Source organism: Pseudomonas sp. GP01-A4 (genome assembly GCF_058780865.1).
Window position 1 is genome coordinate 57,672 of record NZ_JBYSWF010000011.1, and the last position, 57,671, is coordinate 115,342.

Below are 57,671 nucleotides of genomic sequence, written 5' to 3' on the forward strand. Positions count from 1 at the left end.
AAGCCGCAGTAGTTGCCCTGGAAGCCGCCGTTAAAGGCGACGACAAGGCTGCTATCGAAGCCAAGGTTGAAGAGCTGTCGAAAGTCTCTGCGCCAGTGGCTCAGAAAATGTACGCCGAACAAGGCCAGCCGGCTGACGGTGCTGCACACCAGGCAGAACCTGAAGCCAAGCACGACGACGTTGTCGATGCCGAGTTCGAAGAAGTCAAAGACCAGAAGTAACTTGGTCGCCCGGTTGACCGCTCACAAGCGGTGACTGGTAGGATGTCGCCGCGCGGGAGCTTGCTCCCGCGTTGGCGTGTCTGGGGTACGCGAATTTTTACAGCATGCGACAACGCTCGGATGCTGGCGGTGTGATCGGGAATGCTCCTGCTTTCCGGGCGACAGTCACCGCGTTTTTGGCCGGTTTCCGGTTGAAAGCAGTAACGACCAGGATCGTTGAATTGACGTGAGTTGGGTCCGGGCCTGTATTGGGGCTCAACGAGTTTGGCAAGGCTCAGGAGGGTTTTGCCGGACGTCCTTAAGAGTGCAAAGACTTATGGCAAAGCGTGACTATTACGAAGTGTTGGGTGTGGAGCGTGGCTCCAGCGAGGCGGACCTGAAAAAGGCTTACCGTCGCCTGGCGATGAAGCACCACCCGGACCGTAATCCGGATAGCAAAGAATCCGAAGAGCTGTTCAAAGAGGCCAATGAGGCCTACGAATGCCTGTGTGATCCGAACAAGCGCGCCGCTTACGACCAGTATGGCCATGCCGGTGTCGACCCAAGCATGGGTGGCGGCGGTGCCGGTTTCGGCGGGCAGAACTTCTCCGATATTTTCGGCGACGTGTTCAGCGACTTCTTTGGCGGCGGCCGCGGTGGCCAACGTGGCGGTGCCCAGCGTGGCAGCGACCTGCGCTACACCCTGGAGCTGAACCTGGAAGAAGCGGTGCGCGGCACCAGCGTCAATATCCGTGTTCCGACGCTGGTCAATTGCAAGCCGTGCGACGGTTCGGGCGCCAAGAAAGGCTCCTCGCCGATCACTTGCCCGACTTGCGGCGGTATCGGCCAGGTACGCATGCAGCAAGGATTCTTCTCGGTGCAGCAAACCTGCCCGCGCTGCCACGGCCAGGGCAAGATCATTTCCGATCCGTGCGACTCGTGCCACGGCGAAGGGCGTGTCGAAGAGTACAAGACTCTCTCGGTGAAAGTGCCGGCGGGTGTTGATACTGGCGACCGCATTCGTCTGTCGGGCGAAGGCGAGGCGGGCACTCAGGGCGGCCCGACGGGCGACCTGTATGTGGTGATCAATGTGCGCGAGCACTCGATTTTCCAGCGCGACGGCAAGCATTTGTTCTGTGAAGTGCCGATCAGCTTTGTCGATGCGGCCCTGGGTGGCGAGCTTGAGATTCCGACGCTGGACGGTCGGGTCAAGCTGAAGATCCCTGAGGGTACGCAGACCGGCAAGCAGTTCCGTATCCGTGGCAAAGGCGTTGCGCCGGTGCGCGGTGGCGGTGCTGGTGACCTGATGTGCCGTGTGGCGGTAGAGACGCCGGTGAACCTGGGGCGTCGTCAGCGCGAACTGCTGGAAGAGTTCCGCAGCTCCCTGGCCGGCGATGACACTCATTCGCCAAAGACCACCGGCTGGTTCGAAGGCGTGAAGCGCTTCTTCGGCGACCTGTAAGGAAGTGAGTATGCGACGTATCGCGGTGATGGGCGCTGCCGGGCGCATGGGCAAGACCCTGGTCGAGGCCGTGCAGGCGCGCTCGCCGGCCTCCGGGCTGACGGCGGCGATTGTTCGTCCCGGCAGCACCTTGATTGGTGCGGACGCCGGTGAGTTGGCGTCCCTGGGGCGGATCGGCGTTTCGTTGTCCGGCAATCTGGAGCAGGTTGCCGACGAGTTCGACGTGCTGATCGATTTCACCCTGCCGGACGTGATGCTGAAAAACCTGGCGTTCTGCCGCAAGGCGGGCAAGGCCATGGTGATCGGCACAACGGGCCTGAGCGCCGAGCAAAAGCAGCTGCTGGTGGAGGCGGGCAAGGATATTCCAATCGTGTTCGCGGCCAATTTCAGCGTCGGCGTCAATCTGTCGCTGAAGCTGCTCGACATGGCGGCGCGGGTGATGGGTGATGAGGCTGACATCGAGATCATCGAGACTCATCACCGGCACAAGATCGATGCGCCGTCCGGTACGGCATTGCGTATGGGCGAGGCGATTGCCGATGCCCTGGGTCGTGACCTGTCGAAGGTGGCGGTGTATGGCCGCGAAGGCCATACCGGTGCCCGCGCCCACGACACCATCGGTTTTGCCACCGTTCGCGGCGGTGATGTGGTGGGCGATCACACCGTGCTGTTCGCAACCGAGGGTGAGCGTCTTGAGATCACCCACAAGGCGTCTAGCCGTATGACGTTCGCCAAGGGTGCTGTACGTGCGGCGCTGTGGCTTGAGGGTCGTGCGCCGGCCCTGTACGACATGCGCGACGTGCTGGACCTGCATTAAGAAGTAGCTAAAACGGAGTCTCAGGAATATGCTGAGGCCCCGTTTTTACCCGCTAGGCGACGTCCTGTCGCATTCCCCTGCCTTTAAGGCTCATTAGCGGTGGACCAAAAAAGCCTTTTTCTGTAAGCTACAGCTTTAGTGTGTCCACTAAAAGCGCGCAGAATAATTCAGTGAAGAAGCGGGGTGACGTGTCCATACGTCACTCCGCTTTTTTACAACCTGCGATCGCCCTTTCAGGCTTTATTTACGGGAGGTCTTCTTGACTAAGCCAGCCATACTCGCCCTTGCTGATGGCAGCATTTTTCGCGGCGAAGCCATTGGAGCCGACGGTCAGACCGTTGGAGAGGTGGTGTTCAACACCGCCATGACCGGCTATCAGGAAATCCTTACTGATCCTTCCTACGCCCAACAGATCGTTACCCTGACCTATCCGCACATCGGCAACACCGGTACTACACCGGAAGACGCCGAGTCTGATCGTGTCTGGTCGGCTGGCCTGGTCATTCGTGACCTGCCACTGGTAGCGAGCAACTGGCGTAACACGATGTCCCTGTCCGATTACCTGAAAGCCAACAACGTTGTGGCGATCGCCGGTATCGATACGCGTCGCCTGACACGCATCCTGCGTGAAAAAGGCTCGCAGAACGGCTGCATCATGGCCGGTGACAACATCTCCGAAGAAGCAGCGATCGCAGCGGCCCAAGGTTTCCCTGGCCTGAAAGGCATGGATCTGGCGAAAGTCGTCAGCACCAAGGAAACGTACGAGTGGCGCTCCACCGTCTGGGACTTGAAGACCGACAGCCACGCGACCATCGAAGCTTCCGAACTGCCGTACCACGTCGTGGCCTACGACTACGGTATCAAGCACAACATCCTGCGCATGCTGGTCGAGCGCGGTTGCCGCGTGACCGTGGTACCTGCGCAGACCCCGGCCAACGACGTACTGGCCCTGCAGCCGGACGGCGTGTTCCTGTCCAACGGCCCGGGTGACCCGGAGCCTTGCGACTACGCCATCAAGGCGATCAAGGAAGTGCTCGAAACCGAGATCCCGGTGTTCGGCATCTGCCTCGGCCACCAACTGCTGGCCCTGGCCTCCGGCGCCAAGACCCTGAAAATGGGTCACGGCCACCACGGTGCCAACCACCCGGTGCAGGACCTGGACACTGGCGTCGTGATGATCACCAGCCAGAACCACGGTTTTGCGGTGGATGAAGCGACGCTGCCGGGCAACGTCCGGGCGATTCACAAGTCGCTGTTCGACGGTTCCCTGCAAGGTATCGAGCGCACCGACAAGAGCGCGTTCAGCTTCCAGGGCCACCCTGAAGCAAGCCCGGGCCCGAACGACGTAGCGCCGCTGTTCGACCGTTTCATCAATGAGATGGCCAAGCGACGCTAACTGAGCGGCCTGAGGGCGGCCCGGGAAACCGGCGGCCCCCTCGGGCTCTTCAAAGATTGTTCAAGACGGCTTGCCGACTGACCTGCGGATTTGAGTGACAAACCCATGCCAAAACGTACAGACATAAAAAGCATCCTGATTCTCGGCGCTGGCCCGATCGTGATCGGCCAGGCCTGCGAATTCGACTACTCCGGCGCCCAGGCCTGTAAAGCCCTGCGCGAAGAGGGCTACCGCGTCATCCTGGTGAACTCCAACCCGGCCACCATCATGACCGACCCGGACATGGCCGACGCCACCTACATCGAGCCGATCAAGTGGCAGACCGTTGCCAAGATCATCGAGAAAGAGCGTCCGGACGCACTGCTGCCAACCATGGGTGGCCAGACCGCCCTGAACTGCGCACTGGACCTGGAGCGCGAAGGCGTCCTGGAGAAGTTCGGCGTAGAGATGATCGGCGCCAATGCCGACACCATCGACAAGGCTGAAGACCGTTCGCGTTTCGACAAGGCCATGAAGTCCATCGGCCTTGATTGCCCGCGTTCCGGTATCGCCCACAGCATGGAAGAGGCCAACGCGGTCCTTGAGCGCCTGGGCTTCCCGTGCATCATCCGTCCGTCCTTCACCATGGGCGGCACCGGCGGCGGTATCGCTTACAACCGTGAAGAGTTCGAAGAAATCTGCGCCCGCGGCCTGGACCTGTCTCCGACCAAAGAGCTGCTGATCGACGAATCCCTGATCGGCTGGAAAGAATATGAGATGGAGGTTGTCCGCGATAAGAAGGACAACTGCATCATCGTCTGCTCGATCGAAAACTTCGACCCGATGGGCGTGCACACCGGTGACTCGATCACCGTTGCGCCGGCACAGACCCTGACGGACAAGGAATACCAGATCATGCGTAACGCCTCTTTGGCGGTGCTGCGTGAGATCGGTGTGGAAACCGGTGGCTCCAACGTCCAGTTCGGCATCTGCCCGGACACTGGCCGCATGGTTGTGATCGAGATGAACCCGCGTGTATCGCGTTCTTCGGCGCTGGCATCGAAAGCTACCGGCTTCCCGATTGCGCGCATCGCCGCCAAGCTGGCGATCGGTTACACCCTGGACGAGCTGCAGAACGAAATCACCGGCGGCGCAACACCGGCTTCCTTCGAGCCGTCGATCGATTACGTCGTCACCAAGCTGCCACGCTTCGCTTTCGAGAAATTCCCGAAAGCCGACGCCCGCCTGACCACTCAGATGAAGTCGGTTGGTGAAGTCATGGCCATCGGCCGGACCTTCCAGGAGTCCCTGCAGAAAGCCCTGCGCGGCCTGGAAGTGGGCGTTTGCGGCCTGGACGAGAAGCTCGACCTGAGCAACCCGGAAAGCATGAGCGTGCTCAAGCGCGAGCTGACCGTGCCGGGTGCCGAGCGTATCTGGTACGTGGCCGATGCTTTCCGCGCCGGCATGACCGTCGAAGACATCTTCGGCATGAACATGATCGACCCGTGGTTCCTGGTGCAGATCGAAGATCTGATCAAGGAAGAAGAGAAAGTCAAGACCCTCGGTCTGTCCTCCATCGACCGCGACCTGATGTTCCGCCTCAAGCGCAAAGGTTTCTCCGACATGCGTCTGGCCAAGCTGCTGGGCGTGACCGAGAAGAACCTGCGCACCCATCGCCACAAGCTGGACATCTTCCCGGTCTACAAGCGCGTTGATACCTGTGCGGCCGAGTTCGCCACCGACACTGCATACATGTACTCCACCTACGAGGAAGAGTGCGAAGCCGCGCCGTCGGGCCGCGACAAGATCATGATCCTGGGCGGCGGTCCAAACCGTATCGGCCAAGGCATCGAGTTCGATTATTGCTGCGTACACGCCGCTCTCGCCCTGCGCGAAGACGGGTACGAGACCATCATGGTCAACTGCAACCCGGAAACTGTTTCTACTGACTACGACACTTCCGACCGTCTGTACTTCGAGCCGGTAACCCTGGAAGACGTACTGGAAATCTGCCGTGTCGAGAAGCCAAAAGGCGTGATCGTCCAGTACGGCGGCCAAACCCCGTTGAAACTGGCTCGCGCACTTGAAGCTGCTGGCGTGCCGATCATCGGTACCAGCCCTGACGCTATCGACCGTGCCGAAGACCGTGAGCGCTTCCAGCAGATGGTTGAGCGCCTGAACCTGCGTCAGCCGCCAAACGCCACTGTGCGCAGCGAAGACGAAGCGATCCGCGCGGCCAGCAAGATTGGTTACCCGCTGGTGGTGCGTCCGTCCTACGTACTGGGTGGCCGGGCGATGGAAATCGTCTACGAAGAAGACGAACTCAAGCGTTACCTGCGTGATGCGGTGAAAGTGTCCAACGACAGCCCGGTGCTGCTGGACCACTTCCTCAACTGCGCTATCGAGATGGACGTGGATGCGGTCTGCGACGGCACCGACGTGGTGATCGGCGCGATCATGCAGCACATCGAACAGGCTGGCGTTCACTCCGGTGACTCCGCTTGCTCGCTGCCGCCATACTCGCTGCCTGCACACATCCAGGACGAGATGCGCGAACAGGTCAAGAAAATGGCCCTGGAGCTGGGCGTGGTCGGCCTGATGAACGTACAGTTGGCGCTGCAAGGCGAAGACATCTACGTCATCGAAGTCAACCCGCGCGCCTCGCGTACCGTGCCGTTTGTTTCCAAGTGCATCGGTGTTTCCCTGGCAATGATTGCTGCCCGTGTGATGGCCGGTAAGACCTTGAAGGAAATCGGCTTCACCAAGGAAATCATTCCGAACTTCTACAGTGTGAAAGAGGCGGTGTTCCCATTCGCCAAATTCCCTGGTGTGGACCCGATCCTGGGCCCGGAGATGAAGTCCACCGGTGAAGTGATGGGCGTGGGCGATACCTTCGGTGAAGCATTCGCCAAAGCCCAGATGGGCGCCAGCGAAGTGCTGCCTACCGGCGGTACTGCGTTCATCAGCGTGCGCGATGATGACAAGCCGCTGGTTGCAGGCGTGGCCCGTGATCTGATCAACTTGGGCTTCGAAGTCGTGGCCACTGCCGGGACCGCCAAGCTGATCGAGGCTGCCGGCCTGAAAGTGCGTCGCGTGAACAAGGTAACGGAAGGCCGTCCACACGTGGTCGACATGATCAAGAATGACGAAGTCACCCTGATCATCAACACCACCGAAGGTCGCCAGTCGATCGCGGACTCCTACTCCATTCGTCGTAACGCCTTGCAGCACAAGATCTACTGCACCACCACCATTGCTGCTGGCGAAGCTATCTGCGAAGCGCTGAAGTTCGGTCCTGAAAAAACCGTGCGTCGCTTGCAGGATCTACACGCAGGATTGAAGGCATGATCAAATACCCAATGACCGTCCAGGGCGCAAAAGCCCTGGAAGAAGAGCACGCCCACCTGACCAAGGTCGTCCGTCCAAAGCTGAGCCAGGACATCGGTACGGCCCGGGAATTGGGTGACCTGAAGGAAAACGCTGAATACCATGCTGCCCGCGAGCAGCAAGGTATGGTCGAGGCGCGGATCCGTGACATCGAAGGCCGCCTGCAGAATTCGGTGGTTATCGACGTCACGACCATCCCGCATACCGGCAAGGTGATTTTCGGCACCACCGTGGAAATCGCCAACGTCGAGACTGACGAAAGCGTGGTGTACCACATCGTGGGTGAAGACGAGGCCGACTTCAAACTCGGCAAGATCTCCGTCGGTTCGCCGCTGGCCCGCGCCTTGATTGCCAAGGAAGAGGGTGACGTGGTGGCCGTCAAGACGCCTGGTGGCGTGATCGAGTACGAGATTGTCGAAGTTCGTCACATCTGAAAGGCGGCGCCCGCTTCGTGCGGGCGCCATGCTTTGGCAGTTTGCCCAGATGCTTTGGGTTGGCGGCCTATGGCTGTTACATATTGGTGTGCTGCCGGCGCTGGGCCTGATTGGCCTGGCACCGTTGCTGATCGATGAGGTCAGCGGATTATTAAGCGCGTTGCTGGTAGGTTTTGCAGCGGCGTGCGTGACGCTTCAGGCGCTGGTGCTGATCAAGGCCGAAGGCTTGGGGAGTCTGTGGCGGGATATTCGCGGGCAACTGCTGTTGATGGCGCTGTATGCGTGCGCAATGTTTTGCGTGGTGCGCATCTTTCTGCCGGAGGCGTTGCGCTGGCAGCTGTTCAGCTATCTTGTGCTAGGGTTTTCCGGGTTGGTGCTGGTTGTACAGCCGGCGCCAGGATGGAGTGGCAGGGCGTGCGAAGCACGCCCGTGACCCTTGTTTCACTTGAAGCGGTGTACGTTCGACAGTTGCTTGTTGGCGCTGAAGTTCTTGCGATACAGCAGCGCCATCTTGCCGATGACCTGAACCAGGTCCGCTTTGCCAGCCTTGCACAGTTCTGCAATAGCTGCCAGGCGCGCCTCGCGATCAAGGATGCTGACCTTGATCTTGATTAGCTCGTGATCGCCCAATGCGCGTTCAAGTTCGGCTAACACACCTTCAGTCAAACCGTTGTCAGCCACAATCAAAACTGGTTTCAGATGGTGGCCAATGGATTTGTACTGTTTCTTCTGCTCTTGAGTGAGCGGCATAATCTGACCCCTGCGTCTGATCTTGTAAAAAGCGGCGGCCAGTTTACCCGAGCGAGTCCGGGACCGCCCAGTTAATCACGACCCGTTTTATTTTCGAGGTGGCCCGTGGCCCGTTCCAAAACTAGCCTTAAGTGGCTGCAAGAGCATTTCAACGACCCTTACGTCAAAATGGCGCAAAAGGATGGCTACCGTTCCCGGGCCAGCTACAAACTGCTGGAGATCCAGGAAAAGGACAAGTTGATCCGTCCTGGCATGAGCGTTATCGACCTGGGTGCCGCCCCGGGTGGCTGGTCCCAGGTGACCAGTCGTCTGATTGGTGGACAAGGCCGTTTGATCGCTTCTGACATCCTGGAAATGGACAGCATCCCTGACGTGACCTTTGTTCACGGCGATTTTACCCAGGACGAAGTGCTGGCACAGATCCTTGAGGCCGTCGGAAATTCGCAGGTAGACCTTGTGATTTCCGATATGGCCCCCAATATGAGTGGATTACCGGCTGTTGATATGCCGCGAGCCATGTTCCTGTGCGAATTGGCACTGGACCTGGCAGGACGGGTACTGCGTCCGGGTGGTGACTTCCTGGTCAAGGTCTTCCAGGGTGAAGGCTTCGACGAGTATCACAAGAACATCCGCAAACTGTTCGACAAGGTACAGACACGCAAGCCTGACTCTTCCCGGGACAGGTCTCGCGAGCAGTATTTGCTGGGTCGCGGCTTCCGTGGCATTGAAGGCGCTGCCAGTGAAGAGCGTTTTTGAGAAATTTGACGGAGGCGATAGGTTTTTTTATATCGCTTTCGTCATGAAGCTTTACGAATATTGTGTAGTCAAAGTTTCACAAAGGGTTACAGACGGCGCCTGCCAGAGTTGTAGGTAATGTAGTAAGTTAGGCCGGTGAATATCATGCGAAGCACGCGCCAGTAGCGGAGCTTGCTTCAGAGGGTAGTTAATTGAACGATATGGCAAAGAATCTGATCCTGTGGTTGATCATCGCGGCTGTCCTCGTGACGGTGATGAACAACTTCTCCAGCCCTAACGAGCCGCAGACCCTCAACTATTCCGACTTCATCCAGCAAGTTAAGGATGGCAAGGTCGAGCGCGTAGCAGTTGATGGCTACGTGATTACCGGCAAGCGCAACGATGGCGACAGCTTCAAGACCATCCGTCCGGCAATCCAGGACAATGGCCTGATCGGCGACCTGGTGGATAACCACGTGGTTGTCGAAGGCAAGCAGCCTGAGCAGCAGAGCATCTGGACCCAGCTCCTGGTGGCCAGCTTCCCGATACTGGTGATTATCGCCGTGTTCATGTTCTTCATGCGCCAGATGCAAGGTGGTGCGGGAGGCAAGGGCGGGCCGATGAGCTTCGGCAAGAGCAAGGCACGCCTGCTTTCCGAAGATCAGGTGAAAACCACCCTGGCTGACGTTGCAGGCTGCGACGAAGCCAAGGAAGAAGTGGGCGAACTGGTTGAGTTCCTGCGCGATCCGGGCAAGTTCCAGCGCCTGGGTGGCCGTATTCCTCGCGGTGTGCTGATGGTTGGCCCGCCAGGTACCGGTAAAACCCTGTTGGCCAAGGCCATTGCCGGCGAAGCCAAAGTACCTTTCTTCACCATTTCCGGTTCCGACTTCGTCGAAATGTTCGTCGGTGTAGGTGCCAGCCGTGTTCGCGATATGTTCGAACAGGCCAAGAAGCACGCTCCGTGCATCATCTTCATCGATGAAATCGACGCCGTTGGTCGCCATCGTGGCGCCGGCATGGGCGGCGGTCATGATGAGCGTGAGCAGACGCTTAACCAGTTGCTGGTTGAGATGGACGGCTTTGAAATGAACGACGGCATCATCGTGATCGCTGCAACCAACCGTCCAGACGTACTCGACCCCGCTTTGCTGCGTCCGGGCCGTTTTGACCGTCAGGTCGTTGTCGGGTTGCCAGACATCCGTGGTCGTGAGCAGATCCTGAAAGTGCACATGCGCAAAGTGCCAATGGGCGACGACGTGGCTCCGGCCGTGATTGCCCGTGGTACTCCAGGCTTCTCCGGTGCCGACCTTGCCAACCTGGTGAACGAGGCGTCGCTGTTTGCCGCCCGTACCGGCAAGCGCATCGTTGAAATGAAGGAGTTCGAGCTGGCGAAAGACAAGATCATGATGGGCGCCGAGCGCAAATCCATGGTCATGTCCGAGAAAGAGAAGCAGAACACCGCTTATCATGAAGCCGGTCACGCCATTGTTGGTCGCGTTGTGCCTGAGCATGACCCGGTCTACAAGGTATCGATCATTCCTCGTGGCCGGGCGCTGGGCGTCACCATGTTCCTGCCGGAAGAGGATCGCTACAGCCTCTCCAAGCGTGCCTTGATCAGCCAGATCTGCTCGCTGTATGGCGGCCGGATCGCCGAAGAGATGACCCTGGGCTTCGACGGTGTTACCACCGGTGCCTCCAACGACATCATGCGTGCCAGCCAGATTGCGCGGAACATGGTGACCAAGTGGGGTCTGTCGGAGAAACTCGGTCCTTTGATGTATGCCGAGGAAGAAGGCGAAGTATTCCTGGGTCGCGGTGGTGGTGGTCAAGCTGCCAGCTTCTCCGGCGAGACAGCCAAGCTGATCGACTCCGAGGTGCGCAGCATCATTGACCAGTGCTACGGCACGGCCAAGCAGATCCTCACCGACAACCGCGACAAGCTCGACGCCATGGCTGATGCCCTGATGAAGTACGAGACCATTGATGCCGAGCAGATTGACGACATCATGGCTGGTCGTACGCCTCGCGAGCCTCGCGATTGGGAAGGTGGTTCGGGTACTTCGGGCACGCCGCCAGTGGTACAGAACGAACGCCCTGAAGCCCCGATCGGCGGCCCGGCTGCTGACCATTAAGGTTTGAAATGACTTCTGCGTTGTCCTCGACCCGGTTGCCTTGCGGCAGCCGGGTTCTTGATTTGGCCCATACACACGTTATGGGCATTCTTAATGTAACCCCTGATTCCTTTTCCGATGGTGGTCGCTTCAGTCAGCTTGATGCTGCGTTGCGCCATGCGGAAGCGATGGTGGCTGCCGGTGCGACTCTGATTGACGTCGGTGGCGAATCAACCCGGCCCGGTGCGCGCGCAGTTTCTCCCCTGGAGGAGCTGGAACGGGTTGCTCCGATTGTCGAGCGCATCCATCAAGAGCTGGACGTCATCATCTCTGTCGACACCTCGACCCCTGCCGTTATGCGCGAAACTGCGCGGCTGGGTGCAGGGTTGATCAACGATGTGCGCTCTTTGCAGCGCGATGGCGCTCTGGATGCGGCCGCCGCGACGGGGCTGCCGGTTTGCCTGATGCATATGCTTGGCGAGCCGGGCACGATGCAGGACGACCCGCATTACGACAATCTGGTCGGTGAAGTGAAAGGTTTTCTTGCCGAGCGCATGGCTCAATGCGCGGCGGTGGGGATTGCTCCCGAGCGGATAATCCTCGACCCGGGATTTGGCTTTGCCAAGACCTTGCAGCACAATTTAAGCCTGTTCAAGCATATGGAATCCCTGCATGCCCTTGGTCGCCCCTTGTTGGTCGGGGTTTCGCGCAAGAGCATGATAGGTCTGGCGTTGAATCGTCCCGTGGGTGAGCGGCTGCATGGCGGCCTGGCACTTGCGGCACTTGCCGTGGTCAAGGGTGCGCGCATCTTGCGCGTGCATGACGTGGCCGAGACGATAGATGTAGTGCGGATGATCGCAGCGGTTGAATCAGCCGAATAAGAATGATGGAGCACTTATGACTAAAAAGTATTTTGGCACCGATGGCATTCGCGGTCGGGTCGGCGAATTCCCGATTACTCCCGATTTCATGCTCAAGCTGGGCTGGGCCGCCGGCATGGCGTTCCGCAGCATGGGGGCCTGCCGTATCCTGGTGGGTAAGGACACGCGTATCTCGGGTTATATGTTTGAGTCTGCGCTGGAGGCAGGTCTGTCTGCTGCCGGCGCTGATGTGATGCTGTTGGGGCCGATGCCTACGCCGGCGATCGCTTACCTGACGCGTACCTTTCATGCTGAAGCCGGTATCGTGATCAGCGCTTCGCACAATCCCCACGATGACAATGGCATCAAGTTCTTCTCGGGCCAGGGCACCAAGCTGCCGGATGAGATCGAGCACATGATCGAAGAGTTGCTGGATGCGCCGATGACCGTCGTCGAATCGAGCAAGCTGGGCAAGGTTTCGCGGATTAACGACGCTTCCGGCCGTTACATCGAGTTTTGCAAAAGCAGCGTGCCTAGCAGCACCAATTTTGCCGGGTTGAAGGTCGTCATCGACTGCGCCCACGGCGCGACTTACAAAGTCGCACCGAGTGTGTTCAAGGAGCTTGGCGCAGACGTTACTGTACTGTCGGCGCAGCCGAACGGCCTGAACATCAACGACAACTGCGGCTCAACCCACATGGGTCAGTTGCAGGCGGCTGTCCTGGCTGAGCATGCCGACTTGGGCATCGCGTTCGATGGTGATGGCGACCGCGTATTGATGGTCGACCACACTGGCGCGATCGTCGATGGCGACGACCTGTTGTTCATCATCGCCCGTGACCTGCATGAGCGTAACAAGCTGCAAGGCGGCGTCGTCGGTACCTTGATGAGCAATCTTGGCCTGGAGCTCGCCCTGGCAGATCTGGGGATCCCGTTTGTGCGCGCCAATGTCGGTGACCGCTACGTGATTGCCGACCTGCTGGAGCGTAATTGGCAGGTGGGTGGCGAAAATTCCGGTCATATCGTCTGCTTCCAGCACACGACTACCGGGGATGCGATCATTGCGGCGCTGCAGGTGCTGCTGGCGCTGCGTCGCCGTGAAGAAAGCCTCGCCCAGGCGCGGCAGGCGTTGCGCAAGTGCCCGCAAGTGCTGCTCAACGTGCGCTTTGCAGGCGGTGACAACCCTATCGAGCATCCGGCTGTCAAAGAGGCCAGTGAGCGCGTGACTGCCGCCATGGCGGGGCGTGGCCGGGTCTTGCTGCGCAAGTCGGGTACCGAGCCTTTGGTGCGTGTAATGGTCGAGGGCGAGGACGAAACACAGGTTCGCGGCTATGCCGAAGAGCTGGCAAAACTGGTAACTGAAGTTTGCGCCTGAATTCGGCTTGCCAGTGATGATGTGGTTGGGTAACATCTGCGCCCACTTTGACCGACGAGGTACAGCATGCGTCGCACTATGGTAGCTGGTAACTGGAAGATGCACGGTACCCGCGCCAGTGTCGCTGAGCTGATCAATGGCCTTCGTCATTTGGCCTTGCCTAGCGGTGTTGATGTCGCGGTATTCCCGCCTTGCTTGTATATCAATCAAGTGATTGATGGCTTGAAAGGCAAGTCGATCCAGGTCGGCGCGCAGAACTCTGCGGTGGAATCCATGCAAGGTGCGTTGACCGGTGAGATTGCACCGAGTCAGCTGGTTGATGCGGGTTGCTCCCTGGTGCTTGTTGGGCACTCCGAGCGCCGCCAGATCATGGGCGAGCGTGATGGGACACTCAATCGCAAATTCGCGGCGGCACAGGCTTGCGGCTTGGTTCCGGTGTTGTGCATAGGGGAGACCCTTGAGCAGCGTGAGTCCGGTAAAACTCTTGAGGTTGTCGGGCGTCAGCTGGGCAGCATCATCGAGGAGCTGGGAGTCGGTGCCTTTGCAAATGCAGTAATTGCTTACGAGCCGGTCTGGGCCATTGGCACCGGGCTGACTGCTTCGCCGCAACAGGCGCAGGATGTGCACGCAGCCATCCGCGCGCAGTTGGCGGCAGAGAATTCTGAGGTCGCACGAGGTGTGCGGCTTCTATACGGCGGCAGCGTGAAGGCGGCCAATGCGGTCGAACTGTTCGGCATGCCGGATATCGATGGGGGGCTCATTGGTGGGGCTTCCCTGAATGCAGATGAGTTCGGTGCGATTTGTCGCGCCGCGGGAAACTGAAAAAATGCTGGAAACAGTCATCGTTGTTTTTCATCTGCTGGGTGCACTGGGCGTAGTTGCTCTGGTTTTGCTGCAGCAGGGTAAAGGTGCGGACGCTGGTGCGTCTTTCGGGGCAGGTGCTTCAAATACTGTGTTCGGAAGCCAAGGTTCCTCTACCTTTCTTAGTAAGTTTACTGCTATACTTGCCGCCGGTTTCTTCATAACCAGCTTGGGGTTAGGTTACTTTGCTAAAGAGAAAGCTCATGTGCTGACTCAAGTAGGTCTCCCAAACCCAGCAGTGTTGGAAGTACCAAAAGCAAAACCGGCTTCTGATGATGTCCCGGTGCTTCAAGAGCAAAAGTCGGCTACTCCAGCGACTGACGTACCTCCAGCTCAAGAGCAGAAGTAAGAAGGTTGTAATCGCTGTATTGCCGAGGTGGTGGAATTGGTAGACACGCAACCTTGAGGTGGTTGTGCCCATAGGGTGTAGGGGTTCGAGTCCCCTTCTCGGTACCAATTATCAGGAGAGCCCGCTGTTGCGGGCTTTCTTGTAGGTGGAAGGTTACATTGACCCTGTAAGGGATCGGTCGTATACTTCCGCCCCAGCTTTGTCGCGGGGTGGAGCAGTCTGGTAGCTCGTCGGGCTCATAACCCGAAGGTCGTCGGTTCAAATCCGGCCCCCGCAACCAGTTTTAGCGGAGCCCCTTTTAAGGGGCTTTTTGTTAGCTGGACACTTTCAACGCCGCTGTTCGACGGCGTTTCAAGGATGGGCGTTTCGCCCATTTTTTTATTTTGCACAGCATGCACATACATGCACGAGGGGGTTCAGGTGTCGAGCAAGCTAGAAGAGTTGCAGGCCTTGTTGGCCCCGGTGGTCGTGGCCCTAGGCTATGAATGCTGGGGTATTGAGTTTTCGGCTCAAGGTCGCCACTCAATGTTGCGCGTTTATATCGATAAAGAGGGCGGCGTGCTGGTGGACGATTGTGCCATTGTCAGCCGTCAGATCAGCGGTGTCCTGGATGTTGAAGATCCGATCTCCGTTGAATACACCCTCGAAGTTTCCTCGCCTGGCATGGAACGCCCACTGTTCACTATTGATCAGTTTGCAAAATTTGCCGGTGAACAAGTGAAGATCAAGCTGCGCTCTCCCTTTGAAGGGCGACGCAACTTTCAGGGCCTTCTGCGCGGTGTAGAAGAGCAGGACGTCGTGGTGCAGGTAGAAGACCATGAGTTCCTGTTGCCGATCGATATGATCGACAAGGCCAACATTATTCCCAGTTTTGACTGAGACGCGGATCCCGCGGATCCAATGGCTTGCGAAAGGCGAGGCGTACGATGAGCAAAGAAGTACTGCTGGTTGTTGAGTCGGTATCCAATGAAAAGGGCGTACCGGCAAACGTGATTTTTGAAGCGCTGGAGCTGGCCCTGGCCACTGCTACCAAAAAGCGTTTTGAAGACGAAGTTGATCTGCGTGTGGAAATCAACCGCCACACCGGTGCCTACGAGACTTTCCGTCGCTGGACGGTCGTCGAAGAAGCCGATCTTGATGATCCGGCCATCGAAACCTGGCCGAGCAAGGTTGCTGAAACGCATCCGGGCGCCCAGGTCGGTGATGTCGTCGAAGAAAAGATCGAATCCATCGAGTTCGGCCGCATCGCTGCACAGACTGCCAAGCAAGTCATCGTGCAGAAGGTCCGCGAAGCCGAGCGCGCTCAAGTCGTTGACGCTTATCGCGAGCGCCTGGGGGAAATCATCTCCGGCACCGTGAAAAAAGTCACCCGCGACAACGTGATCGTCGACCTGGGTAACAACGCTGAAGCGTTGCTGGCCCGCGAAGACATCATTTCCCGCGAAACTTTCCGGGTTGGCGTGCGCTTGCGTGCGCTGCTCAAGGAAATCCGCACCGAGAACCGCGGCCCTCAGTTGATCCTGTCGCGTACCGCGCCGGAAATGCTGATCGAGCTGTTCCGCATCGAAGTGCCGGAAATTGCCGAAGGCCTGATCGAAGTCATGGCTGCGTCCCGCGATCCGGGTTCACGCGCCAAGATCGCGGTCCGCTCCAAGGACAAACGCATCGACCCGCAAGGCGCTTGCATTGGTATGCGCGGTTCGCGCGTCCAGGCAGTGTCGGGCGAATTGGGCGGTGAGCGTGTGGACATCGTCCTGTGGGACGATAACCCTGCGCAGTTCGTGATCAACGCAATGTCGCCTGCTGAAGTGGCGGCAATTATCGTTGACGAGGATGCCCATGCAATGGACATCGCCGTTGGCGCAGACAATCTGGCTCAGGCCATCGGTCGCGGTGGTCAGAACGTACGTTTGGCCAGCCAGTTGACCGGCTGGACCCTGAACGTGATGACCGAATCGGACATCCAGGCTAAGCAGCAAGCAGAAACCGGTGACATCCTGCGCAACTTCATCGACGAGCTGGAAGTCGACGAAGACCTGGCACAGGTGCTGGTAGATGAAGGCTTCACCAGCCTGGAAGAGATTGCCTACGTACCGTTGGAAGAAATGCTCAACATCGACGGCTTTGACGAAGACACCGTCAACGAGCTTCGCGCTCGGGCCAAGGATCGTTTGTTGACTAAAGCCATCGCTACTGAGGAAAAGCTGGCAGACGCCCATCCGGCCGAAGACCTGCTCTCGCTTGAGGGTATGGACAAGGATTTGGCGATGGAACTGGCGGTGCGCGGCGTAATTACCCGCGAAGACCTGGCCGAGCAGTCTATTGACGACCTGCTCGACATCGACGGCATTGACGATGATCGTGCCGGCAAGTTGATCATGGCCGCCCGAGCCCATTGGTTCGAGTAATTAGGCGCGGCCTGAGGAGAGAAGTGCATGACGCAAGTCACGGTGAAACAACTGGCCGATGAGGTCAAAACACCGGTAGAGCGCCTGTTGCAGCAGATGCGTGAGGCAGGTCTGCCGCACACCGCCGCCGACGAAGGTGTGAGCGATAGTGAGAAGCAGTCTTTGCTGACTCACTTGAAGAGCAGCCACAAGGCGAAAGTGGAAGAACCGCGCAAGATTACATTGCAGCGCAAAACCACCAGCACCCTGCGTGTTGCTGGCAGCAAGAGCATCAGCGTTGAAGTACGCAAGAAGAAAGTCTTCGTACAGCGCAGCCCGGAAGAAATCGAAGCCGAGCGCAAACGCGAACTGGAAGAACGTCGCGCAGTAGAAAATGCTGCTCGTCAGAAGGCTGAAGAAGAAGCCAAGCGTCGCGCCGAAGAAGAAGCGCGTCGCCAGCCTGCTGCTGCGCAACCTGCTAACACTGAGGCCGTTGCTGCGCCTAGCGCGCCTGTTGAAGCTGTTCGTGAGGCCGCTCCGGTTGCCGCCGCGCCAGCTCCTGCAGCCGACGCTCGCAAACGCGAAGAACCTCGCCGCCCGGACAAACCACGTGCCGACGATAACAATCGTCGTGGCAGTGGCGATGGTGAGCGCAAAAACGCTCCACATCGTGCTTCGGTCAAAGAGAAGGCGCCAGCGCCACGCGTTGCCCCACGTACTACCGACGAAGAAAGCGACAGCTTCCGTCGCGGTGGTCGCGGCAAGGCCAAGCTGAAGAAGCGCAACGCCCACGGTTTCCAGAGCCCAACCGGCCCTGTCGTGCGTGACGTGCAGATCGGCGAGACCATCACTGTTGGCGACCTCGCCAATCAGATGTCGGTCAAGGCTGCTGAAATCATCAAGTTCATGTTCAAACTGGGTACCCCAGCGACCATCAACCAGGTACTGGACCAGGAAACTGCCCAACTGGTTGCTGAAGAGCTGGGCCACAAAGTGACCCTGGTCAGCGACACCGCCCTGGAAGATTCCCTGGCCGAGTCCCTGAAGTTTGAAGGCGAGACGTTCTCCCGTGCGCCAGTCGTGACCGTAATGGGCCACGTTGACCATGGTAAGACCTCGCTGCTCGACTATATCCGTCGTGCCAAGGTAGCTGCAGGCGAAGCCGGCGGCATCACCCAGCACATCGGTGCATACCACGTTGAAACCGAACGCGGCATGGTCACCTTCCTCGACACCCCTGGTCACGCCGCGTTTACCGCCATGCGTGCCCGTGGTGCCAAGGCGACTGACATCGTGATCCTGGTAGTTGCGGCGGACGACGGCGTAATGCCGCAGACCATTGAAGCTGTCCAGCACGCTAAAGCCGCTGGTGTTCCTCTGGTTGTTGCAGTGAACAAAATCGACAAGCCGGGCGCCGATCTCGATCGCATCCGTAGCGAACTGTCGGTTCACGGCGTGACTTCCGAAGAGTGGGGCGGTGATACGCCATTCGTTTCGGTTTCGGCGAAAGTCGGTACCGGTGTAGACGAACTGCTCGAAGCTGTCCTGCTGCAAGCCGAAGTTCTTGAGCTGAAAGCAACTCCATCGGCCCCGGGTCGTGGTGTTGTGGTTGAATCGCGTCTCGACAAGGGTCGTGGCCCGGTTGCAACCGTTCTGGTTCAAGACGGTACCCTGCGCCAAGGCGACATGGTCCTGGTCGGTTCGAACTATGGCCGTGTACGTGCCATGCTCGACGAGAACGGCAAGCCAATCAAGGAAGCCGGTCCTTCCATCCCTGTCGAGATCCTCGGCCTGGACGGTACCCCGGACGCTGGCGACGAGATGAGCGTGCTGTCGGACGAGAAGAAAGCCCGTGAAGTGGCTCTGTTCCGTCAAGGCAAGTTCCGCGAAGTCAAGCTGGCCCGTGCTCACGCCGGCAAGCTGGAAAACATCTTCGAGAACATGGGCCAGGCAGAGAAGAAGACGCTTAACATCGTCCTCAAATCTGACGTTCGTGGTTCCCTCGAAGCGTTGAACGGCGCCTTGAATGGCCTGGGTAACGACGAAGTGCAGGTGCGTGTGGTCGGCGGCGGTGTCGGTGGTATCACCGAATCCGATGCTAACCTGGCGCTGGCCTCCAACGCTGTACTGTTCGGCTTCAACGTGCGTGCCGATGCTGGCGCACGGAAGATCGTCGAGCAGGAAGGCCTGGACATGCGTTACTACAACGTCATCTACGACATCATCGAAGACGTCAAGAAAGCCCTCACCGGCATGCTTGGCAGCGACGTCCGGGAGAACATCCTGGGTGTGGCCGAGGTGCGTGACGTGTTCCGCTCGCCGAAATTCGGCGCGATCGCCGGTTGCATGGTTATCGAAGGTGTTGTGCACCGTAACCGTCCAATCCGTGTACTGCGTGAAGACATCGTTATCTTCGAAGGCGAGCTGGAATCCCTGCGCCGCTTCAAGGATGACGCTTCCGAAGTACGTGCCGGCATGGAATGCGGTATTGGCGTCAAGAGCTACAACGACGTCAAGGCGGGTGACAAGATCGAAGTCTACGAGAAGGTCCAGGTTGCTCGCAGCCTCTAACTCGCGTACTTCAAGGGCCACGCAGCGCCCGGGCATGCAAATGCCTGGCGCTGTGTCCGGACTCTAAACGCAACGCCCGGTCTGGCTTTTGTCAGGCCGGGCGTTTGCCGCTTTCAGACCCCACGGGTTTCACCGTGTGGCAGCAACAGGTAACAAGACATGGCAAAAGAATACAGCCGTACCCAACGTATCGGCGATCAGATGCAGCGTGAGCTGGCACAGCTGATCCGTCGTGAAGTAAAAGACCCACGTGTTGGCCTGGTCACCATCACCGCCGTTGAAGTCAGCCGTGACGTTGGTCACGCCAAGATCTTCATCACCGTGATGGGCCAGGACAACAGCGAAGAAATCGCGCAAAGCATCAAGGTGCTCAACTCCGCCGCAGGTTTCCTGCGTATGCAGTTGGCCCGTGAAATGAAGCTGCGCAGCGTTCCTCAGTTGCACTTCCACTACGACGAAAGTGTCGTGCGTGGCGCGCACCTGTCGGCACTGATCGAGCGGGCCGTGGCTGAAGACAATCAGCACCCGGAATCCGCCACGCCTGAAGACGCCAAGGAGTAATCGGTGGCTCAGGTCAAACGTATCCGTCGTAATGTCAGCGGCATCATTCTGCTCGACAAGCCCATTGGTTTTACCTCCAATGCGGCGTTGCAGAAGGTTCGCTGGCTGCTCAATGCCGAGAAGGCAGGGCACACCGGCAGCCTCGACCCCTTGGCCACCGGCGTGTTGCCGTTGTGCTTCGGCGAGGCCACCAAGTTTTCGCAATACCTGCTCGATTCCGACAAGGGCTACGAGACCCTGATGCAACTGGGCAAGACCACCACCACGGCAGACGCCGAAGGTGATGTTTTGCAGGTTCGCGAGGTGACCGTTGGTCGTGCTGATATCGAAGCTGCCTTACCTGCTTTTCGTGGGCAAATCAGTCAGATACCGCCGATGTACTCGGCTCTCAAGCGTGATGGCCAGCCTCTATACAAGCTGGCACGTGCAGGGGAAGTGGTGGAGCGCGAACCGCGTTCTGTTACTATTGCGCGCTTGGAATTGCTCGCCGCTGAAGGCGACACCGCCCGGTTGGCGGTGGACTGCAGCAAAGGCACCTATATCCGCACCCTCGTGGAAGATATCGGTGAGCAACTAGGCTGTGGCGCATACGTTGCAGAACTGCGACGCACCCAGGCAGGCCCTTTCACCCTGGCCCAGACGGTCACGCTGGAAGAGCTGGAAGCAGTGCATGCCGAAGGCGGCAACGAAGCGGTTGATCGCTTCCTGATGCCATCGGACAGCGGTTTACTGGATTGGCCATTGCTGCACTTCTCGGAGCACAGCGCGTTCTACTGGCTTAACGGCCAGCCGGTACGTGCACCGGATGCCCCGAAGTTCGGCATGGTGCGGGTACAAGATCACAACGGTCGCTTTATCGGTATCGGTGAAGTGAGCGAAGACGGGCGCATCGCGCCGCGTCGACTGATTCGGTCAGAATGACCGAAACCAGTTTGTGGTAAAAGCGCAGTAGCTTTTACTCAAACTGGAACGAGGGTGGCTGTTAGCAGGCATGGTCACTACTCATTTTTAGATACAGGGATTTGTCCCTGGCCTGTTGAAACTGCCCTTTGGGTGGTTTCCTGAAAAAAGGATTGCCTCATGGCTCTCGACGTTCAAGAAAAAGCACAAATCGTTGCTGACTATCAGCAAGCTGTTGGTGACACTGGTTCGCCAGAAGTGCAAGTTGCACTGCTGACCCACAACATCAACAAGCTGCAAGGTCACTTCAAGGCCAACGGTAAAGATCACCACTCCCGTCGTGGTCTGATCCGCATGGTAAACCAGCGCCGTAAGCTGCTGGACTACCTGAAAGGCAAGGATCTGGGTCGTTATCAGACTCTGATCGGTCGCCTGGGTCTGCGTCGCTAATAAGCGATTGCGCTAGAGGTTGGTTGGCTGTCGTGTGTCAGTGGGTTTCCCGCTGGCCCATGGCAGGCTTCCAGCCTCAAGTTTTATCTGGATACACGTTTTACCCTGGACAGGCGTTGGGCCGATTCCCGACATTGCCCAAGAATTTCGCAAGAAGACAAGTTCCCCAAGAGCCACAAAGAAGGTAGGACACCGTGAACCCGGTTATCAAAAAATTCCAGTTCGGTCAGTCGACCGTTACCCTCGAGACAGGCCGTATCGCCCGTCAAGCCTCCGGCGCAGTGCTGGTTACCGTTGACGACGACGTCACCGTATTGGTGACCGTTGTAGGCGCCAAGACCGCTGACCCAAGCAAAGGCTTCTTCCCTCTTTCCGTTCACTACCAGGAAAAGACTTACGCTGCAGGTAAGATCCCTGGTGGTTTCTTCAAGCGTGAAGGCCGTCCTTCCGAGAAAGAAACCCTGACTTCCCGACTGATCGACCGTCCGATCCGTCCGCTGTTCCCAGAAGGCTTCATGAACGAAGTGCAGGTTGTCTGCACCGTCGTTTCCACCAGCAAGAAGACCGATCCGGACATCGCTGCGATGATCGGTACCTCGGCGGCCCTGGCCATCTCCGGTATTCCTTTCGATGGCCCGATCGGCGCTGCCCGTGTTGCATTCCACGAAAGCACCGGCTACCTGCTGAACCCGACTTACGAACAACAGAAAGCTTCGAGCCTGGACATGGTCGTTGCCGGTACTTCGGAAGCCGTGTTGATGGTTGAATCGGAAGCCAAAGAGCTGACCGAAGACCAGATGCTGGGCGCTGTACTGTTTGCTCACGACGAGTTCCAGGTTGTGATCAACGCTGTCAAGGAACTGGCCGCTGAAGCTGCCAAGCCAACCTGGACCTGGGCTCCTCAGCCAGAAGCTACCGCACTGCTGGGCGCTATCCGCTCCGAGTTCGGCACCGCTATCTCCGACGCCTACACCATCACCATCAAGGCCGACCGTTACGCTCGCCTGGGTGAGTTGAAGGACCAGGTTGTTGCCAAGCTGTCCGGTGAAGAAGGCCAGCCTTCTTCCAGCGAAGTCAAAGCAGCCTTCGGCGAAATCGAATACCGCACCGTTCGCGAAAACATCGTTAACGGCAAGCCACGTATCGACGGCCGCGACACCCGCACCGTACGTCCGCTGAACATCGAAGTCGGCGTTCTGCCAAAAACCCACGGTTCGGCCCTGTTCACCCGTGGTGAAACCCAGGCCCTGGTTGTTGCAACACTGGGTACTGCCCGTGACGCACAGCTGCTGGACACCCTGGAAGGCGAGAAAAAAGACCCGTTCATGCTGCACTACAACTTCCCTCCGTTCTCGGTAGGTGAGTGTGGTCGCATGGGTGGCGCTGGTCGTCGCGAAATCGGTCACGGCCGTCTGGCCCGTCGTTCGATTGCAGCCATGTTGCCTGCCGCCGACGTGTTCCCGTACACCATTCGTGTTGTGTCGGAAATCACCGAGTCCAACGGTTCCAGCTCCATGGCTTCGGTCTGCGGCGCTTCCCTGGCTCTGATGGATGCCGGCGTTCCGATGAAGGCACCGGTTGCCGGTATCGCCATGGGCCTGGTTAAAGAAGGCGAGAAGTTCGCCATCCTGACCGACATCCTGGGCGACGAAGACCACCTGGGCGACATGGACTTCAAAGTAGCCGGTACCGCCAAAGGTGTTACCGCGCTGCAGATGGACATCAAGATCAAGGGCATCACCGAAGAAATCATGGAAATCGCTCTGGGCCAAGCCCTGGAAGCGCGCCTGAACATCCTCGGTCAGATGAACCAGATCATTGGCCAGTCCCGTACCGAACTGTCGGAAAATGCTCCGACCATGATCGCGATGAAAATCGACACCGACAAAATCCGTGATGTTATCGGTAAAGGCGGCGCGACCATTCGTGCGATCTGTGAAGAGACCAAGGCTTCGATCGACATCGAAGACGACGGCTCGATCAAGATCTTCGGCGAAACCAAGGAAGCGGCTGAAGCGGCACGTCAGCGCGTCCTGGGTATCACTGCTGAAGCCGAGATCGGCAAGATCTACGTCGGTAAGGTTGAGCGCATCGTCGACTTCGGCGCATTCGTCAACATCCTGCCGGGCAAGGACGGTCTGGTTCACATCTCCATGCTGAGCGATGCTCGCGTTGAGAAAGTGACCGACATCCTGAAAGAAGGCCAGGAAGTGGAAGTGCTGGTACTGGACGTGGACAACCGCGGCCGTATCAAGCTGTCCATCAAGGACGTAGCAGCAGCCAAGGCTTCGGGCGTTTAATCACCCCGTCGCTGCAAGCTGAAAAAGGACTCTTCGGAGTCCTTTTTTTATGCCTGCTGGAAAGTGTCGCGAAATCAGGCGTTTAGCCATACCCCAAAAGCCGCAACTTGCATGCAGGCACGTTCGTCTTCATGCAAGTTGCACGATTCCGAAAATCACCTGTTTTCATAACGTGTTGTTTTATAAGGATTTAATTGGCCGCGTCGAGTTGGCACACTGTCTGCAATATCCCTGTTAACGCTGCAGCATCAAGGTTTACGTACTGCAGACTTTTAATAAAACAGGAGTTACTCGTATGAAGAAGTTCGCTCTCGCTACTGCTACCGCTCTGACCCTGGCCATGGGTGCTAACGTAGCCTTTGCTCAGACTTCCCAAGCCCCTATGACGCTGGCGGCCGGTGAAGTCACCAAGGCTAAAGAGTCCACTTCGGATACCTGGATCACCACCAAAGTCAAAGCTGACCTGCTGACCGAGAAAGGTATTCCTGGTTCGGACATTAAGGTTGAGACCAACAAAGGTGTGGTCTCCCTGTCCTCGACAGTTGCTATCTCCGACGCTCAGAAAGCTACTGCTGTAGCGATCACCAAGAAAATCAAAGGCGTAACCGCAGTTTCGGCTGACGGCCTGATGGCTGGCGGCGCTACCAAGGCTGATAACGTCGACAAAACCAAAAGCGCAGCTGCTGGTGCCAAAGAGTCCACCTCGGACACTTGGATCACCACCAAAGTGAAAGCTGACCTGGTAACCGAGAAAGGTATTCCTGGCACCGACATCAAAGTCGAAACCAACAAAGGTGTAGTTTCCCTGTCGTCGACCGTCGCAGTGACTGAAGCGCAGAAAACCACCGCGGTGAACATCACCAAGAAAATCAAAGGCGTTAAAGCTGTATCGGCCGACGGCCTGAAAGCAGAGTAACGCTTAACGAATCGCCTGAGCTAGGCGGAGGCGGCCACGAGCGAGTCTAGTTATCCGCTCAATGCACCTCACAGGTTCATGCGACCGACCACACGGATGTGGTCATTACAGGCCCCGGCACTTGTGTCGGGGCCTGTTCTATTGTGGGTAGAAAAGTGGGGAGGTCAGCGAGGCTCTTGTGGCGAGGGGGCTTGCCCCCGTTGGGCTGCGTAGCGGCCCCTTGGTATGACGACGCTGATCCGCCAGAATGACCGCGACGCCCTCATTGGCGCCGCTACGCAGCCCAACGGGGGCAAGCCCCCTCGCCACAGGTGCTCAGCGGGTGCCGGTTTATTCGGCATCCAGATGCATCGGTGTTACCACCCGACCATCTTTCTCCGCTTCCCCAAGGTTTGCATCGATAAAGTAAACCCGCTCATCTTCCAGCTGCGCCTTGTCTACCAGGTAGTCCTTGATCGCGCTGGCGCGGTCCTGGCCCAGTTGGCGCAGCAACACGTCACTGCCACTCCAGAACTTGATCACACCGTCCCGCAGCTTGGCGGTGCGCTCGTCATTGCTCAGGTCTTTCCATTCGGCCGGAGGCTGTTGTTTCAGGCGGGTGCGGTAGATGCCTTCCAGCAGCGGCGCCTTTTCCTTTTCCGGTACTTCAAGCAGCGACGCCTGGGCCGGCACCTTGTCGCCACGGCGCTGGAGGATCTTGTAGTAGTTGTACTGGTATTCGCGTTCCAGCCGTTGTGCGGCCAAAAGCGGGCCGTCACTGCTGGCAGCGGCGGTGCCTTCGATCTCCAGGCGCAGCGCAGGGCGCTCCTTGAGGGCTTTGGCCAGGCTGTCGAGGGCCGACTGGGAATCCTTGCTCAGCTCGCTGGAGCCTGCCGCAAACGACACGTTGCCAAGGTCTTGGGCACCACCACCGCTGATCAGGCCGCCAATGAACTTGAATGGCGCCGTGGCCGCACGCACTACCAGGTTGCGCAGGGTCTGCCAGACAATCGGCATGACGCTGAACTGCGGGTTGTTCAAGTCGCCGGTCACCGGCAGTTCGATCGAGATCTTGCCGTCGGAGTCCTTGAGCAGGGCTATCGCCAGGCGAATCGGCAGGTCCACGGCGTCGGCGCTGTCGACCTTCTCACCCAGTTGCAGTTGCTCGACCACCACCTTGTTTTCGGCCTTCAACTGGCCCTTGGTGATGACGTAATGCAGGTCAAGGTTGAGCCGACCCTTGCGGATGCGGAACCCGGCAAACTTGCCCGAGTATGGCGTCAGGGTGGTCAGTTCGACGCGTTTGAAGCTGGTGGCGATATCCAGTGCGGCCATCGGGTCAAACGGATTCACGCTGCCCTTGATGGTGACCGGTGCATAACGGTCAACCTTGCCCTTGACGTCGACGCTCGCCGGTTTGGCCTGGCGACTGTCAATGGTGCCGATCTGGCCGTTGAGCTGCTGGATGGCCGTGGCGAAGTTCGGGGTCAGGCTGAAGTCGGCGAAGTTGGCCGAGCCGTCGTTGATCGCAATTTGACCAATATGAATGCCCAGGGGCTTCTCTTTGCTGGCCGCAGGTTTCGCCGCGGACTTGCCGGGGCTGTTGGCCGGCTGCGGGATCAGCAGGTCATCGATGTTGGTGGTGCGGTCATCGTTGATCATGAAGCGCGCATAGGGCTGCAACAGGTTGACCTTGTCGATCGACAGGCTGTCGCCATGTTGATAATTCACGCCTTCCAGCACCAGGCGCTGCCACTTGAGGAAGTCGCGGGTCTTCATGGTGTCCAGGGTGTGCAACTGGTCGACCTGGGCCCGGCCGGTCACCTGGAATGCCAGGGGGTCGGTGCTTTTCAGGTTCACGTCGAGGTTGCTGCCGAGCATGCCGCTACGCAGTTCCAGGCGGATAAATGGGCTGATATAGGACTGGGCGACGCGCAGGTCGATGTCTTTGGTGTCCACTTTCAGCTTGGCGCTGACCGGGCTCAGGTTGACCTGGCCGGTCGCCTCGAGCTTGCCTTGTTTGCCTACGCCGGTATCGAGCTTGAGGGTAAAAGGGCTTTGGTTAAGGCTGTCGAAACCCTGCAGGTCAAGGTTCAGCGGCCCGACTTCCAGGGCGACTGCCGGTTTGGCCGAGCGGTCAGCCAGATGCACTTGATAGTCGCGCAGTTGCACGTCCTTGAGCAGCACTTGCCAAGGCTTGCTCGGCGCTGCCGGTGCAGGTTTTGGCGAGTCGGCGGTAGCGGGTGCGGTGGCTGGCTCGGCTGCGGGTGCAGTTGCAGGTTTGCTCGGATGGCTGGCAAACAGCTTCTGCCAGTCCAACTGGCCGTCGGCTTCAAGGGCGGCCCAGGTTTCGAGTTTATTACTGCGGATCTTGCCGACGATCACTTGCTGTTTGGCCAGGTCCACGGTGGTTTCGCTGACGTCCAGCTTCTGCAGGCGCGCGAGCGGCCGGCCATCCGGTGCCTTGATCGCAAACGGCGCGACACTCAGGGCGACGTTGGTCAGGTTCAGCTCGGTTTCCTTGGCCAGGCTCAGCTTGTAGTCGGTGCTGAAGTTGAGGATGCCGTCTTCCAGAACCAGCGGCACCGCGTCACGTACATACGGCCACCAGACTTTCATCTTGCCGTCGGTAACCTTGAGTTTGCCCTCGGAGGCGATCGGGATCAGGCTGAAGTTGCCGGTCCAGTCGATCTGGCCGCCTTCAGGGCCGGCTGCCACCAGGGTCATGTCGGCGTTGTCATCGGGCAGCGTGCTGAGGTTTTTCAGCTCGAAATCGAGTTTGTCGTAGAGAAACTCGATCGGCTCGCTCGGGCGCAAATCCTGGAAGTGCACATAGCCGGCTGCCAGCTTGATGTTATCGATGCGCAGCGGAAACGGCTTGGCGTTGGGATCGGTGGGCGTTGGCTCGCTGGCTGGCAATTTGAACAGCTGCGCCAGGTTGAGCTGGCCGGATTTGTCGAACAGCAGCTCGGTCTTGGGCTTGTCGAGTTGTACGTCGGCCAGGTGCAGGGCGCGGGTCCACAGGCTGTCGATCTGCAGGTTGGCATAGAGGCGTTCAAAGGCCACTTGCTCCTTGCCCGGCTCACCGATATTCAGGCCCCACACGGTCAGTTCGAGGCTGAACGGGTTGAGCTCGATACGCTCGACACGCGCCGGCACCGTGGCGTAGTTGGCCAACTGTTGGTTGGCCACGCGAAGGGCAATACCGGGGAGAATCAGGAAGCCCAGCAAGCTGTACAGGGCAAGGGCGGTCAGCAAGGCGCCAGCGGCGCGAATCAATCCTTTGGGCATATGTGACGCCATCTATGTCAATCAAGAGTGCCTTGGAGTATGGCACGGGTTTACGGTTCCGAAGAGCCGGGCCTTTATTACTGCGCCCTGGCCCTTTTGGGACAAGTCCTACAGTTGCAGGATCAGGGTCTTCAGCGGTGGTTGCTGGTCGTGGGACGGGAAGTCTGCGCCGGGTGTCATGACCTGCCAGTCGCGCACCGGGCGCCCGGCCTTTTCCGCGCAGCGCAGGACCTGGTCACGCCAGTCGTCCATGCCGACTTTCGCCAGGTTGTTGCAGCAGATCAGCACGCCGTTGTCGGCCGTGGCCAGCAGCGCCGGCTTGAGCAGGCTCTGGTAGTCGCGCAGCAGGTCGACCGTGCCGAAGGCGCTCTTGGCCCAGGCGGGGGGGTCGAGCAGTACCAGATCGTATTGACGCTGCTCCAGGCGCGGGTAACTCGGCAGCTTCTGCCCCCGACGCTGGCTGATGGGCAGGCCGGCCAGCTGGCGGATTGCCGGGAAGTAGTCGGACTGGATGAATTCCATCGTCGGCAATTGCGGGTTGAGTTGACCGTTTTCGCGACCGACCGCCAGGTTGCCCTCGGCAAAGTCCAGGTTGCACACCTCACGAGCGCCACCGGCAGCAGCACTCAGGCCTACGCCGCAGGTGTAGGCAAACAGGTTCAGCACGCTTTTGCCGGCGCTGTGTGCCTTGACCCAGCCGCGGGTGTTGCGCAGGTCCAGGAACAACAGCGGGTCTTGCCCGGCATGGCGGCCGCGCACGCGGTAATTGAGGCCCCATTCGTGGCCGACCAGGTCTTCCAGGGCTGCGGGCTCGGCGCGGTACACCGTGTCTTCACGGTCGATGCGCGAGTTGCCCCGGGAGCGGTCGTTGTAGACCAGCAGCAGTTCAAGCCCCAGGTGCTGGTTGATTGCTTGATGCAGGTGCAACAGGTCGTCGCTTTCCAGCGACTGGTGAAAACTCTGCACCAGCAGTTGCGGGCCGTAGCGGTCGATCGTCAGGCCACCGGCGCCTTCCTGGCTGCCGTGGAACAGGCGATAGCAATCGGTACCTTGTGCATGCAGCTCGGCGAGCAGGTCCTGGCGATGATCGAGGGCGGCGCGCAGCGCCTGATTCAAGGAAGACATAGTGCGCGCCTTGCAGAGTAATTGGGGCGCGGGAGTTTAACAGTTATGGCTCCAGCAGGCCCATTCGCCTGTGGGCCCGCTGCACCGAACCATTGCGCATGGCCCAGCGCAACAACGGCGCGCTGCGCCTGACCCCGGCACGAATCATCTGGCGCTGGATCGGGCTTTGCTTCTGCCCGAGCATGTCGCTGGCCCAGTCCGGCAGCAGGTCGATACCGGCCTGCATCATCAGCGAGCCAAACGGCTTGGCCAGGGTGCTGGGAGACGGCGCGTTGAGCAGCAGGCGCAGGACTTCGTGGCTGCGCTGGTCACACAGCAGTTGCGGACGAATACGCTCAAGGTAATCGGAAATTTCCTGGCGCGAACGCGGCACATGGCGCGCGCCCAATTGCTCGGCCACCAGGGCGATTTCGCTGTAGTACCGGTCTTGATCCCTCGCAGATAAATCCGGGTTGCGATAACGCAGGTGGGCCGCGAGAAAGTTGCTGACCTCCGCCACATGCACCCAGGTCAGCAACTCGGGATCACTGGCGGCATACGGTCGGCCGTCCGGTGCATGGCCGACCACTTGCAGGTGAATGGTGCGCACTTTCTCGATCAGCCATTCGGCGTCACGCCGCGAACCAAACGTGGTGCCGGAAATGAACTGCGAGGTGCGTCGTAACCGCCCCAGCATGTCCTGCCGAAAGTTCGAGTGGTCCCACACGCCGGCCAACGCCAGCGGGTGCAATGCCTGCAACATCAACGCGCTGATGCCGCCGATCAACATGCTGCTGAAGTCGCCATGGACCTTCCAGCTCACCGAGTTCGGCCCAAAGAGACCCGGATCGCCCTTGGGGTTCTCCAGGTCGAGTTGGCCCAGCGACAAGCCGGTCAGGCTCATCAGCTGGTTTTCGATGCGGCTGCGAATGAATTCCATGGGTTCCTAGCGGTTGAGGCGCTTGTCGATCAGGCCGTCCACCACGCTCGGGTCGGCCAGTGTGGATGTATCTCCCAGGCTGTCCAGCTCGTTGCAGGCAATCTTGCGCAGGATCCGCCGCATGATCTTGCCTGAGCGGGTTTTCGGCAAGGCCGGCGCCCATTGAATCAGCTCGGGCTTGGCGAAGCTGCCGATTTCCTTGCTGACCAGGTCCAGCAGGTGTTTTTTCAGCGCGTCGTCGGGCTCGACGCCATTCATGGGCGTGACGAAGGCATAGATGCCCTGGCCTTTTACGTCGTGTGGATAACCGACCACCGCGGCTTCTGCGACCTGATCATGCAGCACCAGGGCGCTTTCGACTTCGGCGGTGCCGATGCGGTGCCCGGAAACATTGATCACATCGTCGATGCGGCCGGTGATCCAGTAGTCACCATCCTCGTCGCGCCGCGCGCCGTCGCCGGTAAAGTAGTAGCCGGGGTAGGGTTTGAAATAGGTGTCGATCATCCGCTGAGGGTCGCCGTACACGCTGCGGATCTGCCCTGGCCAGCTGGATTTGATCGCCAGCACGCCGCTGCCGGCGCCACTGATTTCCTTGCCTTGCTCGTCGAGCAGCACCGGCACCACGCCAAACATCGGCTGGGTGGCGCAGCCGGGCTTGATCCGCTGGGCGCTGACCAGCGGGCTGAGCATGATGCCGCCGGTTTCGGTCTGCCACCAGGTGTCGACAATCGGGCAGCGTTGTTCGCCCACGGCATTGAAGTACCAGTCCCAGGCTTCCGGGTTGATTGGCTCGCCGACACTGCCCAGCAGGCGCAGGCTGGCGCGGGAAGTGTTTTCCAGTGGCCCGTGGCCTTCCCGCATCAGCGCGCGTAACGCGGTCGGCGCGGTGTAGAAGATGTTGACCTTGTGTTTGTCGATCACCTGCCAGAACCGCGAGCTGTCCGGGTAGCTCGGCACGCCTTCGAACATCAGCGAGGTCGCACCATTGGCCAGTGGCCCGTACACGATATAGCTGTGGCCGGTGACCCAGCCGACATCGGCGGTGCACCAGAACACTTCGCCTTCGCGGTAATCGAGCACGTACTTGAAGGTCATCGCAGCCTGCAGCAGGTAACCGCCGGTGGTGTGCAACACACCTTTGGGTTTGCCGGTGCTGCCGGAGGTGTAGAGGATAAACAGCGGGTCTTCCGCATCCATCGGCTCGGGCGGGCAGTCGTCGCTGGCTGCATCCAGGGCCTGTTGATACTTGAGGTCGCGCCCTTCAGTCCAATTGACTGCCGCGCCAGTGCGCTGCACCACCAGTACCGTGCTGACACCCGGGCAACTGGCCAGGGCCTTGTCGACATTCTGTTTCAGCGCCACCGGCTTGCCGCCGCGCACGCCTTCATCGGCGGTGATCACCGTGTGGCAATCGGCGTCGAGAATGCGGTCGCGCAGGGCGTCCGGCGAGAATCCGCCAAACACCACCGAATGCACCGCACCAATCCGCGTACAGGCCAGCATCGCGTAGGCCGCCTCGGGAATCATCGGCATGTAGATACACACGCGGTCGCCTTTCTTTACGCCACGGCTTTTCAGCACGTTGGCCAGGCGGCTGACGTTTTGGTGGAGTTGGCGGTAGGTGATTTTGGAAGACTTTGCAGGATCATCGCCTTCCCAGATGAAGGCCGGCTGGTCGGCACGTTGCGCCAGGTGACGGTCGATGCAGTTGTAACTGACGTTCAGTTGGCCACCGGCAAACCATTGGGCGGCGCCGGTCTTGATGTCGGATTTCTGAACGGTCTGCCAAGGCGTGGACCAGTCGAGAAAGCGCTTGGCCTGTTCGGCCCAGAAGGTATCGGGTTGTTCGACGGATTGGCGGTAGAGGCGCTGGTAGTCCTCTTGACTGAGTTGCGCAGCCCGGCGGACGGCATCGGCGGTGGGGAACGTGCTGATATCGAACATGAGGGATCCTTATTCTTGTTTTTTGCGACAAGAGGGGAGCTTTGCGACCCTCGTAGGAGCTGGCTTGCCAGCGATTGCATCACCTCGGTAGTGAGTTTCACCGAGGTGTTTGCATCGCTGGCAAGCCAGCTCCTACAAGGGTCCGCTCCCGCAGGTTCAGACCCTCATTGTAGTGCTGATACCATCAACCGCGGTGACGGCCGCGGAAGTAGTTGATCAACCCTTGGGTGGACGCGTCGTCCGCAGGCTGTTCTTCGGTGCCGGTCAGGCGGTTGTAGACGCCTTTGCCCAGCTCCTTGCCCAACTCCACGCCCCACTGGTCGAACGCGTTGATGCCCCAGATGACGCTTTGCACGAACACTTTGTGTTCATACATCGCCACCAGTGCGCCAAGACGGCGAGGGCTGATGCGTTCAACCACAATGGTGTTGCTTGGACGGTTGCCCGGGATCACCTTGTGCGGTGCCAGCTTCTGCACTTCGGCCTCGTCCATGCCTTTGTCGCGCAGCTCGGCTTCAGCTTCGCTGCGGGTCTTGCCGAGCATCAGGGCCTGGCTCTGGGACAGGCAGTTGGCGTACAGCCACTGATGGTGGTCGGAGACCGGGTTGAAGCTGACGATCGGCACGATGAAGTCGGCCGGGATCAGTTGGGTGCCCTGGTGCAGCAGCTGGTGGTAAGCATGCTGGCCGTTGCAGCCTACGCCGCCCCAGATAACCGGGCCGGTGTCGGTGGAAACCGGCGTACCGTCCTGGCGCACGCTCTTGCCGTTGGATTCCATGTCCAGCTGTTGCAGGTGCTTGGTGATGTTACGCAGGTAGTGATCGTACGGCAGGATTGCGTGGCTCTGCGCGCCCCAGAAGTTGCCGTACCACACGCCCAGCAGGCCGAGCAGCACCGGCATGTTCGCCTCGAATGGAGCGGTCTGGAAATGCTGGTCCATGGTGTAGGCGCCGGACAGCAGTTCCTTGAAGTTGGACATGCCGATGGCCAGCGCGATGGGCAGGCCGATGGCCGACCACAGCGAGTAACGACCGCCCACCCAGTCCCACATCGGGAAAATGTTCTCTTCGCGGATACCGAAGGCCACGGCCGCCGCGTTGTTGCTCGATACAGCGATGAAGTGGCGATACAGCTCGGCTTCCGAGCCACCCTGGGCCAGGTACCAGGCGCGGGCGGCCTGGGCGTTTTTCAGGGTTTCGAGGGTGTTGAAGGATTTTGACGAGACGATGAACAGTGTGGTCTCGGCGCGCAGCTTCATAGTTAGCTCGTGGAACTCGCTGCCGTCGATGTTCGCCAGGTAATGGCAGCGCACGCCTTTGTGGGCGTAGGACAACAGCGCTTCAGACACCAGCTCCGGGCCGAGGAACGAGCCACCGATACCGATGTTCACCACGTCGGTGATCGGCTTCTCGGTGTAGCCACGCCACAGGCCGTCGTGGATGCGGCCGACCAGGTCAGTGATCTGGTTCAGCACCTTGTGCACGTCCGGCATGATGTTCACGCCGTTGACCGACAGTTTGTCACCCACTGGGCGGCGCAGCGCGGTGTGCAACGCCGGACGGCCTTCGGAAGAGTTGACCGGCTCGCCGTTGAACAGCGACTTGATCGCGCCCTGAAGGTCGACTTCCTTGGCCAGGCCTACCAGCAGGTCGCGGGTTTCGCTGGTGATCAGGTTTTTCGAATAATCGAGGAAAAGTCCGCAGCTGCTCAAGGTGAACTGGGTAAAGCGCTGGGGATCGGCATTAAAGGCTTCGCGCATGCTGAAATCCTGCATGGCTTGGCGATGTTGATTGAGCGCTTGCCAGGCGGGCAGAGCGGTAACGTCATGAGGAGTGCGGTAGTACGCCATCGCTGCGGGTTTCCTTTTTATTGCTGGGACTGCTTTTAGGACACTTGAAAGCCGGGAATGTCCTGTCTTTGTGAAGATGACAGGCTCCGGTCAACGCCAACGAAGAGCGTAGGGCGAATACATTAAACCTAGCGTGTCGATCTGTCTTGGCTTTGTCTGCGCTGTGGCCGGTACTTTTTTATACCGGCCGATCAGGCAGTGCAACAGGCGGGGTGTGCGGCGGGGTCAGTTCAGGTGCAGATGCAGGTTGTCGATCAGCCGGGTGGCGCCCAGGTAGGCGGCGACCAGGATCACCAGGTCCTTGTCTTCGGCGGTGGCCGGACGCAGGTGCAGGCCCTGGCGAACCTCCAGGTAGTCCATGCGAAAACCTGCCGCTTCGATCTGCTGGACCTGTGCGGCGCGCAGTTTGGCGAAGTCGCGGTCGCCCGCTTCAATGGCGGCGGCAATCTGGCTGAGGCTGCGGTACAGCACCGGTGCGATCGCGCGCTGCTCGTCGGTGAGGTAACCATTGCGCGACGACAGCGCGAGGCCGTCGTCGGCGCGCACGGTCGGCTCGCCGATAATCTGGATCGGCATGTTCAGGTCATGGACCATGGCGCGAATCACCGCCAGTTGCTGGTAGTCCTTCTGGCCAAAGATCGCCAGGTCCGGCTGGACCATGTTGAACAGCTTGCTGACCACCGTGGCCACGCCTTCAAAATGCCCGGGCCGGCTGGCGCCGCACAGGCCTTCGGAAAGTTGCGGCACGCTGACGCGAGTCTGGCCGGCCATGCCGTCGGGGTACATCTCCTCGACGGTCGGGGCGAACAACAGGTTGCAACCTGCTTGCAAGAGCTTCTCCTGGTCGGCCGCCAGGGTGCGCGGGTACTTGTCCAGGTCTTCGCCGGCGCCGAATTGCAGCGGGTTGACGAAAATGCTCGCCACCACGAAATCGGCTTGCTGCGCAGCCTTGGTGACCAGCGTGGCATGGCCGCTGTGCAGGTTGCCCATGGTGGGCACGAAGCCGATGCGTTTGCCCGCGCTGCGGGCATGGGTGACGGCGGCGCGCAGTTCGCGCACGGTCTTGACGGTGTTCATGCGGAGAATCCGTGTTCGGCGCCCGGGAAGGTGACGGCTTTGACTTCGCTGACGTAGGCGGCGAGGGCTGATTGGATGCTGTCCTGGCCCGCCATGAAGTTCTTCACGAACTTGGGTACGCGGCCGGTAAGGGACAGGCCCAGCATGTCATGCAGTACCAATACCTGGCCGTCTGTGGCAGAACCGGCGCCGATACCGATCACCGGTACTTTAACGGCCTGGGTGATTTCCGCTGCCAGCTCGCTTGGCACGCATTCGAGCAGAATCATGCACGCACCGGCCTGTTCAAGGGCGATGGCATCGGCCCGCATCTGGCGCGCCTGGGCTTCGCCGCGGCCTTGCACCTTGTAGCCGCCGAGGATATTCACCGACTGTGGCGTCAGGCCCATGTGCGCGCAAACCGGTACGCCGCGTTCAGCCAGCAAACGAATCGACTCGGCGAGCCAGGCGGCACCTTCAACCTTGATCATGTGTGCACCGGCACGCATCAGTTGAGCACTGTTGGTCAGGGTCTGTTCGATGGTGGCATCGGCCATGAAGGGCAGGTCGGCAATGATGAGGGCGCCTTCGTTGCCGCGCTTGACGCAGGCCGTGTGGTAAGCGATTTCATCATTGGTGACGGGCAGGGTGCTGTCATTCCCTTGTAGAACCATGCCCAGGGAGTCCCCCACCAGCAACACTTCAACTCCTGCCTGGCTGCTGGCCTGGGCAAAAGTGGCGTCGTAGCAGGTCAGCATGGTGATCTTTTCACCTTTGAGCTTGAGGCTCTGCAAGGTGCTCAGGGTAACGTTTGGCATGAAAAGGGTCCTCATTCAGGCGCTTGGAAACAGCGAGTAACGCGCGTGAGTCTTCGTTTATACAGGCGCACTTTCTTAAGGATCAGTGCTTATAAGGCCTGGATTGCGCCCTTTAGCGCCGGGTAGGCGGCAGCGGGACGCCTATAGTCGTGAGGAGGACTCTGGAAGTCAATTGGATGTGTTACCGCATTGTTACGGCGGTGGTGTTACCGCTGTTACTGATGCGATTCAGCAGTAAATGATGCGTAGTAAATGCAGGAGCGAGCTTGCTCGCGAAGGTCGTCAATGATGACGCGGGAAGCCTGGCGCCCAGCGGTGTTCTCAGGTTTTTCGCGAGCAAGCTCGCTCCTACAGGTTTGAAGGCAGGCGTTCCAGGCCGACAAACGGGCAGGCATCCAGCAGGTCGCCGAGCAGGCGGCCATCGGCCAGTTGCAGGCTGGCCGGGGCCAGTTCTGCCAGCGGGTAAAGCACGAACGCCCGCAGGTGCATTTGATAGTGCGGCACCTTCAGGCGTGGCTCATCGATCAGCCGGTCGCCAAACACCAGGACATCCAGGTCCAGGGTGCGCGGGCCCCAACGCTCAAGACGCTCGCGGCCCTGGTCATTCTCGATGGCTTGCAGCGCATCGAGCAGTTCCAGTGGTGCAAGCGCGCTGTCCAGGGCCGCGACCGCATTGGTATAGCGCGGCTGGCCCGGGAGCAGGGAATCACTTTGATAGAAGGCGGAGACGCCCGCCAGCGTGGTGTCCGGCAATTGCGCGAGGGCCTCGATGGCGTCGCGCAATTGTTGTTCAGGGGCAGCCAGGTTGCTGCCCATGCCGACGTAGATACGTTCCACGTGCTTACTCGCCCGACGCGCTCGATGAATCGCCAGCGCTGCGTTTGCGCTTGCTGCCACTGCTGCGGCGACGTTTTTTCGGGCCATCGCCGGTGGCTTCGCCTTTGCTGCTGAGCTCTTTGATCATCTCGCGGCGCTGGCTGTCGTTGGCGTCCTGGTAGTCGGTCCACCATTCGCCCAGGCCGTCGGTCTGTTCGCCGGCGCTTTCGCGCAGCAGCAGGAAGTCATAGCCGGCACGGAAGCGCGGGTTGTCCAGCAGCAGGTCGGCGCGTTTGCCGCTGCGGCGTGGCAGGCGCTCCTGCATGTCCCAGATCTCGCGGATCGGCATGGTGAAGCGTTTCGGGATGGCGATGCGCTGGCATTGCTCGGCGATCAGCTCGTGAGCGGCTTCCTGCATGGCCGGAATTGCCGGCATGCCACGGTCTTGCAAGCGCATGACGCGTTTTGGAAGCGCTGGCCACAACAGGGCGGCAAACAGGAACGCCGGGGTTACCGGTTTGTTCTGCTTGATGCGCAGGTCGGTGTTGATCAGGGCTTCGCTGATCAGCGTGTGGGTGTAGGTCGGGTTGTACTCCAGTGCTTCGGCGCTGGCCGGGAACAGTGGGTCGAACAACTGCAGGTCAACCAGCATTTCGAAGGTGTCGGCAGCATAGCCGGAGAGGAACAGCTTGAGCACCTCTTCGAACAACCGGGCCGAGGGAATTTCCCGCAGCATCGGCGCCAGGTCGCGAATCGGCGCGGCCGTGTGCTTCTCGATGCCGAAGTTCAGCTTGGCGGCGAAACGCACGGCCCGCAGCATGCGCACCGGGTCTTCCTGGTAGCGTTGCGTCGGGTCGCCGATCAGGCGCAGCAAGTTGTTGCGGATGTCGTGTACGCCATTGGCGTAATCGAGGATGCGCTCGCTGACCGGGTCGTAATACAAGGCGTTGATGGTGAAGTCGCGGCGTTGCGCGTCTTCTTCCAGGGTGCCATAGACGTTGTCCCGCAGGATGCGCCCGCTTTCATTGCGGGAAGACTGGTTAGTGTCTTCTTCTTCATCGTTTTGCGGATGGTTGGCGCGGAAGGTCGCGACCTCGATGATCTCGCGACCAAAGTGGATGTGCACCAACTTGAAGCGCCGGCCTATGATCCGCGCATTGCGGAATTCGGCACGCACTTGTTCCGGCGTGGCGCTGGTGGCGACGTCGAAATCCTTGGGAGTGATATTGAGCAACATGTCGCGCACGCAACCGCCAACCAGGTAGGCCTGGTAGCCGGCGTTCTGCAAACGTTCGACGATGTTCACCGCATAACGGCTGAACTGGGCGCGTTGCAGCGAATGCTGGCTGCTATTGAGCACTTCAGGCGTGCTGCGTTTGTGTTGCGTACGACGCAAGGGAGAACGGAATGACTGGAACAACTTCTTCAGCATGGGATGCACTGTTTGAAGGAATGTTCGGCCATAACGAAGAATGACCGCATGATGGGCCGGGATTCTAGCATTTAGTCAGGGGATGGTGTAGGAACTAGCTGCAAGGCTTGAGCCAGAAGCTTAAAAGAAGGGTGGCAAGTGCCAAATCGCAGAAACTACAAGGGGAGCCGAAGCTCCCCCAGAAGTAGTTGCGTGCTCTATTTTTATTATTGGTTTCGGGCTTCTTGTTTTTGTTGATCGCCCTCGCCATGAAGCTTCACCTTCATGACACTCCCAATCGGGAGCCAAGAGCAAACGGATTGCTTTGGTCGCTGTGTTGCTGATCTACGATCCAACCAGTTCAGGCTCTGCCTTAGGGCAGTTTTTGTTGTTCTCGGCCTGGTTGCGGGGCAAGCCCCAAATGCAACGCCTCTCCAAAAGAATCAGTTAGCTGCGCCTCCGCCGTGTTGTTTTTGTTATGCGTGAGTCGATTCGTCTTATTTTTATTGTCTTGTACATTTGCTTGTTATTGTTTTTGTACTAAGCATATAGCAGGGTGCGTGCCAACTTTTGCGAGGCCCAGCAAAATAAGGGGTTTGGGGCGTTTTCGGGTTTTTTGTAGGCGAAAAAAAGCCGGGGCTTCGTTACCGTAAGCCCCGGCTTTTGTTACGTGAAAAATCAGCGGTAACAGTTTTTTCACATCTGCGGGTGTTACCTGTGGGGGCAGCCCACTCAGCTTTCGCTGGCAACCCCGGTCTTGCGCCGCGGGATACCCAGGCGCTGGCGCCGTTCCCACAGGCATTTACGGCTGACGCCCAGTTTGCGCGCCAGTTCGGTCTCGGTCATGTGGTCCTGGTGCTCCAGCACGAAATGCTGGAAGTAATCTTCCAGTGACAAATCTTCCGTCGGCTCGTGGCTGTTGTTACTGCCGCCACCTTGCTGCGGTGGCAAACCGATGAAGTCATCATCATCCAGGTCGCTGAGCTCGATATCGATCCCCAGCAGCTCGGCGGAAATTTCCGGGCTCTCCGACAGAATCACCGCACGCTCTACCGCGTTTTCCAGCTCCCGCACGTTACCCGGCCAGGAGTAGTGACGAATCGCCTGCTCGGCATCGGCAGCAAACTTCAGGTCGGTACGGTTGATTCGCGCACTCTGGCGCGCCAGGAAGGCCGTGGCGATTTCGTTGACGTCGGCGCCGCGCTCACGCAGGGCCGGCAGTTTGAGTGCGATCACGTGCAGGCGGTAATAAAGGTCTTCACGGAACTGGCCAATCTTGGCCAGGCTCTTCAGGTCACGGTGAGTGGCCGCAATCAGTCGTACGTCGACCTTTTGCGACTGTACCGAACCGACGCGACGTATTTCGCCTTCCTGGAGTACCCGCAGCAAGCGTGCCTGGGCTTCCAGCGGCAGTTCGCCAATCTCGTCGAGGAACAGCGTGCCGCCGTCGGCGGCTTCAACCAAACCCGCACGGCCAGCACTGGCGCCGGTAAAGGCGCCTTTTTCATGGCCGAACAATTCGGATTCGATCAGGGATTCGGGGATCGCCGCGCAGTTCACCGAGATCATCGGTGCCTTGGCGCGCTTGGACAGGTTGTGCAGGGCACGGGCCACCAGTTCTTTACCGGTACCGGACTCGCCCTGGATCAGTACATTGGAGTCGGTTGGCGCCACTTTGCGGATCTTGCTGTACAGGTCCTGCATGGGTGGGCAGGAGCCGATGATGCCGATTTCGCCGTTACTGTTGTCAATACCGGGTTTTTCAGAACCATTGGCGGCCTTGCCCGCTGCCGGGCGTTCAGCCGGTGCGCTGCTGGCCGATTGACGGTCACGCAGGATGCGCGCTACGGCCTGGAGCATTTCGTCGTGGTCGAAGGGCTTGGCGATGTAGTCCACCGCGCCCATCTTCATGGAGTCCACGGCCGAGCGCAGGCTGGCGTAGCTGGTCATGATCAGCACCGGAGTGCCTTGGCCGAGCTTGATCAGCTCGGTGCCGGGGGCGCCTGGCAAACGCAGGTCACTGACGATCAGGTCGAACGTGGGAATGCTGAAACGCTCTTGGGCTTCCTGCACCGAGCCGGCTTCGCTGACCTGGTACTGATTACGTTCAAGCAGGCGACGCAAGGCAGAGCGGATAATGGTTTCGTCTTCGACGATCAAAATGTGCGGCATTGATTCAACTCTCTCGACGGTCTCAGTTCACAGCGGACGTCGCTTCGACATGACGCGGCAAGGTCACCCGAATACGGGTGCCGCGTTGGCTTTCGGTGTCAGCCGGGCTGTCGATGGTGATTTGTCCATAATGCTCTTCAACGATGGAATAGACCAGTGCAAGGCCCAGACCGGTACCTTCACCCGGATCCTTGGTGGTGAAGAAGGGTTCGAACAATCGATCCATGATGTTCTGTGGAATGCCGCTGCCTTCGTCCTCGACGATCAGATCGACCGTGTGCTCGAAAGCCTCGCTCTTGACCCGTACTGCGCTGCCGGCCGGCGATGCGTCGCGGGCGTTGGACAGCAGGTTGATCAGCACTTGGGCCAGGCGTTGTGAATCACCGTCGACCCAGTGTTCCGGGTCGCACAGGTTGAAGAACTGTACTTCGAAATTGCGCCGGTTCAAGGCCAGCAGCCCAATGGCATCCTGGGCCACTTCGGCCAGGCACACCGCTTCGTCGTGATTCTGATGGGCGCCCGCGTGGGCAAAGCTCATCAGCGACTGCACGATGCGCGAAACACGCTTGGTCTGCTCGAGAATCTGCCCGCTGATTTCGATGATTTCGCCGTCTTCTTCGCGCTCTTCCCGCAGGTTTTGCGCGAGGCAGGCGATACCGGTGATCGGATTGCCGATTTCATGGGCCACACCCGCGGCCAGGCGCCCGATGCTGGCCAGGCGCTCGGAGTGCACCAGCTTGTCTTCGAGCATCTGGGTTTCGGTCAGGTCTTCCACCAGCAGCACCAGGCCGCTGTTGCCGGGCGCCAGTGGCTCGTCGATGGCGGCCTTGTGCAGGTTGAGCCAGCGGGTCTGGCCATCCAGCGCCAGGTGCTGTTTGTGCAAGTGTTCGTCGGGCAGGTTGATGAAGCCCTGGAGCAATTCTTTCCACGGGTCGCCAATGGTGTTCAGGCGCGAGCCCACCACACGTTGGGCGGCGATGCCGGTGAGCTCTTCCATGGCCTTGTTCCACATCAGGATCTCTTGATCCTTGGCCAGGGAGCAGACGCCCATCGGCAGTTCCTGCAACGTCTGGCGGTGATAGCGGCGCAGGGCATCGAGTTCGGCGGCAAGGCCGGTGAGGCGGGAGTGGTAATCCTCCAGCCGGCTCTCGATGAAGTGGATGTCTTCGGTCACGTAGTTTTCGCCGCCGGCCTTGTAGGGCAGGAAGGTCTCGACCATGTCCTGGGACACGCTCGGGCCCATCAGGCCGGAAAGGTTGGCTTCGATACGGTCACGCAGGCGGCGCAGGGCGTAAGGCCGGCGCTCGTCGAACGGCAGGTAGAGATCGCGCAGGGCCTGCTCGACTTCCTTTTGTGCGGCCTTGGCGCCCAGCGGCTTGGCCAGTTGCGTGGCGAATTCCTGGGGTGAGGCCGCGTGCAGTTCGCGGCGTTGCGGGCGACGGACGTTGTCCACTGCGCAGGCTTCGGCAGCGCTGGTTTCTTCGGGACTGGCGTTGGTGAACAGCGAGATCAGGGTGAACATCAGCACGTTGGCCGCCAGCGAGGCAATTGCCGCCATGTGCCAACTGGTGTCATCCAGCACGTAGATCATGTTCAGCAGCGGGATGTAGAAGCCCTGCAGGTTGCCCACCAGCGGCAGCAGCATGGTCACGGTCCATACCAGGATCCCGGCGAGCAAACCGGCGATAAAGCCTCGGCGGTTGGCGGTCGGCCAGTACAGCACCGACAGCACGCCCGGCAGGAACTGCAAGGTGGCAACGAAGGCGACAATCCCCAGGTTGGCCAGGTCCTGTTCTGCACCCAGCAACAGGTAGAAGCCATAGCCGGCCATGATGATCGCAACGATCAGGGCCCGGCGGGTCCATTTCAGCCAGCGGTAGATATTGCCTTCGGCCGGCGGCTGGTAGAGCGGCAGCACCAGGTGATTCAGCGCCATCCCCGACAGCGCCAGGGTACTGACGATGATCAGCCCGCTGGAGGCCGATAATCCGCCGACATAGGCCAGCAATGCGAGGGATTTGCTGTTGGCGGCAATACCCACGCCCAGCGTGAAGTATTCGGGATTGGTGGTGGCGCCAAGTTTCAGGCCGGCCCACAGGATCAGCGGCACCGCCAGGCTCATCAACAGCAGGAACAGCGGCAAGCCCCAGCTGGCGCTGACCAGCGAGCGCGGGTTGAGGTTCTCGGTGAAGGTCATGTGGTACATGTGCGGCATCACAATCGCCGAGGCGAAGAACACCAAAAGCAGCGTGCGCCATGGGCCTTCCTGCAACGGCGTGTGCAGTGCGGCCAGGGCGGTCTGGTTTTGCAGCAGCCACAGTTCCAGCTGTTGCGGGCCGTCGAATACGCCATACAACGCGTACAGACCGACACCGCCGATGGCGATCAGCTTGATCACCGATTCAAACGCGATCGCAAACACCAGTCCTTCATGTTTCTCACGGGTGGCGATATGCCGTGAGCCGAAGAAAATCGTGAACAGAGTGATCAGCGCGCAGAAGCTCAATGCCACGCGGTGCTGCACCGGTTCGCGGGTGAGGATGCTGATGGAGTCGGCCACGGCCTGGATCTGCAATGCCAGCAACGGCAGCACGCCGATCAGCATGAAAATCGTGGTCAGTGCACCGGCCCAGGTACTGCGAAAACGGAACGCAAACAGGTCGGCCAGGGACGACAACTGATAGGTGCGGGTGATTTTCAGGATCGGATACAACAGCACCGGCGCCAGCAAAAACGCGCCGGACACCCCGAGATAACTCGAAAGAAAGCCGTATCCATACTGATAGGCCAGGCCCACGGTGCCATAAAACGCCCAGGCACTCGCGTACACGCCCAACGACAAGGTGTAGGTCAACGGATGGCGAATGATCGCCCGCGGAATCATCCCACGTTCACTGATCCAGGCTACCCCGAACAACGCGGCCAGGTAGGCGGCGCTGATCAGCAGCATCTCGGTCAGGCTAAAGCTCATCGGCATCTTTTTGGCTCTGCAGGATGAAAGTCACGACGATCAGAATCAGCCAAAGCAGATAGGGCCGGTACCAGGCGCCTGTGGCGTCGATCCACCAATCCATGATGGCGGGAGAAAACAGGTAGATCCCGACGACCAGCAGCAGGACCAATCGATAGATGTACATGTTGGCCTCTGATTGAAAAACTGCGGCGATGGTAACGGATGGCTCGCAAGCTGCAAGCGCCTTCAGCGCAATTGCGCTTCGGCCAGCGTGAGTGTGCGCGGGATCTGTGTGGCATCCCAGTGTTGAATGCCCCAATCCAGCAGTTCCCGTGGGCTGGCGTGGTGCAGTTCGTCGCCCGCCCGCTGGCCCAGGGCGCGCAGTGCTCTTAACAGCAAAGGCGTGGCCTGGTCAGTGGTCAAGGGCGGTGAGCGGTAGGATTTGCCCAGCTTGTTACCGTTCGGCTGGATGATCAGCGGCACATGCAGGTAACGCGGTTGGCGCAGGCCCAGCAATTCTTGCAGATACAGTTGGCGTGGCGTGGAGTCGAGCAGGTCGGCACCACGCACGATGTCGGTCACACCTTGCCAGGCATCATCGAGGACTACCGCCAGTTGGTAGGCATACAGGCCGTCGCGACGGCGGATGATGAAGTCGCCTACGTCGCGACCCAGATGCTGTCGGAATTCGCCTTGTACGCGGTCGGTAAAGTGGTACTCCAACTCCGGCACTCGCAGGCGGATGGCGGCATCTTGCTGGTCATGCCCGGCATTGCGGCACAGTCCCGGATAAATCCCGTTATAGGGCTCCAGTTGCTTGCGCGAGCAGGTGCAGGCGTAGGCCAGGCCATGATTGAACAGGCGGTTGAGCACTTCAGCGTAGGCATCGTGCCGCTCGCTTTGTCGGACCAACTCCCCGTCCCATTCAAAACCATAGCGTTCCAGGGCATTCAGGATGGCGGCCTGGGCGCCGGGCTCTTCCCGTGGCGGGTCGAGGTCTTCCATGCGCATCAGCCAGCGGCCTTGGTTGGCACGGGCGTCGAGGTAGGAGGCGAGGGCGGCGACCAGGGAACCGAAGTGCAGGTGTCCGCTGGGCGTGGGGGCGAAACGCCCGATATAGGAGGAGGCTGTCATGGGCCGGATATTACTGGAAAACCAGCAAACGCCAGAAACAAAAATGGGGCGTTCGCACGCCCCATTTGTTCAGCCCGGCAATGATTACTTGCCGACCTGTTTTTCCTTGATTTCAGCCAAGGTCTTGCAGTCCACGCACAGGTCGGCGGTAGGACGCGCTTCCAGGCGGCGAATACCAATCTCGACGCCGCAGGACTCGCACCAGCCGTACTCTTCGTCTTCGATGAGTTGCAGGGTCTTGTCGATCTTCTTGATCAGCTTGCGCTCGCGATCACGGGCGCGGAGTTCAAGGGCGAACTCTTCTTCCTGGCTGGCACGGTCTGCCGGGTCCGGGAAGTTGGCCGCTTCGTCCTTCATATGGTCAACGGTACGGTCAACCTCTTGCATCAAGTCCTGTTTCCACTGCTTCAGGATCTTGGAGAAGTGTTCGCGCATGGGCTTGCCCATGTATTCCTCACCCTTCGCCTCGACGTAGGGTTGGAAGCCGCTGATGCTCTGTTGCTTTGCTTGGGTGGGCATGAATGGACCGCCTCTCACTCTTCTAATCCATTGCGCAGGATTGCAACATCACCGACACCTGCCGGCCCTGCGGCTGCAAGCGGGCGAACTTACCAGATAGATTCGGGGTGCGCCACTCCCGGTTGTCGAGGCACCGTCTCCTTTGGCTTGCAAACCGCCGCAGGCCCCAGCAGGGCGGGCTTGTACGGTCTCGAATGTTGATTTTAGCTGTTTTGCAGGTAGTTGCTTGCCGTGCTTGCTACATGTCTTGGGGCAATAGAGCAGGTTTTGCGCGGCGGGTTGGGTAGAATCGGGGTTTGTCCTCAGAGTTAAGGAAGGCTAATGGCTCAGCCCTACAGTGCGCGCAGCCGCGCTATCGAACCTTTCCATGTCATGGCGTTGCTGGCGCGGGCCAATGAATTGCAGGCCGCCGGTCACGACGTGATTCACCTGGAAATCGGCGAGCCGGACTTCACCACCGCCGAACCCATCATCAAGGCCGGGCAGGCGGCGCTGGCCAATGGCAAGACCCGCTATACCGCGGCCCGCGGGCTACCGGAGTTGCGGCAAGCCATCAGCGGTTTCTACCAGCAGCGCTACGGGTTGAGCATCGATCCCGAGCGAATTCTGATTACACCCGGCGGCTCGGGAGCCTTGTTGCTGGCGAGCAGCCTGCTGGTGGACCCCGGCAAGCACTGGCTGCTGGCAGACCCAGGCTACCCCTGCAACCGCCACTTCCTGCGGCTGGTGGAGGGCGCGGCCCAACTGGTCCCGGTCGGCCCCGAGGTGCGTTATCAACTGACCGCCGACCTGGTGGCGCGCCATTGGAATCAGGACAGCGTGGGCGCGTTGGTCGCGTCGCCTGCCAACCCTACTGGCACCATCCTGACGCGGGACGAGTTGGCGGGGTTGTCGAGCGCCATCAAGGCGCGCAATGGGCATTTGGTGGTGGATGAGATCTACCACGGCCTGACCTATGGCACCGATGCCGCCAGCGTGCTGGAAGTCGACGATGAAGCCTTCGTTCTAAATAGTTTTTCGAAGTATTTCGGAATGACCGGCTGGCGCCTGGGCTGGCTGGTGGCGCCGCCTGCTGCGGTGGGTGAACTGGAGAAGCTGGCGCAGAATCTCTACATCAGCGCGCCGAGCATGGCCCAGCATGCGGCCCTGGCCTGCTTTACCCCGCAAACATTGAACATTCTTGAAGACCGCCGGGCCGAGTTTGGCCGGCGTCGCGACTTCCTGCTGCCAGCCCTGCGCGAGTTGGGTTTCGGTATTGCCGTGGAGCCGGAAGGCGCGTTCTACCTGTATGCCGATATCAGCGCATTTGGCGGCGATGCCTTCGCGTTCTGCCGGCACTTCCTCGAAACCGAGCACGTTGCGTTCACGCCGGGCCTGGATTTCGGCCGTTATCAAGCCGGTCACCATGTGCGTTTTGCCTACACGCAAAACCTTGATCGCCTACAGCAAGCCGTTGAACGGATTGCCCGCGGCCTGCGGAGTTGGCAAGGCTGATGCGCTTTAATCCTCCCCTTGAAGAAGGCCGGCTGATCCGCCGCTACAAGCGTTTTCTCGCCGATATCGAAACCGTTACCGGCGAGTTGTTGACCATTCACTGCCCGAACACCGGCTCGATGTTCAACTGCATGGTGGAAGGTGGCCAGGTCTGGTTCAGCCGCTCCAATGACCCCAAGCGCAAGCTGCCAGGCACCTGGGAAATCAGCGAAACCCCACAAGGGCGCCTGGCGTGTGTGAACACGGCGCGGGCCAATCAGTTGGTTGAAGAAGCGCTGCGCGCGGGGGTTATCACCGAGCTCAATGGCTTTACTGCCTTGAAACGCGAAGTCGCCTACGGCCAGGAAAACAGCAGGATCGATTTCCGCCTGGACTACCCGGCGGGCGCGGCGTATGTCGAAGTCAAAAGCGTCACCCTCGGGTTTGACGGGACCTCGACGGCGGCGTTTCCCGATGCCGTGACCCAGCGCGGTGCCAAGCATCTGCGTGAGCTGGCGCATCTGGCGCGTGAGGGTGTACGGGCAGTGCAGTTGTACTGCGTCAACCTCTCGGGGATCGATGCGGTGCGTCCTGCCGAAGAAATTGATGCCGGTTACGCGGCAGCGTTGCGTGAGGCCAAGGCGGCGGGCGTCGAGGTGCTGGCCTATGGCGTGCGAGTGACGTCAGAGGAAATCTGCATCGACCGTCGCCTGGAAGTAATGCTCGGCGATTAGAGTTGCACCCACAGGCCTTGTTCATCCTCGCGTCCGGGCAGGGCTGTCAGGCTCTGGCCGGCGCAAGGGCCGGCGACGCACTCACCGCTTTCGATCAGGAACAGCGCGCCATGGGTGGCGCACTGGATCAGGCTGGCGCTGGGGTCGAGAAACTGGTGCGGCTGCCATTCCAGCGGCACCCCGCGATGCGGGCAGCGGTTGATATAGAAGTAGGCAATGCCTTCGCGGCGCACGGCAAACAGCTTGCGGCCGTCGATATCGAAACCGAGGCTGGCGTTGGGTGTGAGTTCGCTGGAGGCGCAGAGAAACTTCATATCGATCCTTAAGTGCCGCCGTTTGCGGGCTACAAGGCTATCCTGGTTTTTGCCGCAGAGCCCGGTGCTTGACGTGCAAATGCAAACAATTATCAAATGCCGGCTTCGCCCGTAAGCTGACTGGGCGCTCTGTACGATGTCCGGCAGCCTTGATCTGTCACATTGCGAGTGTTTCAGCGGGCTCACCCCTTGGAAGGAAACCCTTTTATGCGCCTGAGTGCCAGTGCTATCGCGCTCGTTGTCGGACTGCTGGTCAACGCTGGGGCCCAGGCCTCTGAACTGCCACAACGCTGGGTCAGCGCCGGTGGTGCGTTGTCGGAATGGGTGACGGCCCTGGGCGGTGAGTCAAAGCTGGTGGGCGTGGATACCACCAGCCAGCATCCGGAATCCCTCAAGGCGTTGCCGAGCATTGGTTACCAGCGTCAGTTGTCGGCGGAAGGCATTCTGAGCCTGCGCCCGCAAATCCTGGTGGGCACCGAGGAAATGGGGCCGCCACCGGTGTTGGCGCAAATCCGCAATGCCGGTGTGAAAGTGGAGCTGTTTTCAGCCGAGCCGGATCTGCCGACGCTGCAGGGCAACCTTCAGCATTTGGGCAAGCTGCTGGGTAACGAAGCGAAGGCTGCAGAACTGTTCAGTGACTATCAGCAACAACTTGACCAACAAAAGAACTGGGTGGCCAAGGCCCAGGCCACTCAAAAGGCGCCTGGAGTGCTGTTGCTGCTGGGACATGCCGGCGGCAAACCGCTGATTGCGGGCAAAGACACGGCGGCTGACTGGATGTTGCAGCAGGCCGGCGGCCACAACCTGGCGACCCACGATGGTTACAAGCCGTTTTCCGTAGAGTCGCTGGCGGGGCTCAATCCTGAGGTGCTGGTGTTTGCCGATCGCGCTTTGACCGGGGATGCGGCCCGCGCCGCGTTGTTCAAGGAAAACCCGATCCTGGCTTCGACGCCAGCGGCCAAGAATGGACGCGTCTATGAACTGGACCCGACGCTGCTGGTGGGTGGGCTTGGGCCACGCTTGCCGCAAAGCCTGGTGAAGCTGTCTGCCGGGTTCTATCCGTCTCAGGCTAATACCGCCCCATGACCACTCTGGTTAAACCGCGAACCCTGTTTATCGGCTTGAGTCTGCTGTGTGTACTGGCGATCTGGTTGTCATTGGCCCTGGGGCCGGTGAGTCTGCCGTTAATGGACACACTGCGGGCAGCCTTACGCTTGATGGGTGTGCCAATCGAGGCCCAAGGCCTGGAGCAGGCGGAGCTGATCCTCGGGCAGATTCGCCTGCCGCGTACGTTGCTGGGATTGGCCGTCGGTGGGGTTCTGGCGCTTTCCGGCGTTGCAATGCAGGGGCTGTTTCGCAACCCCTTGGCTGATCCCGGGTTGGTCGGGGTTTCCAGCGGTGCGGCGTTGGGCGCGGCGATTGCGATTGTCGGTGGTTCGTTTTTTGGCGGTTTGCCGGATGCGCTCGGGCCTTATCTGCTGTCGTTGTGTGCCTTCCTCGGCGGTTTGGGGGTAACAGCGCTGGTCTATCGCCTGGGGCGGCGCAACGGTCAAACCAACGTCGCGACCATGTTGCTGGCGGGTATCGCCCTGACGGCGCTCGCCAGTTCGGCGGTGGGCCTGTTCACCTACCTGGCAGATGACGCTACCTTGCGCACCCTGACGTTCTGGAACCTGGGCAGCCTGAATGGCGCCAGCTACTCGCGCTTATGGCCGCTGCTGCTGGTCAGCGCCGGCGTAGCACTGTGGCTGCCACGCCGGGCCAAGGCGCTGAATGCACTCCTGCTGGGTGAGTCGGAAGCCAGTCACTTGGGCATTGATGTTGAAGGCCTCAAGCGCGAACTGGTGTTCTGCACCGCGCTGGGCGTGGGCGCGGCCGTGGCGGCTGCGGGGATGATCGGCTTTGTCGGGCTGGTGGTGCCGCATCTGGTACGCCTGCTGGCGGGGCCGGATCATCGGGTGCTGCTGCCAGCCTCGGTGCTGGCGGGGGCGAGTTTGCTGTTGTTTGCCGATCTGGTGGCGCGCCTGGCCTTGGCGCCGGCGGAATTACCGATCGGCATTGTGACCGCGTTTATCGGTGCACCGTTTTTCCTCTACCTGTTGTTACGAGGGCGCGCCTGATGCTGCGAGTAGAAGACCTGCAGATCCGCCGTGGGCGCAAAACTGTGCTGGCGGACATCACCCTGGACCTGCTGCCAGGAGAAGTGCTCGGCGTATTGGGCCCCAACGGCGCGGGAAAAAGTACATTGCTCGGTGCGTTATGCGGCGAGTTGCAGCCCGACCAAGGCCGTGTGTGGCTGGATCAGCGTGAGTTGAAGGACTGGGGCGGAGCGCAGCGTGCCCAGCGGCTGGCGGTGTTGCCGCAGACCTCGACCCTGGACTTTGCCTTTCGCGTCGAAGAGGTGGTGGGCATGGGGCGCTTGCCTCATCAGACGGGCCGGGTGCGTGACGATGAAATCATCAATGCTGCCTTGCAGGCTGCCGACGTTAGCCATTTGAGCGGGCGCAGCTATCTGGCGTTGTCGGGCGGCGAGCGGCAGCGTGTGCACCTCGCACGGGTGCTGGCGCAGCTATGGCCGGGTGAAGCGGGGCAGACCTTGTTGCTGGATGAGCCGACATCAATGCTTGACCCGCTGCACCAGCACACCACCTTGCAGGCGATCCGGCGCTTTGCCGACCGTGGCGCGGCGGTGCTGGTGATCCTTCACGACCTGAACCTGGCGGCGCGCTACTGTGATCGCATCCTGTTACTGGAGGATGGCCGGCCCCATGCGTTGGACACACCGGCACAGGTGTTGCGGCCTGAGCCGCTGAGGGCGGTATTCGGGCTGGATGTGTTGGTGCAGCCGCATCCGGAGCTCGGCCATCCGTTGATCATTGCCCGCTGAAAATCGCCGCAGTTTTTTATGGGCAAAAAAAGACCCGGCAAGAGCCGGGTCAAATAACCGTGATTAGCCTGATGAGGAGATAATCTGAGAGTCCGAACCAATGGTCTTTCAGTTATCGGCTGATCTCGCGACCAGTTGTGATAATCATAACGATTCTCATTTGAGAGTCAACATTTGTTTTTGCGGCCTCTGCGAATTTCCTCAAACTTCTGTTTGGAATCCCCGTAAACGCGGGTGCAAGTTGGCGTCTCAATTCTTTTGGCGTGCGGTCAGAGCGTCCAATTGACGATTTAAAGCTTCCTTGCGTTCAACGGGAATGTCATTCCAGTGCACATCCATCAGCGCGCCTTCAATGGCATACAACAACACTTTGGATGCCCTGAAACCGCGGGTGCGTACGGCACGGTACGCGTCGACTGCCCCCAGGCGGCGTAGGTCGGACGCACTGTGGATGCCCACCGCATGCAGCCATTGCGCCGACGTCTTGCCAAGGTTTTTCAGGTGTTGCAGCTCATCATTCATCAAGCCTCCTTGCGACGGCCGAATGGTTCGGTGGGTATCGTGACCAGGCAAGCCTGAAAGGAGTGTAGCGCTCAGTAGGAAAAGCGTAGTTCTTTGGTCGGCAACGACCTAAAAGCTTCTAAGGCAGGCGGGGGTTTTAGCGTAGGAAAGGGTGACGCCCCCGGTACGCCCTGTGCGTAGCCGGGAGCCGATGTAGCGGTTTAGCGAGTGCGGTAGCGCAGGCGTGTGCCGAAATTGACGGACATCAGGATCTCATCGGCGCTTAACTCAGGGGGGAAATAAGTGCCGGAGATCTGGGCATGCGCCAGGCTCGCGCCTTCCAGGGGGCAGTCGCGCAAATCCAGGCCGCGCAAGTCGGCGGAGCGGAAATAAGCGTCGGTGAAATCCACGCCCTCGGCATTCAGGTCGCGCAGGTCCAGGCCGCGAAAGTCGCCACCGCGCATATCGATGGTGCCGTCTTTCGGACGCTCCTGGTTGAAGCCGCGGATATCATCTTTATGCAGAAGCGCGTACAGCGGGGTATCAAGTAGCTTCGGCTGGCTCACAATGGCGACTCCCGTGTTGGAATTATGGCGCCATTATAGTGCCACTATTTCTCGGCCGTGAGCCCCGGAAGGCTGCACGACCAAGAAATATTTCTTACAGCCCCGGCAGACGCTGGCGAATATGTGCCACCAATGCGTCCAGGGTCCCGCTTTCATTGGTCTCCACGCGCTTGCTGAGCAGCAACTCCTCGGCGCTGAGCGGGTCACGGGTGGCCTGCTGTTCTTCGATGATGGCCAGGGTGGCGTCGGAAGGGTCGTTCTTGTCCGCCTGACGTTGTGCCAGCCAAGCGGCGATTACCGCCTGTGGCGCATTGCAGTCAAGGATCAGGAATGGCGCGCCGGTGGCCTCGGCGATCTTGGCCGCCGCGTCGCGTTGTTCTCGCTTGAGGAAGGTCGCGTCCAATACCACCGGGAAACCGGCGCGCAGTACGGTGTCGGCGATTTCGTTCAGGCGCGCGTAGGTCGCGGCGCTGGCGTCTGCGGCGTAGATCCCGGCCTGCGGCGTGTTCTCGACCTTCTGCTCGCCGAACAGGCGCTTGCGCTCTACGTCCGAACGCAGGCGAATCGCCCCCAATGCTTCTACGAGGCGCATGGAAACATGGCTTTTGCCAACGGCCGATACGCCATGGGTGATGGCCAGGAAGCGCGATGGAATGGTGCTGTAGCTTTCTGCCAGGTTGGCGTAGTTGCGGTACTGGCGCAGGGTGGTAGCGCGCTGCACCGCGTCCGCCTCGGAAGGCATGCTGAACAGCGCGATCTTCGCGCGTACCAGGGCGCGGTAGGCTTTATAGAAGTTCAGTACTTCCAGGCCTTGATAGTCGCCGGTCAGCTCCAGGTACTGGCTGATGAAGCGTCGTGCCAGGCTCTTGAGGCCGCGGTCTTCCAGGTCCATCGCCAAAAAGCCGGTGTCGGCATACACGTCGGTGAAGCGGAACGGCTCGTTAAACTCGATGCAGTCGAAGATCACCACGTGGCCATCAATCATCGTGGCGTTGCCCAGGTGGATATCACCGTGGCATTCGCGGGTGAAGCCGTTGAGCTTGCGTTGTTCGAACAGTGGCTTGAGGCGCTCGAAACTGCTTTCAGCCCAGGCCTGCAAGGCGTCCAGTTGTGCCAGGTCGGCCTTGTCGCTGAGGAACGGACGGATCTGCTCGAAGTTCTGCAGCACCGGTGCCATGACATCGTGCGGCGTGCCAGCAGAGTTAGTGGCCGGGACTTTCGGGGCATTCAGGTGAAAATGCGCGATCTGCCTGGCCATTTCGTCGATGTGCGCGCTGGTCAGTTCGCCGTTGGCCTGCAGAGTGCTGAGCAGTTGGCTTTGCGGGAACTGGCGCATTTTCAGCATGTAGTCGACCACCGGACCGTCGCCGCCCAGCTGCGGTGCCTCGGCGCTACCGGTGATCGGCAACACTTCAAGATACAAATCATCGGTCAGGCGCTGGTTGAGGCGCAGCTCTTCATTGCAGAAGTGTCCGCGGGCTTGCAGGGTGGTGAAATCGAGGAAACCGAAATTCACCGGCTTCTTCATCTTGTAAGCATAGGGCCCAGTGAGCAGGACCCAGGAAATATGGGTCTCGATGACTTGGAACTGATCCACCGGATGGGGAAACAGGGCCGGGTTTTGCAGGGCAGCAATCAGGGACTGGCTCACGGGCGATCCTTCAGAGTCTGGGAAAATTCATGGCGGGCATTATGGCTCCTACAGGCGGTCGTGCAAACCGCTGTCCGGCTCATGTTGGTCATCAATAAAGTGCGTATAATCCGCCGCCATGACTCGTACCCGATCTCCCCGTTCCCGTAAAAAACCTCCTTCCCGCGGCCTGCGCCCTTGGCTGGGCTGGGCGCTTAAGCTCAGCCTGGTAGGGCTTGTCGTGATCGCCGGCTTCGCGGTTTACCTCGATGCCGTGGTCCAGGAGAAGTTCTCCGGCAAGCGCTGGACCATTCCGGCCAAGGTCTACGCGCGCCCGCTGGAACTGTTCAGCGGCCAGAAGCTGAGCAAGGATGACTTCCTCACCGAGCTCGATGCCCTGGGCTATCGCCGCGAACCCGTGAGCAATGGCCCCGGCGCCGCTGCCGTCAGCGGCAACACGGTTGACCTGAACACCCGCGGCTTCCAGTTCTATGAAGGCCTGGAAAAACCCCAGCCGGTGCGCGTGCGTTTCTCTGGCGACTACGTAGCCGAACTGTCCTCGCTCAACGGCTCGAAGTTGCCGGTGGTGCGCCTGGAACCCTTAATGATCGGTGGGATTTATCCGAAAAACCTGGAAGACCGCATCCTGATCAAGATCGATCAGGTGCCGCCTTACCTGCTGGATACTCTGATCGCCGTCGAAGACCGGGATTTCTACAGCCACTGGGGCGTATCACCGAAGTCCATCGCGCGCGCCATCTGGGTCAACACCTCGGGCGGCAAGATGACCCAGGGCGGCAGTACGCTGACACAGCAATTGGTCAAGAACTTCTACCTGACCAACGAGCGCAGTCTGACCCGCAAGCTGACCGAAGCCATGATGGCGATGCTGCTGGAGCTGCACTACAGCAAGCAGGAAATTCTTGAGGCGTACCTCAATGAAGTATTCGTTGGCCAGGACGGTCAGCGTGCCGTCCACGGTTTTGGTCTGGCCAGCCAGTTCTTCTTCGGCCAGCCGTTGTCCGAGCTGAAGTTGCACCAGGTGGCGCTGCTGGTGGGCATGGTCAAGGGGCCGTCCTACTACAACCCGCGTCGCAACCCGGAGCGGGCGCTGGAGCGCCGTAACCTGGTGCTGGATGTACTTGAGCAGCAAGGTGTCGCCACCCCTGAACAAGTGGCCGCCGCGAAGAAAATGCCACTGGGTGTAACCACCCGCGGCAAGCTCGCCGACAGCTCCTTCCCGGGCTTTATCGACCTGGTCAAACGCCAACTGCGTGAAGACTACCGCGACGAAGACTTGACCGAAGAAGGCCTGCGGATCTTCACCAGTTTCGACCCGATCCTGCAGATGAAGGCCGAAGCGTCGGTCAATGACACCTTCAAACGCCTGACAGGTCGTAAAGGCTCTGACGACGTCGAGGCTGCGATGGTGGTGACCAACCCGGAAACCGGCGAAGTCCAGGCCATGATCGGCAGTCGCCAGGCCAGCTTTGCCGGGTTCAACCGGGCGCTGGACGCGGTGCGGCCGATTGGCTCGCTGGTCAAGCCGGCGGTGTACCTGACCGCGCTGGAAAAACCGAGCAAGTACACGCTGACCAGTTGGCTGTCCGATGACCCGCTGTCGGTCAAAGGGGCTGATGGCCAGATGTGGACGCCGCATAACTTTGATCGTCGCTCCCACGGTACGATTTTCCTATACCAGGGCTTGGCGCATTCCTACAACATCTCGACTTCCCGCCTCGGCCTTGAGCTGGGCGTGCCGAACGTGCTCAAGACGCTCGGCCGGTTGGGCATCACTCGGGAGTTCCCGGCGTTCCCATCGATGCTGTTGGGTGCGGGTGCGATGAGCCCGATGGAAGTGGCGACCATGTACCAGACCCTGGCCAACGGTGGTTTCAATACGCCGATGCGTGGGATCCGGAGCGTGTTGACGGCCGAAGGCGAACCGCTCAAGCGTTATCCGTTCCAGATTCAGCAACGCTTTGACCCGGCCTCGATCTATCTGATCCAGAACGCCATGCAGCGCGTGATGCGCGAAGGTACCGGACGCTCGGCCTACAACGTGCTGCCGGCCAACCTGACACTGGCCGGCAAGAGCGGTACCAGTAACGATTCGCGGGACAGCTGGTTCGCAGGGTTCAGCCAGGACCTGCTGGCAGTGGTTTGGCTGGGGCGTGATGACAACGGCAAGACGCCGTTTACCGGTGCCACCGGCGCGTTGCAGGTATGGACCAGTTTCATGAAAAAAGCCGATCCACTGCCGCTGAACATGCCGCAGCCGGACAATATCGTCCAGGCCTGGATCGATCCGCACACCGGCCAGGGTTCCGATGCCAACTGTCCGGGCGCGGTGCAGATGCCGTATATTCGCGGCAGCGAGCCACCACCCGGTGCAGCGTGCGGAGCCAGTGCGCCCGCCAGTGCTGAATCGGTGATGGATTGGGTCAAGGGCTGGATGAATTAAGCAAAGAGGGTTTCACGTGAACAAGTTGTTGATTCCAGCTATTACAGTTTTGGCATTGCTCGGTGGTTGCGCCAGCGTGGAGCGGGGCTCTATTCCGGTGGTGGACTCCAGTACAACGGTGTCCAACAACGACCGGATCTCGGCCAACGGCGGCTTCCGCCAAACCGTTACCAACCGCCCTGCCCAGGCCCGGCCCCAGGCGCAAGCCGTGCCTCAGGACTCTGGTGTAGTGGTGATGATCCCGGGTGGCGGTGCTGCCACCTCGGCTCCGATCAGTACTCAGCCGTGGACCCCAGGCCCAAGTACATCGGGCCCGATCGACGCCACGCCGATTCAAACGGCACCGATCAACCAGGGCACCTACAACATGCCGTCGACGCCGAGTGGAATTCCTTCCGCCAGCAGTGCCGGCGGTCTGTCAGCCGATGAGCAGTTGGATGGCCCGGTGCTGGCGTTGCTCACCACTGCCCAACAGCAGCAGTCGGGTGGCGATTTGAACGGCGCATCGTCGAGCCTCGAGCGCGCCCAGCGCGTGGCACCGCGTGAACCGCAAGTGCTATACCGCCTGGCTCAGGTTCGCATGGCCCAGGGCGATGCCCCGCAAGCTGAACAATTTGCCCGCCGCGGCCTGACCCTGGCCAATGGCCGTCCAGACCTGCAGGCCAGCCTGTGGAGCTTGATCGGTGATGCCCGCGAGAAGCAAGGCGATGCTGCCGGCGCCGCCCAGGCTCGGCAAAAAGCCAAGGTAAGCCTCTGATGGATGCACGCTTTCCGGCGATTGCCGAACAGTTGTTGTTGATCGAGCGCGAACTGCGCTTGCAGGGCTGGTGGGACGAAGTGTCCCCCAGTGCTGAAGCCTTGAGCAGTGTTGAGCCGTTTTCCGTCGACAAACTGGACTTTCACCAGTGGCTGCAATGGATTTTCCTGACACGGATGAAGCAAATCCTCGAACAGGACCTGCCATTGCCCAATGCGTCGGGGATTCTGGAGATGGCCGAGATGGTTTACGCCGATCGGCCACTTGAGAGCCTTGGCCTGCGGACTGCGCTGAAAAAGTTCGATCAACTGATCGTCGACGCTCGTTAATTGCCTGGCTGCCGGTTTTTCCGGCAGTCTTGCGCATATTTCTACCGCTTTGCGCCATTCAGGCGAGTTTTATCCCTCCTCAAGCCCCTTTCTTCTACGTTCTCATGCGCTTAGTTGGAAAAAAGCGCAATTATTGCTTGACTTGGAGGGGCTGAAACAGAAGAATCCAAAGTCCGCTGTAGAGGGACTGCCAGAAGCAGACCCACTCAGCAGATCATGAGGCGCACACCCGCGCCGACCTGTTACACCCGCAACGCGTTACCTCGCGCTGGGTGGGAAAATCCCGCAACACTTGGGACGCTCCCAATACTTGCTCAGTCAGTGCTGACGTAGTCGGCGACCACCGTCGCTCATGCTCTGCTGAGAAGTAAACCTATTAAGACCCGTCGGTTTTTAACGGACGGTATTCTGGCGTTTTAGAGGTGAACAACGTGGAGCTTTTATCTGGCGGTGAGATGCTCGTCCGCTTTTTGCGTGACGAAGGCGTCGACTATATCTACGGGTACCCAGGTGGTGCTCTGCTGCATGTCTACGACGCACTGTTCAAGGAACCGGCTGTTACCCACATCCTGGTTCGCCACGAACAAGCTGCTACCCATATGGCTGACGGTTACGCCCGTGCCACCGGTAAAGCCGGTGTGGTACTGGTGACTTCCGGCCCTGGCGCGACCAATGCCATTACCGGCATCGCGACGGCCTATATGGACTCCATCCCGATGGTGATCATTTCTGGCCAGGTGGCGAGCACCATGGTCGGTACCGATGCATTCCAGGAAACCGACATGATCGGTATTTCCCGGCCGATCGTGAAACACAGCTTCATGATCAAGCATGCCTCGGAAATCCCGGAAGTCATGAAGAAGGCGTTCTACCTCGCACAGTCCGGTCGCCCGGGTCCTGTAGTGGTCGATATCCCGAAAGACATGACCAACCCGGCGGAAAAATTCGAATACATCTTCCCGAAGAAAGCCAAGCTGCGTTCCTACAGCCCGGCCGTTCGCGGGCACTCGGGGCAAATCCGCAAGGCGGCAGAGATGCTGTTGGCGGCCAAGCGTCCAGTGCTCTACTCGGGTGGTGGGGTGATTCTGGGCGGCGGTTCTGCACCGCTGACCGAACTGGCCAAGCTGCTCAACCTGCCAGTCACCAACACCTTGATGGGCCTTGGCGCGTTCCCGGGTTCGGACCGTCAGTTCGTCGGCATGCTCGGCATGCACGGCAGCTACACCGCC

General features: G+C 59.8%; 49 protein-coding genes and 2 tRNA genes (2 of these 51 cut by a window edge). 32 read left to right on the forward strand and 19 right to left on the reverse strand.

Annotation, left to right across the window (positions count from 1 at the left end; translation table 11 throughout):
• The 7 genes from dnaK to AC3WKX_RS09640 form a co-directional block, all read left to right on the forward strand.
• Positions 1-221, forward strand: the 3' portion of a protein-coding gene (gene dnaK / locus AC3WKX_RS09610; protein ID WP_003212222.1) for a molecular chaperone DnaK. Its footprint begins 1,696 nt before the window's first position; 221 of the gene's 1,917 nt are visible here — the last part of the coding sequence; its start codon lies off the left edge, out of view; the stop codon is at positions 219-221.
• 316 nt (positions 222-537) lie between these two features.
• Positions 538-1,662: a molecular chaperone DnaJ gene (gene dnaJ, locus AC3WKX_RS09615; protein ID WP_003212219.1), complete on the forward strand. Its 1,125-nt coding sequence runs from the start codon at positions 538-540 to the stop codon at positions 1,660-1,662.
• Between the two features lie 10 nt (positions 1,663-1,672).
• Positions 1,673-2,479: a 4-hydroxy-tetrahydrodipicolinate reductase gene (gene dapB / locus AC3WKX_RS09620; RefSeq protein WP_003212216.1), complete on the forward strand. Its 807-nt coding sequence runs from the start codon at positions 1,673-1,675 to the stop codon at positions 2,477-2,479.
• 259 nt (positions 2,480-2,738) lie between these two features.
• A complete protein-coding gene (carA, locus tag AC3WKX_RS09625) occupies positions 2,739-3,875 on the forward strand; it encodes a glutamine-hydrolyzing carbamoyl-phosphate synthase small subunit (protein ID WP_003212214.1) in 1,137 nt (378 codons plus the stop codon).
• A gap of 105 nt (positions 3,876-3,980) precedes the next feature.
• Positions 3,981-7,202 (forward strand): carbamoyl-phosphate synthase large subunit, encoded by a 3,222-nt coding sequence (carB, locus tag AC3WKX_RS09630; protein WP_003212212.1) that lies wholly within the window; start codon positions 3,981-3,983, stop codon positions 7,200-7,202.
• A complete protein-coding gene (gene greA / locus AC3WKX_RS09635) occupies positions 7,199-7,675 on the forward strand; it encodes a transcription elongation factor GreA (RefSeq protein WP_003212209.1) in 477 nt (158 codons plus the stop codon). The genes carB and greA overlap by 4 nt, the downstream gene beginning before the upstream one ends.
• Before the next feature lie 28 nt (positions 7,676-7,703).
• A complete protein-coding gene (locus AC3WKX_RS09640) occupies positions 7,704-8,108 on the forward strand; it encodes a hypothetical protein (RefSeq protein ID WP_003212207.1) in 405 nt (134 codons plus the stop codon).
• 8 nt (positions 8,109-8,116) lie between these two features.
• On the opposite strand, the gene yhbY is transcribed toward AC3WKX_RS09640, so the two are convergent.
• Positions 8,117-8,425 carry a ribosome assembly RNA-binding protein YhbY gene (gene yhbY, locus AC3WKX_RS09645; RefSeq protein WP_003212205.1) on the reverse strand — a complete coding sequence of 103 codons (309 nt, stop codon included), beginning with the start codon at positions 8,423-8,425 and terminating at the stop codon, positions 8,117-8,119.
• A gap of 105 nt (positions 8,426-8,530) precedes the next feature.
• Here yhbY and rlmE point away from each other — a divergent pair, with 105 nt between their 5' ends.
• The 16 genes from rlmE (at position 8,531) to AC3WKX_RS09725 (ending at position 24,801) form a co-directional block, all read left to right on the forward strand.
• Complete coding sequence (rlmE, locus tag AC3WKX_RS09650; RefSeq protein ID WP_003212203.1) at positions 8,531-9,181, forward strand: 23S rRNA (uridine(2552)-2'-O)-methyltransferase RlmE; 651 nt, start codon at positions 8,531-8,533, stop codon at positions 9,179-9,181.
• Positions 9,182-9,381: 200 nt separating this feature from the next.
• Positions 9,382-11,292, forward strand: a complete 1,911-nt coding sequence (gene ftsH / locus AC3WKX_RS09655) for an ATP-dependent zinc metalloprotease FtsH (RefSeq protein WP_008436840.1) — start codon at positions 9,382-9,384, stop codon at positions 11,290-11,292.
• Positions 11,293-11,300: 8 nt separating this feature from the next.
• Positions 11,301-12,152: a dihydropteroate synthase gene (folP, locus tag AC3WKX_RS09660; RefSeq protein ID WP_087693399.1), complete on the forward strand. Its 852-nt coding sequence runs from the start codon at positions 11,301-11,303 to the stop codon at positions 12,150-12,152.
• A 16-nt stretch (positions 12,153-12,168) separates the two neighbouring features.
• Positions 12,169-13,506, forward strand: coding sequence for a phosphoglucosamine mutase (gene glmM / locus AC3WKX_RS09665; RefSeq protein ID WP_003212196.1), 1,338 nt, complete (start codon positions 12,169-12,171; stop codon positions 13,504-13,506).
• 66 nt (positions 13,507-13,572) lie between these two features.
• A complete protein-coding gene (gene tpiA / locus AC3WKX_RS09670; protein WP_003212194.1) occupies positions 13,573-14,328 on the forward strand; it encodes a triose-phosphate isomerase in 756 nt (251 codons plus the stop codon).
• Positions 14,329-14,332: 4 nt separating this feature from the next.
• Positions 14,333-14,716: a preprotein translocase subunit SecG gene (secG, locus tag AC3WKX_RS09675; RefSeq protein ID WP_026078118.1), complete on the forward strand. Its 384-nt coding sequence runs from the start codon at positions 14,333-14,335 to the stop codon at positions 14,714-14,716.
• Between the two features lie 21 nt (positions 14,717-14,737).
• A tRNA-Leu gene (locus AC3WKX_RS09680) sits at positions 14,738-14,823 on the forward strand.
• 96 nt (positions 14,824-14,919) lie between these two features.
• A tRNA-Met gene (locus AC3WKX_RS09685) sits at positions 14,920-14,996 on the forward strand.
• A 140-nt stretch (positions 14,997-15,136) separates the two neighbouring features.
• Entirely contained in the window at positions 15,137-15,595 is a 459-nt protein-coding gene (gene rimP, locus AC3WKX_RS09690) for a ribosome maturation factor RimP (protein ID WP_003235029.1), read from the forward strand.
• A 47-nt stretch (positions 15,596-15,642) separates the two neighbouring features.
• Positions 15,643-17,124: a transcription termination factor NusA gene (gene nusA / locus AC3WKX_RS09695; protein ID WP_003212187.1), complete on the forward strand. Its 1,482-nt coding sequence runs from the start codon at positions 15,643-15,645 to the stop codon at positions 17,122-17,124.
• A gap of 27 nt (positions 17,125-17,151) precedes the next feature.
• A complete protein-coding gene (gene infB / locus AC3WKX_RS09700) occupies positions 17,152-19,674 on the forward strand; it encodes a translation initiation factor IF-2 (RefSeq protein WP_003212186.1) in 2,523 nt (840 codons plus the stop codon).
• 159 nt (positions 19,675-19,833) lie between these two features.
• The gene (gene rbfA, locus AC3WKX_RS09705) at positions 19,834-20,235 is read left to right on the forward strand and encodes a 30S ribosome-binding factor RbfA (RefSeq protein ID WP_003212184.1); all 402 of its coding nucleotides are present in this window, start codon (positions 19,834-19,836) and stop codon (positions 20,233-20,235) included.
• Between the two features lie 3 nt (positions 20,236-20,238).
• Entirely contained in the window at positions 20,239-21,156 is a 918-nt protein-coding gene (gene truB, locus AC3WKX_RS09710) for a tRNA pseudouridine(55) synthase TruB (protein ID WP_003212182.1), read from the forward strand.
• A gap of 159 nt (positions 21,157-21,315) precedes the next feature.
• The gene (gene rpsO, locus AC3WKX_RS09715; protein ID WP_003177875.1) at positions 21,316-21,585 is read left to right on the forward strand and encodes a 30S ribosomal protein S15; all 270 of its coding nucleotides are present in this window, start codon (positions 21,316-21,318) and stop codon (positions 21,583-21,585) included.
• Between the two features lie 194 nt (positions 21,586-21,779).
• Positions 21,780-23,885, forward strand: a complete 2,106-nt coding sequence (gene pnp / locus AC3WKX_RS09720) for a polyribonucleotide nucleotidyltransferase (protein ID WP_003212180.1) — start codon at positions 21,780-21,782, stop codon at positions 23,883-23,885.
• Positions 23,886-24,180: 295 nt separating this feature from the next.
• Entirely contained in the window at positions 24,181-24,801 is a 621-nt protein-coding gene (locus tag AC3WKX_RS09725) for a BON domain-containing protein (RefSeq protein ID WP_003212178.1), read from the forward strand.
• Positions 24,802-25,131: 330 nt separating this feature from the next.
• Here the strand turns inward: AC3WKX_RS09725 and AC3WKX_RS09730 are convergent, their stop codons facing one another.
• From AC3WKX_RS09730 to dksA, 14 genes are all read right to left on the reverse strand, one after another.
• Complete coding sequence (locus AC3WKX_RS09730; protein WP_102604508.1) at positions 25,132-28,071, reverse strand: DUF748 domain-containing protein; 2,940 nt, start codon at positions 28,069-28,071, stop codon at positions 25,132-25,134.
• A gap of 108 nt (positions 28,072-28,179) precedes the next feature.
• The gene (locus tag AC3WKX_RS09735; RefSeq protein ID WP_102368082.1) at positions 28,180-29,196 is read right to left on the reverse strand and encodes a class I SAM-dependent rRNA methyltransferase; all 1,017 of its coding nucleotides are present in this window, start codon (positions 29,194-29,196) and stop codon (positions 28,180-28,182) included.
• A 43-nt stretch (positions 29,197-29,239) separates the two neighbouring features.
• A complete protein-coding gene (locus AC3WKX_RS09740) occupies positions 29,240-30,115 on the reverse strand; it encodes an oxygenase MpaB family protein (RefSeq protein WP_102604509.1) in 876 nt (291 codons plus the stop codon).
• A gap of 6 nt (positions 30,116-30,121) precedes the next feature.
• The gene (acs, locus tag AC3WKX_RS09745; RefSeq protein ID WP_102604510.1) at positions 30,122-32,059 is read right to left on the reverse strand and encodes an acetate--CoA ligase; all 1,938 of its coding nucleotides are present in this window, start codon (positions 32,057-32,059) and stop codon (positions 30,122-30,124) included.
• A 184-nt stretch (positions 32,060-32,243) separates the two neighbouring features.
• Positions 32,244-33,908, reverse strand: a complete 1,665-nt coding sequence (pgi, locus tag AC3WKX_RS09750; protein ID WP_076013744.1) for a glucose-6-phosphate isomerase — start codon at positions 33,906-33,908, stop codon at positions 32,244-32,246.
• 225 nt (positions 33,909-34,133) lie between these two features.
• Positions 34,134-34,985, reverse strand: a complete 852-nt coding sequence (panC, locus tag AC3WKX_RS09755; RefSeq protein WP_003212166.1) for a pantoate--beta-alanine ligase — start codon at positions 34,983-34,985, stop codon at positions 34,134-34,136.
• Complete coding sequence (panB, locus tag AC3WKX_RS09760; RefSeq protein ID WP_102604511.1) at positions 34,982-35,782, reverse strand: 3-methyl-2-oxobutanoate hydroxymethyltransferase; 801 nt, start codon at positions 35,780-35,782, stop codon at positions 34,982-34,984. Before panB ends, panC begins: the two co-directional genes overlap by 4 nt.
• A gap of 348 nt (positions 35,783-36,130) precedes the next feature.
• Positions 36,131-36,619 (reverse strand): 2-amino-4-hydroxy-6-hydroxymethyldihydropteridine diphosphokinase, encoded by a 489-nt coding sequence (gene folK / locus AC3WKX_RS09765; protein WP_087693395.1) that lies wholly within the window; start codon positions 36,617-36,619, stop codon positions 36,131-36,133.
• Between the two features lie 4 nt (positions 36,620-36,623).
• Positions 36,624-38,030 (reverse strand): polynucleotide adenylyltransferase PcnB, encoded by a 1,407-nt coding sequence (locus AC3WKX_RS09770; protein ID WP_003212161.1) that lies wholly within the window; start codon positions 38,028-38,030, stop codon positions 36,624-36,626.
• A gap of 711 nt (positions 38,031-38,741) precedes the next feature.
• A complete protein-coding gene (locus tag AC3WKX_RS09775; RefSeq protein ID WP_003212159.1) occupies positions 38,742-40,181 on the reverse strand; it encodes a sigma-54-dependent transcriptional regulator in 1,440 nt (479 codons plus the stop codon).
• 22 nt (positions 40,182-40,203) lie between these two features.
• On the reverse strand, positions 40,204-43,158 hold the full coding sequence (locus AC3WKX_RS09780; RefSeq protein ID WP_023659379.1) for a sensor histidine kinase: 2,955 nt from the start codon (positions 43,156-43,158) through the stop codon (positions 40,204-40,206).
• A complete protein-coding gene (locus AC3WKX_RS09785; protein WP_003176118.1) occupies positions 43,142-43,318 on the reverse strand; it encodes a hypothetical protein in 177 nt (58 codons plus the stop codon). The genes AC3WKX_RS09780 and AC3WKX_RS09785 overlap by 17 nt, the downstream gene beginning before the upstream one ends.
• A 62-nt stretch (positions 43,319-43,380) precedes the next feature.
• Positions 43,381-44,268, reverse strand: a complete 888-nt coding sequence (gluQRS, locus tag AC3WKX_RS09790) for a tRNA glutamyl-Q(34) synthetase GluQRS (RefSeq protein ID WP_102604512.1) — start codon at positions 44,266-44,268, stop codon at positions 43,381-43,383.
• A gap of 84 nt (positions 44,269-44,352) precedes the next feature.
• Positions 44,353-44,787, reverse strand: coding sequence for an RNA polymerase-binding protein DksA (gene dksA, locus AC3WKX_RS09795; protein ID WP_003212154.1), 435 nt, complete (start codon positions 44,785-44,787; stop codon positions 44,353-44,355).
• Between the two features lie 321 nt (positions 44,788-45,108).
• On the opposite strand from dksA, the gene AC3WKX_RS09800 reads away from it, so the two are divergent.
• Complete coding sequence (locus tag AC3WKX_RS09800; RefSeq protein WP_102604513.1) at positions 45,109-46,281, forward strand: pyridoxal phosphate-dependent aminotransferase; 1,173 nt, start codon at positions 45,109-45,111, stop codon at positions 46,279-46,281.
• Complete coding sequence (sfsA, locus tag AC3WKX_RS09805) at positions 46,281-46,994, forward strand: DNA/RNA nuclease SfsA (RefSeq protein ID WP_102604514.1); 714 nt, start codon at positions 46,281-46,283, stop codon at positions 46,992-46,994. Before AC3WKX_RS09800 ends, sfsA begins: the two co-directional genes overlap by 1 nt.
• Here sfsA and AC3WKX_RS09810 read toward each other — a convergent pair.
• Positions 46,991-47,308 carry a Rieske (2Fe-2S) protein gene (locus tag AC3WKX_RS09810; protein ID WP_102604515.1) on the reverse strand — a complete coding sequence of 106 codons (318 nt, stop codon included), beginning with the start codon at positions 47,306-47,308 and terminating at the stop codon, positions 46,991-46,993. The two genes, sfsA and AC3WKX_RS09810, sit on opposite strands and share 4 nt — an antisense overlap.
• Positions 47,309-47,515: 207 nt before the next feature.
• On the opposite strand from AC3WKX_RS09810, the gene AC3WKX_RS09815 reads away from it, so the two are divergent.
• The 3 genes from AC3WKX_RS09815 to AC3WKX_RS09825 are packed head-to-tail and all read left to right on the forward strand — an operon-like array spanning position 47,516 to position 50,195.
• Complete coding sequence (locus AC3WKX_RS09815; RefSeq protein ID WP_087693394.1) at positions 47,516-48,394, forward strand: heme/hemin ABC transporter substrate-binding protein; 879 nt, start codon at positions 47,516-47,518, stop codon at positions 48,392-48,394.
• On the forward strand, positions 48,391-49,428 hold the full coding sequence (locus tag AC3WKX_RS09820; RefSeq protein WP_003212144.1) for a FecCD family ABC transporter permease: 1,038 nt from the start codon (positions 48,391-48,393) through the stop codon (positions 49,426-49,428). Before AC3WKX_RS09815 ends, AC3WKX_RS09820 begins: the two co-directional genes overlap by 4 nt.
• The gene (locus AC3WKX_RS09825; RefSeq protein WP_102604516.1) at positions 49,428-50,195 is read left to right on the forward strand and encodes a heme ABC transporter ATP-binding protein; all 768 of its coding nucleotides are present in this window, start codon (positions 49,428-49,430) and stop codon (positions 50,193-50,195) included. Before AC3WKX_RS09820 ends, AC3WKX_RS09825 begins: the two co-directional genes overlap by 1 nt.
• Positions 50,196-50,444: 249 nt before the next feature.
• Here the strand turns inward: AC3WKX_RS09825 and AC3WKX_RS09830 are convergent, their stop codons facing one another.
• From AC3WKX_RS09830 to AC3WKX_RS09840, 3 genes are all read right to left on the reverse strand, one after another.
• On the reverse strand, positions 50,445-50,717 hold the full coding sequence (locus tag AC3WKX_RS09830; RefSeq protein ID WP_003212140.1) for a TfoX/Sxy family protein: 273 nt from the start codon (positions 50,715-50,717) through the stop codon (positions 50,445-50,447).
• A 200-nt stretch (positions 50,718-50,917) separates the two neighbouring features.
• Positions 50,918-51,262 carry a pentapeptide repeat-containing protein gene (locus AC3WKX_RS09835; protein WP_008436884.1) on the reverse strand — a complete coding sequence of 115 codons (345 nt, stop codon included), beginning with the start codon at positions 51,260-51,262 and terminating at the stop codon, positions 50,918-50,920.
• 94 nt (positions 51,263-51,356) lie between these two features.
• Entirely contained in the window at positions 51,357-52,913 is a 1,557-nt protein-coding gene (locus AC3WKX_RS09840; protein WP_003212136.1) for a bifunctional aminoglycoside phosphotransferase/ATP-binding protein, read from the reverse strand.
• 118 nt (positions 52,914-53,031) lie between these two features.
• Here AC3WKX_RS09840 and mrcB point away from each other — a divergent pair, with 118 nt between their 5' ends.
• The 4 genes from mrcB to AC3WKX_RS09860 form a co-directional block, all read left to right on the forward strand.
• Positions 53,032-55,356 carry a penicillin-binding protein 1B gene (gene mrcB, locus AC3WKX_RS09845; protein WP_102604517.1) on the forward strand — a complete coding sequence of 775 codons (2,325 nt, stop codon included), beginning with the start codon at positions 53,032-53,034 and terminating at the stop codon, positions 55,354-55,356.
• Positions 55,357-55,372: 16 nt separating this feature from the next.
• Entirely contained in the window at positions 55,373-56,113 is a 741-nt protein-coding gene (locus tag AC3WKX_RS09850) for a tetratricopeptide repeat protein (protein ID WP_008436887.1), read from the forward strand.
• On the forward strand, positions 56,113-56,442 hold the full coding sequence (locus AC3WKX_RS09855) for a YqcC family protein (protein ID WP_102604518.1): 330 nt from the start codon (positions 56,113-56,115) through the stop codon (positions 56,440-56,442). Before AC3WKX_RS09850 ends, AC3WKX_RS09855 begins: the two co-directional genes overlap by 1 nt.
• Before the next feature lie 431 nt (positions 56,443-56,873).
• Positions 56,874-57,671 carry the beginning of an acetolactate synthase 3 large subunit gene (locus tag AC3WKX_RS09860; RefSeq protein WP_008436892.1) on the forward strand. The gene runs 927 nt beyond the window's last position, so 798 of the gene's 1,725 nt are visible here — the first part of the coding sequence; the start codon lies at positions 56,874-56,876; its stop codon lies beyond the right edge, outside the window.

Excerpts from the sequence above, each read along its gene's own strand:
- dnaJ (WP_003212219.1), top strand. The coding sequence starts at position 538 with ATGGCAAAGCGTGACTATTACGAAGTGTTGGGTGTGGAGCGTGGCTCC.
- dapB (WP_003212216.1), top strand. The coding sequence starts at position 1,673 with ATGCGACGTATCGCGGTGATGGGCGCTGCCGGGCGCATGGGCAAGACC.
- carB (WP_003212212.1), top strand. The coding sequence starts at position 3,981 with ATGCCAAAACGTACAGACATAAAAAGCATCCTGATTCTCGGCGCTGGC.
- greA (WP_003212209.1), top strand. The coding sequence starts at position 7,199 with ATGATCAAATACCCAATGACCGTCCAGGGCGCAAAAGCCCTGGAAGAA.
- AC3WKX_RS09640 (WP_003212207.1), top strand. The coding sequence starts at position 7,704 with ATGCTTTGGCAGTTTGCCCAGATGCTTTGGGTTGGCGGCCTATGGCTG.
- yhbY (WP_003212205.1), bottom strand. The coding sequence starts at position 8,425 with ATGCCGCTCACTCAAGAGCAGAAGAAACAGTACAAATCCATTGGCCAC.
- ftsH (WP_008436840.1), top strand. The coding sequence starts at position 9,382 with ATGGCAAAGAATCTGATCCTGTGGTTGATCATCGCGGCTGTCCTCGTG.
- folP (WP_087693399.1), top strand. The coding sequence starts at position 11,301 with ATGACTTCTGCGTTGTCCTCGACCCGGTTGCCTTGCGGCAGCCGGGTT.
- glmM (WP_003212196.1), top strand. The coding sequence starts at position 12,169 with ATGACTAAAAAGTATTTTGGCACCGATGGCATTCGCGGTCGGGTCGGC.
- tpiA (WP_003212194.1), top strand. The coding sequence starts at position 13,573 with ATGCGTCGCACTATGGTAGCTGGTAACTGGAAGATGCACGGTACCCGC.
- secG (WP_026078118.1), top strand. The coding sequence starts at position 14,333 with ATGCTGGAAACAGTCATCGTTGTTTTTCATCTGCTGGGTGCACTGGGC.
- nusA (WP_003212187.1), top strand. The coding sequence starts at position 15,643 with ATGAGCAAAGAAGTACTGCTGGTTGTTGAGTCGGTATCCAATGAAAAG.
- infB (WP_003212186.1), top strand. The coding sequence starts at position 17,152 with ATGACGCAAGTCACGGTGAAACAACTGGCCGATGAGGTCAAAACACCG.
- rbfA (WP_003212184.1), top strand. The coding sequence starts at position 19,834 with ATGGCAAAAGAATACAGCCGTACCCAACGTATCGGCGATCAGATGCAG.
- rpsO (WP_003177875.1), top strand. The coding sequence starts at position 21,316 with ATGGCTCTCGACGTTCAAGAAAAAGCACAAATCGTTGCTGACTATCAG.
- AC3WKX_RS09725 (WP_003212178.1), top strand. The coding sequence starts at position 24,181 with ATGAAGAAGTTCGCTCTCGCTACTGCTACCGCTCTGACCCTGGCCATG.
- AC3WKX_RS09730 (WP_102604508.1), bottom strand. The coding sequence starts at position 28,071 with ATGCCCAAAGGATTGATTCGCGCCGCTGGCGCCTTGCTGACCGCCCTT.
- AC3WKX_RS09735 (WP_102368082.1), bottom strand. The coding sequence starts at position 29,196 with ATGTCTTCCTTGAATCAGGCGCTGCGCGCCGCCCTCGATCATCGCCAG.
- AC3WKX_RS09740 (WP_102604509.1), bottom strand. The coding sequence starts at position 30,115 with ATGGAATTCATTCGCAGCCGCATCGAAAACCAGCTGATGAGCCTGACC.
- acs (WP_102604510.1), bottom strand. The coding sequence starts at position 32,059 with ATGTTCGATATCAGCACGTTCCCCACCGCCGATGCCGTCCGCCGGGCT.
- pgi (WP_076013744.1), bottom strand. The coding sequence starts at position 33,908 with ATGGCGTACTACCGCACTCCTCATGACGTTACCGCTCTGCCCGCCTGG.
- panC (WP_003212166.1), bottom strand. The coding sequence starts at position 34,985 with ATGAACACCGTCAAGACCGTGCGCGAACTGCGCGCCGCCGTCACCCAT.
- panB (WP_102604511.1), bottom strand. The coding sequence starts at position 35,782 with ATGCCAAACGTTACCCTGAGCACCTTGCAGAGCCTCAAGCTCAAAGGT.
- AC3WKX_RS09770 (WP_003212161.1), bottom strand. The coding sequence starts at position 38,030 with ATGCTGAAGAAGTTGTTCCAGTCATTCCGTTCTCCCTTGCGTCGTACG.
- AC3WKX_RS09775 (WP_003212159.1), bottom strand. The coding sequence starts at position 40,181 with ATGCCGCACATTTTGATCGTCGAAGACGAAACCATTATCCGCTCTGCC.
- AC3WKX_RS09780 (WP_023659379.1), bottom strand. The coding sequence starts at position 43,158 with ATGCCGATGAGCTTTAGCCTGACCGAGATGCTGCTGATCAGCGCCGCC.
- AC3WKX_RS09785 (WP_003176118.1), bottom strand. The coding sequence starts at position 43,318 with ATGTACATCTATCGATTGGTCCTGCTGCTGGTCGTCGGGATCTACCTG.
- gluQRS (WP_102604512.1), bottom strand. The coding sequence starts at position 44,268 with ATGACAGCCTCCTCCTATATCGGGCGTTTCGCCCCCACGCCCAGCGGA.
- dksA (WP_003212154.1), bottom strand. The coding sequence starts at position 44,787 with ATGCCCACCCAAGCAAAGCAACAGAGCATCAGCGGCTTCCAACCCTAC.
- AC3WKX_RS09800 (WP_102604513.1), top strand. The coding sequence starts at position 45,109 with ATGGCTCAGCCCTACAGTGCGCGCAGCCGCGCTATCGAACCTTTCCAT.
- sfsA (WP_102604514.1), top strand. The coding sequence starts at position 46,281 with ATGCGCTTTAATCCTCCCCTTGAAGAAGGCCGGCTGATCCGCCGCTAC.
- AC3WKX_RS09810 (WP_102604515.1), bottom strand. The coding sequence starts at position 47,308 with ATGAAGTTTCTCTGCGCCTCCAGCGAACTCACACCCAACGCCAGCCTC.
- AC3WKX_RS09815 (WP_087693394.1), top strand. The coding sequence starts at position 47,516 with ATGCGCCTGAGTGCCAGTGCTATCGCGCTCGTTGTCGGACTGCTGGTC.
- AC3WKX_RS09820 (WP_003212144.1), top strand. The coding sequence starts at position 48,391 with ATGACCACTCTGGTTAAACCGCGAACCCTGTTTATCGGCTTGAGTCTG.
- AC3WKX_RS09825 (WP_102604516.1), top strand. The coding sequence starts at position 49,428 with ATGCTGCGAGTAGAAGACCTGCAGATCCGCCGTGGGCGCAAAACTGTG.
- AC3WKX_RS09830 (WP_003212140.1), bottom strand. The coding sequence starts at position 50,717 with ATGAATGATGAGCTGCAACACCTGAAAAACCTTGGCAAGACGTCGGCG.
- mrcB (WP_102604517.1), top strand. The coding sequence starts at position 53,032 with ATGACTCGTACCCGATCTCCCCGTTCCCGTAAAAAACCTCCTTCCCGC.
- AC3WKX_RS09855 (WP_102604518.1), top strand. The coding sequence starts at position 56,113 with ATGGATGCACGCTTTCCGGCGATTGCCGAACAGTTGTTGTTGATCGAG.